The 57671-nt window shown below is 68.8% G+C and carries 47 protein-coding genes, 4 tRNA genes and 2 pseudogenes (2 of these 53 cut by a window edge); 40 read left to right on the forward strand and 13 right to left on the reverse strand.

Annotation, left to right across the window (positions count from 1 at the left end):
- From FBT69_00245 to FBT69_00280, 8 genes are all read left to right on the forward strand, one after another.
- On the forward strand, positions 1-1584 hold the 3' portion of the coding sequence (locus FBT69_00245; protein ID MDL1903234.1) for a pilus assembly protein PilB. Its footprint begins 129 nt before the window's first position; only the last 1584 of its 1713 coding nucleotides appear in the window; its start codon lies beyond the left edge, outside the window; the stop codon is at positions 1582-1584.
- Positions 1585-1671: 87 nt separating this feature from the next.
- Positions 1672-2952 (forward strand): type II secretion system F family protein, encoded by a 1281-nt coding sequence (locus FBT69_00250; protein MDL1903235.1) that lies wholly within the window; start codon positions 1672-1674, stop codon positions 2950-2952.
- A gap of 42 nt (positions 2953-2994) precedes the next feature.
- Positions 2995-3948 (forward strand): type II secretion system protein, encoded by a 954-nt coding sequence (locus tag FBT69_00255; GenBank protein ID MDL1903236.1) that lies wholly within the window; start codon positions 2995-2997, stop codon positions 3946-3948.
- Positions 3948-5033: a hypothetical protein gene (locus FBT69_00260; GenBank protein MDL1903237.1), complete on the forward strand. Its 1086-nt coding sequence runs from the start codon at positions 3948-3950 to the stop codon at positions 5031-5033. Before FBT69_00255 ends, FBT69_00260 begins: the two co-directional genes overlap by 1 nt.
- The gene (locus FBT69_00265) at positions 4933-7824 is read left to right on the forward strand and encodes a prepilin-type N-terminal cleavage/methylation domain-containing protein (protein ID MDL1903238.1); all 2892 of its coding nucleotides are present in this window, start codon (positions 4933-4935) and stop codon (positions 7822-7824) included. Before FBT69_00260 ends, FBT69_00265 begins: the two co-directional genes overlap by 101 nt.
- A 28-nt stretch (positions 7825-7852) precedes the next feature.
- On the forward strand, positions 7853-12292 hold the full coding sequence (locus FBT69_00270; GenBank protein ID MDL1903239.1) for a hypothetical protein: 4440 nt from the start codon (positions 7853-7855) through the stop codon (positions 12290-12292).
- Positions 12293-12477: 185 nt separating this feature from the next.
- Positions 12478-12551, forward strand: a tRNA-Pro gene (locus tag FBT69_00275).
- Positions 12552-12608: 57 nt separating this feature from the next.
- Complete coding sequence (locus FBT69_00280; protein ID MDL1903240.1) at positions 12609-13139, forward strand: hypothetical protein; 531 nt, start codon at positions 12609-12611, stop codon at positions 13137-13139.
- Here the strand turns inward: FBT69_00280 and FBT69_00285 are convergent, their stop codons facing one another.
- Positions 13140-14222, reverse strand: coding sequence for a site-2 protease family protein (locus tag FBT69_00285; GenBank protein ID MDL1903241.1), 1083 nt, complete (start codon positions 14220-14222; stop codon positions 13140-13142).
- Between the two features lie 152 nt (positions 14223-14374).
- Here FBT69_00285 and FBT69_00290 point away from each other — a divergent pair, with 152 nt between their 5' ends.
- The 17 genes and pseudogenes from FBT69_00290 (at position 14375) to FBT69_00370 (ending at position 33891) form a co-directional block, all read left to right on the forward strand.
- Positions 14375-15649 (forward strand): ABC transporter permease, encoded by a 1275-nt coding sequence (locus FBT69_00290; GenBank protein ID MDL1903242.1) that lies wholly within the window; start codon positions 14375-14377, stop codon positions 15647-15649.
- 65 nt (positions 15650-15714) lie between these two features.
- Positions 15715-17604, forward strand: a complete 1890-nt coding sequence (locus FBT69_00295) for a hypothetical protein (GenBank protein MDL1903243.1) — start codon at positions 15715-15717, stop codon at positions 17602-17604.
- 54 nt (positions 17605-17658) lie between these two features.
- Positions 17659-19191, forward strand: coding sequence for an ABC transporter permease (locus FBT69_00300; protein ID MDL1903244.1), 1533 nt, complete (start codon positions 17659-17661; stop codon positions 19189-19191).
- 1 nt (position 19192) lies between these two features.
- Positions 19193-20956 (forward strand): ABC transporter permease, encoded by a 1764-nt coding sequence (locus FBT69_00305; GenBank protein ID MDL1903245.1) that lies wholly within the window; start codon positions 19193-19195, stop codon positions 20954-20956.
- A gap of 18 nt (positions 20957-20974) precedes the next feature.
- Entirely contained in the window at positions 20975-22120 is a 1146-nt protein-coding gene (locus tag FBT69_00310) for an ABC transporter ATP-binding protein (protein MDL1903246.1), read from the forward strand.
- Positions 22121-22142: 22 nt separating this feature from the next.
- Positions 22143-23252 carry a glycosyltransferase family 4 protein gene (locus FBT69_00315; protein ID MDL1903247.1) on the forward strand — a complete coding sequence of 370 codons (1110 nt, stop codon included), beginning with the start codon at positions 22143-22145 and terminating at the stop codon, positions 23250-23252.
- 182 nt (positions 23253-23434) lie between these two features.
- Positions 23435-24139, forward strand: coding sequence for a hypothetical protein (locus FBT69_00320; GenBank protein MDL1903248.1), 705 nt, complete (start codon positions 23435-23437; stop codon positions 24137-24139).
- Positions 24140-24178: 39 nt separating this feature from the next.
- Positions 24179-25708 carry an exodeoxyribonuclease VII large subunit gene (xseA, locus tag FBT69_00325; protein ID MDL1903249.1) on the forward strand — a complete coding sequence of 510 codons (1530 nt, stop codon included), beginning with the start codon at positions 24179-24181 and terminating at the stop codon, positions 25706-25708.
- Complete coding sequence (gene xseB, locus FBT69_00330; protein MDL1903250.1) at positions 25638-25988, forward strand: exodeoxyribonuclease VII small subunit; 351 nt, start codon at positions 25638-25640, stop codon at positions 25986-25988. The genes xseA and xseB overlap by 71 nt, the downstream gene beginning before the upstream one ends.
- 33 nt (positions 25989-26021) lie before the next feature.
- Positions 26022-26369 (forward strand): annotated as a pseudogene (locus FBT69_00335) (prepilin peptidase).
- A gap of 1296 nt (positions 26370-27665) precedes the next feature.
- The gene (locus tag FBT69_00340; protein MDL1903251.1) at positions 27666-28385 is read left to right on the forward strand and encodes a hypothetical protein; all 720 of its coding nucleotides are present in this window, start codon (positions 27666-27668) and stop codon (positions 28383-28385) included.
- 57 nt (positions 28386-28442) lie between these two features.
- Positions 28443-28516, forward strand: a tRNA-Val gene (locus FBT69_00345).
- A gap of 55 nt (positions 28517-28571) precedes the next feature.
- Entirely contained in the window at positions 28572-30023 is a 1452-nt protein-coding gene (gene phrB, locus FBT69_00350) for a deoxyribodipyrimidine photo-lyase (protein ID MDL1903252.1), read from the forward strand.
- Positions 30024-30570: 547 nt separating this feature from the next.
- Complete coding sequence (locus FBT69_00355) at positions 30571-30834, forward strand: helix-turn-helix domain-containing protein (GenBank protein MDL1903253.1); 264 nt, start codon at positions 30571-30573, stop codon at positions 30832-30834.
- Positions 30834-31127 (forward strand): hypothetical protein, encoded by a 294-nt coding sequence (locus tag FBT69_00360; protein ID MDL1903254.1) that lies wholly within the window; start codon positions 30834-30836, stop codon positions 31125-31127. The genes FBT69_00355 and FBT69_00360 overlap by 1 nt, the downstream gene beginning before the upstream one ends.
- Complete coding sequence (locus FBT69_00365; GenBank protein MDL1903255.1) at positions 31124-33631, forward strand: hypothetical protein; 2508 nt, start codon at positions 31124-31126, stop codon at positions 33629-33631. Before FBT69_00360 ends, FBT69_00365 begins: the two co-directional genes overlap by 4 nt.
- A gap of 14 nt (positions 33632-33645) precedes the next feature.
- Positions 33646-33891, forward strand: a complete 246-nt coding sequence (locus tag FBT69_00370; protein ID MDL1903256.1) for a hypothetical protein — start codon at positions 33646-33648, stop codon at positions 33889-33891.
- Positions 33892-34391: 500 nt separating this feature from the next.
- Here FBT69_00370 and FBT69_00375 read toward each other — a convergent pair whose 3' ends face one another.
- Positions 34392-34571 (reverse strand): hypothetical protein, encoded by a 180-nt coding sequence (locus tag FBT69_00375; protein ID MDL1903257.1) that lies wholly within the window; start codon positions 34569-34571, stop codon positions 34392-34394.
- Between the two features lie 214 nt (positions 34572-34785).
- Between FBT69_00375 and FBT69_00380 the strand changes: the two genes are divergently transcribed.
- The 11 genes and pseudogenes from FBT69_00380 (at position 34786) to FBT69_00430 (ending at position 42025) form a co-directional block, all read left to right on the forward strand.
- Positions 34786-35070, forward strand: a complete 285-nt coding sequence (locus FBT69_00380) for a hypothetical protein (protein MDL1903258.1) — start codon at positions 34786-34788, stop codon at positions 35068-35070.
- A 412-nt stretch (positions 35071-35482) separates the two neighbouring features.
- Positions 35483-35583 (forward strand): annotated as a pseudogene (locus FBT69_00385) (nucleotide exchange factor GrpE).
- A 987-nt stretch (positions 35584-36570) separates the two neighbouring features.
- Positions 36571-37218: a hypothetical protein gene (locus FBT69_00390; GenBank protein MDL1903259.1), complete on the forward strand. Its 648-nt coding sequence runs from the start codon at positions 36571-36573 to the stop codon at positions 37216-37218.
- A complete protein-coding gene (locus FBT69_00395) occupies positions 37184-37522 on the forward strand; it encodes a hypothetical protein (GenBank protein ID MDL1903260.1) in 339 nt (112 codons plus the stop codon). The genes FBT69_00390 and FBT69_00395 overlap by 35 nt, the downstream gene beginning before the upstream one ends.
- Before the next feature lie 154 nt (positions 37523-37676).
- Positions 37677-38462: a hypothetical protein gene (locus FBT69_00400; protein MDL1903261.1), complete on the forward strand. Its 786-nt coding sequence runs from the start codon at positions 37677-37679 to the stop codon at positions 38460-38462.
- 9 nt (positions 38463-38471) lie between these two features.
- The gene (locus FBT69_00405; protein ID MDL1903262.1) at positions 38472-38741 is read left to right on the forward strand and encodes a hypothetical protein; all 270 of its coding nucleotides are present in this window, start codon (positions 38472-38474) and stop codon (positions 38739-38741) included.
- Between the two features lie 2 nt (positions 38742-38743).
- Entirely contained in the window at positions 38744-39142 is a 399-nt protein-coding gene (locus FBT69_00410) for a hypothetical protein (GenBank protein MDL1903263.1), read from the forward strand.
- A gap of 249 nt (positions 39143-39391) precedes the next feature.
- On the forward strand, positions 39392-39910 hold the full coding sequence (locus FBT69_00415) for a hypothetical protein (GenBank protein MDL1903264.1): 519 nt from the start codon (positions 39392-39394) through the stop codon (positions 39908-39910).
- Positions 39911-39954: 44 nt separating this feature from the next.
- Positions 39955-40164, forward strand: coding sequence for a hypothetical protein (locus tag FBT69_00420; GenBank protein MDL1903265.1), 210 nt, complete (start codon positions 39955-39957; stop codon positions 40162-40164).
- 14 nt (positions 40165-40178) lie between these two features.
- Complete coding sequence (locus FBT69_00425) at positions 40179-40973, forward strand: sigma-70 family RNA polymerase sigma factor (protein ID MDL1903266.1); 795 nt, start codon at positions 40179-40181, stop codon at positions 40971-40973.
- A 44-nt stretch (positions 40974-41017) separates the two neighbouring features.
- A complete protein-coding gene (locus FBT69_00430; GenBank protein ID MDL1903267.1) occupies positions 41018-42025 on the forward strand; it encodes a MamI family restriction endonuclease in 1008 nt (335 codons plus the stop codon).
- A gap of 2 nt (positions 42026-42027) precedes the next feature.
- On the opposite strand, the gene FBT69_00435 is transcribed toward FBT69_00430, so the two are convergent.
- Positions 42028-43059, reverse strand: coding sequence for a site-specific DNA-methyltransferase (locus FBT69_00435; GenBank protein ID MDL1903268.1), 1032 nt, complete (start codon positions 43057-43059; stop codon positions 42028-42030).
- 123 nt (positions 43060-43182) lie between these two features.
- On the opposite strand from FBT69_00435, the gene FBT69_00440 reads away from it, so the two are divergent.
- Both FBT69_00440 and FBT69_00445 read left to right on the forward strand, forming a co-directional pair.
- The gene (locus FBT69_00440) at positions 43183-43443 is read left to right on the forward strand and encodes a hypothetical protein (GenBank protein MDL1903269.1); all 261 of its coding nucleotides are present in this window, start codon (positions 43183-43185) and stop codon (positions 43441-43443) included.
- A 39-nt stretch (positions 43444-43482) separates the two neighbouring features.
- Positions 43483-43992 carry a hypothetical protein gene (locus FBT69_00445; GenBank protein MDL1903270.1) on the forward strand — a complete coding sequence of 170 codons (510 nt, stop codon included), beginning with the start codon at positions 43483-43485 and terminating at the stop codon, positions 43990-43992.
- Positions 43993-44019: 27 nt separating this feature from the next.
- Here FBT69_00445 and FBT69_00450 read toward each other — a convergent pair.
- Together FBT69_00450 and FBT69_00455 are read right to left on the reverse strand one after the other, a co-directional pair.
- Positions 44020-44092: transfer RNA gene (locus FBT69_00450), tRNA-Thr, on the reverse strand.
- Positions 44093-44106: 14 nt separating this feature from the next.
- Positions 44107-45696, reverse strand: a complete 1590-nt coding sequence (locus FBT69_00455; GenBank protein MDL1903271.1) for a DUF4102 domain-containing protein — start codon at positions 45694-45696, stop codon at positions 44107-44109.
- 84 nt (positions 45697-45780) lie between these two features.
- Between FBT69_00455 and FBT69_00460 the strand changes: the two genes are divergently transcribed.
- Positions 45781-45863 (forward strand) — tRNA-Tyr (locus FBT69_00460).
- A gap of 106 nt (positions 45864-45969) precedes the next feature.
- The gene (locus FBT69_00465; GenBank protein MDL1903272.1) at positions 45970-46515 is read left to right on the forward strand and encodes a hypothetical protein; all 546 of its coding nucleotides are present in this window, start codon (positions 45970-45972) and stop codon (positions 46513-46515) included.
- A 198-nt stretch (positions 46516-46713) separates the two neighbouring features.
- Here FBT69_00465 and FBT69_00470 read toward each other — a convergent pair whose 3' ends face one another.
- The 8 genes from FBT69_00470 to FBT69_00505 form a co-directional block, all read right to left on the reverse strand.
- On the reverse strand, positions 46714-47565 hold the full coding sequence (locus tag FBT69_00470) for a hypothetical protein (GenBank protein MDL1903273.1): 852 nt from the start codon (positions 47563-47565) through the stop codon (positions 46714-46716).
- An 11-nt stretch (positions 47566-47576) separates the two neighbouring features.
- Positions 47577-48857 (reverse strand): 4Fe-4S dicluster domain-containing protein, encoded by a 1281-nt coding sequence (locus FBT69_00475; protein ID MDL1903274.1) that lies wholly within the window; start codon positions 48855-48857, stop codon positions 47577-47579.
- Positions 48858-48859: 2 nt separating this feature from the next.
- Positions 48860-49249 carry a hypothetical protein gene (locus tag FBT69_00480; GenBank protein MDL1903275.1) on the reverse strand — a complete coding sequence of 130 codons (390 nt, stop codon included), beginning with the start codon at positions 49247-49249 and terminating at the stop codon, positions 48860-48862.
- A gap of 11 nt (positions 49250-49260) precedes the next feature.
- Positions 49261-52806 carry a nitrate oxidoreductase subunit alpha gene (locus FBT69_00485; protein ID MDL1903276.1) on the reverse strand — a complete coding sequence of 1182 codons (3546 nt, stop codon included), beginning with the start codon at positions 52804-52806 and terminating at the stop codon, positions 49261-49263.
- A 13-nt stretch (positions 52807-52819) separates the two neighbouring features.
- The gene (locus FBT69_00490; GenBank protein ID MDL1903277.1) at positions 52820-54562 is read right to left on the reverse strand and encodes a c-type cytochrome; all 1743 of its coding nucleotides are present in this window, start codon (positions 54560-54562) and stop codon (positions 52820-52822) included.
- A gap of 118 nt (positions 54563-54680) precedes the next feature.
- Complete coding sequence (locus FBT69_00495; protein ID MDL1903278.1) at positions 54681-55262, reverse strand: 4Fe-4S dicluster domain-containing protein; 582 nt, start codon at positions 55260-55262, stop codon at positions 54681-54683.
- 9 nt (positions 55263-55271) lie between these two features.
- Positions 55272-56018 (reverse strand): hypothetical protein, encoded by a 747-nt coding sequence (locus FBT69_00500; GenBank protein MDL1903279.1) that lies wholly within the window; start codon positions 56016-56018, stop codon positions 55272-55274.
- A gap of 9 nt (positions 56019-56027) precedes the next feature.
- On the reverse strand, positions 56028-57671 hold the 3' portion of the coding sequence (locus FBT69_00505) for a nitrate reductase (GenBank protein ID MDL1903280.1). Its footprint extends 762 nt past the window's final position; the window shows 1644 of its 2406 coding nt (coding positions 763-2406); its start codon lies beyond the right edge, outside the window; its stop codon occupies positions 56028-56030.

Below are 57671 nucleotides of genomic sequence, written 5' to 3' on the forward strand. Positions count from 1 at the left end.
TATTGCTCGGAGCGGGATGTATCCGAGGGTCTCGCTGGTCAGGCGGGCATGGCATACGTGGATCTTTCCAAGATGGAGATTCCCGAGGAAGCCCTCGCCGCGATTCCTTCTGAGAACGCGCAGACCTACCAAGTCGTTCCGATCGAGTTTAATCCGAAGAGCAAGCGGCTGAAGATCGCCCTGAAAAGCCCGGACAACTTCCGGGCCGTGGACGACCTTCGCCTGCTCATGGGCTTCAACGTGGAGGCTGTCGTCGCGGACGCGGCCGCGATCGACTCCCTCATCCAGAAGCATTACTCCAAGACCGAGTCCGTGATGGACGTGGTCTCGGGCCTGGCGGCGGACGACCGGTTCAAGGCGCTCGACAAGGGCGGGGCGTCGATCGACCTCGACGCGGTGCTTGAGGCCGCGGAGGACAACCAGGTCATCAAGCTGCTGAACCTCGTGCTGCTGCAGGCGATCAAGGACCGCGCTTCGGACATCCACTTCGAGCCGTTCGAGAACGAGTTCAAGATGCGGTACCGCATCGACGGCGTGCTGTACGAGATGGTGCCCCCTCCGAAGCATCTCGGCCCGGCGATCACCAGCCGCATCAAGGTCATGTCGCACCTGGACATCGCGGAGCGTCGCCTGCCGCAGGACGGCCGCATCGAGCTGATGGTGGGTGGGAACCCGGTGGACCTCCGCGTCGCGGTTCTGCCGACGATGTGGGGGGAGAGCGTGGTGATGCGCGTGCTGGACCGCTCGAACGTCGAGCTGAGTCTGGAGCGCATCGGCTTCCGCGAGGACGACCTGGCGCGTTTCCGCAAGCTGATCCAGAAGCCCAACGGCATCGTGATCGTGACCGGCCCGACCGGTTCGGGCAAGACAACCACGCTCTACGCTGCGCTGGCCGAACTGAACGACGTGGAGACGAAGATTCTGACGGCAGAGGATCCGGTCGAGTACGACATCGACGGTCTGTGCCAGTGCCAGATGAACGAGGAAGTGGGGTTGACGTTCGCCCGCGCTCTCCGCAGTTTCCTCCGTCAGGATCCGGACATCATTCTCGTCGGCGAGATTCGAGACCTCGAGACGGCCCAGATCGCGGTGCAGGCGTCGCTGACGGGCCACCTCGTGCTGACGACGCTGCACACGAACGACGCGCCGAGTTCGATCATCCGCCTGGTCGATCTCGGGCTGGAGGCGTTCCTGCTGACCGCGACGCTGGAGGGCATCGTGGCGCAGCGGCTGGTGCGGACGATCTGCCCGAAGTGCCGCGAGGAGTACACGCCGACGGAAGAGGAGTTGATGGAGCTCGCGTTGACGCCTGAGACGGTGCGTGGCCGCCGGTTCTTCCGGGGGCGCGGGTGCGACAACTGCCACAAGTCCGGGTTCCGGGGGCGGATGGCGCTGTTCGAGATCATGGAGATTGACGACGCGATGCGCGAACTGGTGATGCAGGAGGTGAGCACCAGCGTGTTGCGTGACCATGCGAAGCGACGCGGGATGCGTTCGCTTCGCGACGCGGGATTGCTGGCCATCTACGAGGGCCAGACGACGATCGACGAGGTGGTGCGGGAGACCATCGCCGAAGAGGACTGACGCGGCGGCGTGCGCGCGGAGGAGCGCGCACGCGCCGCCGGTCCCCGGCGGCGACGGCGGACGGGACGGACCAGCGGAGCGACAGCCATGCCGACTTTCACGTACGAAGCCCTGAACGCCTCGGGCAAGCCGCAGAAGGGCACGGTCGAGGCCGGTTCGAGCGACGAGGCCATTCAGCGCATCAAGGCGCAGGGGTACTTCCCCACATCCGTGCGAGAGCAGAAGGTCCGCAAGTCCGCCGTGGCGGGCGAGGCGGCGACGGTCAAGAAGAAGAAGAAGAGTCTCGGCATCGGGCGGGTTTCCGCCAAGCAGCTCACGGTCTTCACGCGCCAGTTGTCCACGCTGCAGGACGCGGGCCTGCCGCTGCTACGATCGCTCCAGATTCTCGAGGCCCAGGCCAAGCCGGGACCGTTGAAGAACACGCTCCTCGGCGTTTGCGAGGAGGTCGAGGGCGGTTCGTCGCTCAGCGAGGCGATGGCGAAGCACCCCCGCGCGTTCGACCGCCTCTACACGAAGATGGTGAACGCGGGCGAGATCGGCGGTGTGCTGGACGTCATTCTCCAGCGCCTCGCGGAGTTCATGGAGAAGAGCCAGCGGCTCAAGCGGCGCATCAAGGGCGCGATGGTCTACCCCGTCGTCGTCGTCAGCGTCGCCATCATCATCCTCACGTTCATCATGATGTTCATCATCCCGAAGTTCGAGGAGATTTTCACCGACTTCGGCGTGAAACTTCCCGGGATCACCGTCTGGCTCATCGAGACCAGCCGGTGGGTCGCGGGCAAGGCCAGCCCGGACCAGATGGTCCCGGGCGCGGTCTTCATCGTGGCGTTCCCCTTCGCGGCGTTTGTCTTCTGGAAGCTCATCCGCAAGGCGGGGCCGGGGCGGGCGGCGACCGACATTCTCCTGCTCTGGACGCCGGTCCTCGGCAAGCTCATCCGCAAGACCGTCATCGCGCGCTTCACGCGGACGCTCGGCACGCTCATCTCCGCGGGCGTTCCGATCCTCGAAGCCATCACGATTACCGGCGAGACCTCGGGCAACTACGTCTTCGAGAAGGCGCTGGCGAAGGTGCACGACTCGATCCGTGAAGGCGAGAGTTTCGCCGGCCCGCTCCGCGAGAGCAAGACCTGCGACGCCATCGTCGTGAACATGATCGACGTGGGCGAGGAGACGGGCGAGATGGACGCGATGCTCTTGAAGATCGCCGACACCTATGACGAGGAGGTGGACGTCGCCGTGGCCTCGCTCGTCAGCCTGCTCGAACCGCTGATGGTCGTGGTGCTGGGCGTGATGGTGGGGACGATCGTCGTCGCCATGTTCATGCCGCTGGTTGCGATGATCGAGTCGCTCCAGGGCGGCGCGGTCTGAGAACGAACCTGCGCCGGGACCGTCCGGCGGGAAGGAAGAACCGTGCAGACTGGCCGGCACATCCCGAGGGCACGCCGCCGAGGCTTCACGCTCATGGAGCTGCTGGTGACGCTCCTCGTCATCTCGCTCCTGATCGGGCTGCTCCTGGTCGGCTTCAACCACGTCCAGAAGACCGCACGGCAGACCGCCTCGCAGCAGGACGTGGTCGCCATCCGGGTCGCCGTCGAGCAGTTCCGCTCGGACTTCGGCTTCCTCCCCGCGCTCGTAAAGGACGGCAACGTCGCCCGCTATCCCGGTTTCCCGGATTCCGCCGATCCGCTCGTCGCCGACCAGGAGGAGCCCGGCAAGTTCAACCCGCGTGTCTACAACCGCGCTGTTCCCGCCGACATGGCCTACCTGCGGGGCAACGGCATCGACTCGTCCAGCACGGCTCCGGCGAGCGGCGACTATCGCTTCTCCGAGTATTCCCTCGCGTACTACCTGCTCGGCTCGCTGGGCGCGGAGGTGGACGGCGTGGCCGGCCCGGGCTTCGGCGCGCCACGGGCGGACGGCTCGTTCATCCGGCGCAGTTCGAAGCGCACGCAGCCCCTGTACGACCCCGGTCGCGGCGGGAACGTCGTCGCCGAGGATCTCGCTGTGGGACGCGTGTCGCTGGTGGATCGTTTCGGCACACCGTACCGCTTCTATCGCTGGGAGCAGGGTCGTCCGAGCGGCTCGCAGATGGGGCAGGTCGTCGAACTTCGCGACGTCAACGTCCCGAAGATTCTCGGCGCGCCTGAGAACGACGCGCCCAACGACGACGAGCCTGCCCGTTCGAACCCTGAGTTTCGCAACGCAGCCTACGCCATCGTCTCGGCCGGGCCGAACCGCGTGTTCGGCGACATCCCGACCGAAACGGGCGACGACATCGAGCGTGCGCTCGGGCGTGCGTTCCGGACCGACCTGGAGCGGGAGCGGGCCGGGCGCGACGACAACGTCGCGGAGGTGAGCAAGTGATGATGATGAGTCGCCGTCCTGAGCAATCGTTCACGCTGACGGAGTTGATCATCGTCATGGCGGTGATCGTGCTGCTCCTCTCGATCTCGATCCCCGCCTTCAGCGCGCTGCTTGACTCGTCGAACCGCTCGCTGGCGGAGACGCGCCTGCGCGTCGCTATCGCCCTCGGGCGCGAGGCCGCTCTCCGCTCGGACTACGGCGACGGCGCGGTGGTCTTCTTCTTCGAGCCGGGCGGACGCTGCTACGCCGCCGCCTACGAGATGGTCGGCACGATCCCCGACGAAAGCGAAGGCTCACCCATCGAACGCGACGTCTTCGTGCCCGTCCGCGAACTCGAGCCGGTCAGCCTCCCCTCCGGCTGGATGGTCCGCGGCCTCGCCCCCCCTGGCGCGGCCGGCCAGCGCAATGCCGACAACCCCTGGTACGACCGGGACAACGGCCAGCGCGATCGCTACGCCGACGACGACCGCAACTGGGTCTTCCCGGAGACCGCCTTCTTCGATCCCACGCGGAACGACGAGGGCCGCAAGCGCCAGACGTTCATGGTCCGCTTCCGCCAGGGCACGGGCGCGCTGGCCCTGGGCGAGACGCGCGAGGCGCTCATCCTCGCTCCAGCGCCGTCCACCGCCTTCCGCAACGCCGAGCCGTACCGGAGCCATAACTTCCTCGCGGCAGAGGATCCACGCGCGATGGTTCGCAGGCTGCTCGACCGCCAGCAGGTCTCGCCGAACCTGTGGCCGACGCAGCTCCTCGGCGATATGGCCAGCGACACAGCGCTCGCGCGCGCCGTACCGCAACTCGTGCTCTACAAGGAGCGTGAACTGGCCGCGACGTTCCGGCTGCAGCCGGATCGCACCACCGGTTCGCTGTACCGCGACAAGCAGACGCCGGAGTACGTTCGCCTGCCCGGCTTCCTCGTGAAGCCCAAGGAACTCAACGCCTGGCTCGAGGGCGATTCGAACAAGGACGGCCGGTGGACGGTGGATGACCAGGCCCTCGCCCGGTCGTTCGTCGTGCAGCGTTACGGTGGGGGACTGCAGGAAGTCGCTCTCGCGCCGGTCCCCGGCGGAGGGGCGGACCAGTGACCCGCGCGACCGTCCATCGAGGCGCTGCGTTCGGCTTCTCGCTCGTCGAGGTGCTGATCGCTGTCTTCGTGCTTGCGCTCGGGCTGCTCGGCCTTGGCGCGGTCTTCCCCGTTGTCGTGCGCGAGCAGCGCATCGCCTCCGACGCCACCCTCGGCCTCGGCGCGATGAACTCCATCAAGTCCGAACTCACGGCCCGGACCGACCTGCTCCGGTTCAACCCGGGCACGGGTCTGTACGAGGGCGGCTGGGTCCAGTGGGTTTCCAACGTCACGCAGCAGAACGGACTGCCCTTGAACGGTCCCTGGGGCGACTGGCCGGGTTGGAACCCACCGCCCATCGACGCGACCACCGGCGCGGTTCGGCTCGGAACGGGCGGCAGCGCGGTCGAGATCTTCGTCGGCTCGCGCCTGTTCCCCGCGCCCCACACCGAGGGCGTCGAGCCGCGCTTCGTCTGGGACTTCGTCGGCAAGCGCATCCCGCGGGGCGATCCGAGCGACCCCGCCGACGACGCCCTGATGATCGCGCTCTTTCTCCGGCGCATCGACCCGGGCATTCGCCTTCCCGTGCAGCCCGGCGCGGGGCGCATCTCGCTGGCGCGCACGCTCACGGACGATTCGCTCAAGGAGCCGAACCGGCGTTCGCCTGTCGGCGCGCGCCGCGACGGCACCCCCTCGAACAACGGCCTGAACGAACTGGGCCGACGCAACTACTCTCGCCCCGTCGTTGCCGAACTCTTCCCCGACTTCCTCGGCCCCGGCGTCGGACAGACGCAGCGCGATCTCATCGCCCTCAGCGACACCATGCCGGCGCAGCAGCGCCGACAGTACGAACAGATGCTGGGTCAGACCGGCCAGCGTTTCGTCGACGCGCAGGGCAACGTGTACCGCGTGGTCTCCGCCACCGTCGTCAACCCGACGCTGCCGATGGCCATCCGGATCGACCCGCCCGTCCCCATGATCCTCCAGGATCTCGACGGCGATGGGGAGATCACTCCCGCCGACCTCAGCCCGATCACCTTTGTGCCGCAGGCGCCGCCCGTGGATCCGATCGTCTTCGTCATCGAACCGTGAGCAGCGAGATGGAGCGAGCCATGAACAACCGGGCCGATCGCGACCGTCGCGGCTTCACGCTCATCGAGCTGCTCGTTGCCATCGGCGCGATCGCGCTGATCGCCGTCGGCATCGCGGCGGTCTTTGAGTCCGTCGGGAGAACCGTCACGGGTGGTCGTCGCGTGAGCCTGCTGAACCAGGCCGCCGCCCAGATCGAGCAGCAGCTCCGCCAGGACTTCCGCGCCATGAGCCGCGACGGCTTCCTCGTGATCCGCCACGGCTACGTGGACGTGAACGCGAACGGCACGCTTGACATCACGACCGGCGCGGACGACGTGATGCTCCATCCGGCCGATCTCGCGCCCCGCCCCCGGCGCTCCGATGAGATCGTCTTCCTCGCCCGCGGCCAGTTCACGAGCGTGCGCGATGCGTTGCATCCCGAGCGTTCGCCCAAGGGCGACCACGCTCGCATCTACATCGGTCACGGCGCCCGCTACGACGCCGACGGCACGACGGCCGAGATCAACGCTTTCGTCACGCCGGAGGTGAACCATGGGGCGAGCGGTGGCCCTGCCGATCGCTGGCGCCTGGGCGCGCGCGACGGTCCGAACGAGTTCGCTGCCGAGTGGATACTCGCCCGGCACGTCACGCTGCTCATCCAGCCGACGGGCGCGGAGCAAGGCCCGCCGAATCCCGACCCGTTCAACCTCGCCCCGGCGCGCTGGCTGGACAGCGACATCCAGATCGCCGGCCAGCCCGCGGCGTCGAGCCTCTTCCGCCACCTCGCGCAGTTCGGCTCGACGGACGGCCCGGTTCCCCGCATCCGGAACAACTCCGCCGGCCTGTCTCCTCTCTTCGCGTCCGGGCTTGTCGATGTCGCTACGACCGACCCCGCCGAAGTGCGCACCATCATCTGCGACGCCGCGATCCTTCCGGTGAACTCCTCACCCGCGGACTTCGACCCCGCGACCGGCACTGTGCTGGACGGCTCGTTCCAAGCCTCGCCCGCGAACGGCAACCCGCTCCTGGGCGATCGCAAGTTCGTCCATGCCTGGCTGCGCGAGTTGTTCCCGGCGCATTCCTACGCCGGCTCCGCGGGTGGGCACCGCATCCGGGTCGAGCCGTCGATGCCGGCCTACGTTGACACCGTCTCGCTCGCGGCTCAGCAGGGTTGGGCGTCGGACGTCCTGGCCTATCGGCTCGCCGATCAGCGGGCGGTTACGGCGCACGGGTTCGTCCCCCGCTGCACCGAGTTCATCGTCGAGTTCTCGTTCGGTGAGACGGTTAATGACACGAACAACCCCCGTCACGGCGAACTGATCTGGCACGGGCTGGAGCGCTTCGTGGACGCCGACGGCAACCCGGGCAACGGCCCGTTCAACGACGGGCGCGAGCACCGCGTCGCCGCGCCGTACCCGACCGATCCGGCGACGGGCAACCCCCGCCCGTACGCCACGATCTATCGCAAGCTCGACGGCACGACCGGCACGTACGCGCTGGCCGCGAGCACGGTCTACGACACGACGCTTCCCGCGGGCGGCACGTACCCCGTACAGCGGTACGCGCACTTCGGCTACTTCGATCCGACGTGGAACCCCGGCGCGGCGAACGAGCCGCCCACGCTGCCCTGGGCATGGCCAAAACTCATCCGCATCACGCTCTCGCTCGCCGACGCGCAGGACCCGTCGGTCGAGCAGTCGTACCAGTTTGTCTTTGAAGTGCCCGAGCGGCGCTCGTTCTGAGCCGCGACCACGCGGCGGGAGATGCCCGATGACAACCGACCTGCACAACCGCACGAAGCGTTCTCGCGGGGGTCGGCGTTCGCGCGCACGCCTGCTGAAGGCGATCAGCGGCCTGCCCGCGGGGGCGGCGCCGTCGCGCCGCGGCTCGTTCCTCATCATGGTCGTCGGCGTGCTGGCGCTGCTCGCCGTCGTTACGGTGCTCTACGCCGCGATCGGGCGGTCCGACCGCCAGGTCAGCGCGGCGGTCGTGAAGAACGATGAGCGCCACAGCGTCCCCGAGCAGGTGCGGGACTATCTCGCCGGCGTGATCGCGGCGGACACGTTCTCGACCTACTTCGCCGGCGAGTACGGGGAGAACGGCGCGCCCCTCCAGCGGCGCGAGGCGTGGGACTACCCCTCCTCGCCGTACTTTGTGACGAACCCGAACACGGGGGCGGTGGTTCCTGTCACCACACAGAACTTCTCGCCGACCGGCCTGATCAACCTCAGCGGCGTGCTCGTCGGCACCGGCACCGACCCGTGGCTGGCCGCGAGCGAGCCGACCTACCTCAACTTCGGCAAGAACTCCTACACCGCGACCGAGGAATACCAGCGTCAGATCGACTGGGCGCACATCTCGAACTTCGCGCCGGACGGCGCGTTCGTGAACCTCTACAACCTCCGCCGCGGCGGGGGGAACTTCGCCGCCACGCCGTGGGAGATGCGGCGCGACCTGCGCCTTTGGGACAGCGGTCCGAACGCGAACCCGACGGCGACGCTCGACTTCGGCGGTACGGCGCAGGATTCCGACACGTTCAGCCACCGCCCCGCGGAGTGGACCGCCCGCCAGCGGGCCGCGTTCCGTGTGCCGCGCCACCCCGTCGGGAGCGTGAACTCGTACAACCACATCGCGTTCCCGCTCTACCAATGGGCCGATGCGGACGGCGACGGCATCCTCGACTCGCGGTGGTTCGAGCTGGTCGAGGCGCGGCATCCGAACCAGCCCGAGCAGTGGCGCTCGTTCCTGAGCGATCGCCGCTACCGCTATTTCATCGCCGCCCGCGCGATCGACCTCTCTGGCCGGATCAATGTCAACACGGCGACGGACCTCGCCGACGCTCCCTCGCGCTCCAACATGCTCGGCCTGACGCCCTCGGATGCCGACCTCTTCGCGTTTCTGACGATGGAGAACGCCGCGCTGAACGCCGGGTCCGCCCTCACCTACGACCGGCTCGAACAGCCCAAGCAGGCCAACCAGCCCGGCGACTATTCCTCGCTCGACGATCCCGTCTTCATGTACGACATGGGCCGCTACGGCTACAACGCCCTGCGCCAGACGCTCTTCGCCGGCCTCGTGCCCCCCGCGAACTGGAACGGCACGAACGGCTGGGAAGTCAATGACGTGAAGCGCACCAAGTACTACCGCGACTTCGCCGGCCTGGGGATGGACGCGGCCGGACACGACTCCGGCGCGATGCACACCATCGCCGCTCCTTTCAACCTCGCCGACCTCTACGAGCTGCTCGTCTACAACGGCGTGAACGACCCGGCTACCCGCTCTCGCCTCGAATCGGCGGTCGGCGGGCGGTTCCTGAGCGGCGGGCAGCCGTATAGCCCGCTGCGCGACAACCGGCCGCTCGCGCTCGAACGCGGCGGCATCGACAACGACGCCATCAACGACGGGCCGAACGGCTTTCTCGACAACGACGCTCTCGTCCAGGTCTCGATCGACCCGCGCCGCCGCCTCACCACGATCAGTGCGGCCAGGCCGATCCTGTCGCGCCTCGGGGTTACGCCGAACACGCCGATTTCGACCACGGACCTTCGCGCCTCCACGGAAAGCCTCTTCCCCGGCGGTGTGCCGTCCGTCGATACGCTCTTCCAGCACTACGCCGACGCGCTGCTCCCGTACTCGTACCTCTCCGCGGCGTGGTCGGGCACTGCCGGGTACTCGACGCTGTTCTACGGGCACCGCGGGCCGGAACTGGCTCTCCGCATCGCGGCCCACATGGCCGTGAACATGGCCGACGCCTACGACGAGGACGATTCGCCCACAGTGCGGACGCTGCTCGTCGATGCGTCCGTCCGTCAGCAGATCATCGACGACGTGAGCGGCAACTACTCTCCGAACCTGCTCGACCTCGGCGACGCTCGCCTGGCGCAGGGCGAGCCGGTCAGCTCGCAGGCGATCAACGTCTTCGGCATCGAGGTCCAGCCCTTCCTCACCGAGGCTGCCTCGTTCGCCGTCTACACCGACACGCCCCGGCTGCTCGGCGGCGACGACGACACGGGCGAGCGCACGATCGGCGACGGGAACAGCCAGGTCAAGGTCTACACCCGCGATCCTTCGATCGACGGCCGCGTCCTGGAGAGCAATCCCGACTTCCTCTTCGAGGTCATCGCGTTCCAAGTCCACAACCCCTTCGACCGCGCCGTCACGCTCCCCGACACCGGAGGCTCGTTCTACGTGCAGTACGGCGACGACTACTACAAACTTGTCAGCGGCGCGTACGGCGGCGGCGCGACCAGTGTCACGATCGCCCCGCGCGAGACGCAGGTCTTCTACACGCTGAGCAACGGCATCACCGAGATCGCCACGCGCATCGCCAACATCACCGGCAACCCGGTCCCCACCGAGGAGGCCACCGTCCAGGACTGGCTGGACACGCAACTCGGCGTGGCCGCCATCCGCGTCGCTCCCGCCGACATCGACACCGGCACGCTGGACACGAGCAACGCGTTCCGCAACCTCCAGAACGGCACGGACGAGAGCCGGCGCGTCGTCAGGCTCTGGCGCAACTCCGGCGGCACGTCCCCGACGCGCATCCTCGTCGATCGCCTCCGTGACCCCGCGCCCGGCGGTGTCACGCTCGATCGCCAACTCAGCGGGCACGGTCCGGGCGCGCAGGGCGGCGTCTCCGGCGCGCAGCGCGGGCCGGAACCGCCCGATCCCAACGCCAGCCCCGACAATAGCGGCCTCTCCATCACCCGCCACGCCTCCATCCGGCGCAAAGACGACCCGCGCGGCGGTACGACTTCCGATCCGCCTCCCAGCGTTCTTCCCGCCTACTGCATCGAGTCCAAGTGGCAGGGCTCGCTCCAGAACGCCACGCAGACCGACGGCACCGGCTCGCGTCTGACGATCGGCGACTTCACCGGCACGAAGGGCGACAAAACGCTCAACGGCCTCCTGAACAAGCAGGCGGGTTTGGCGGCCCAGGCTCTGCTGCCCACCATCAAGCAGGGGCCGGACGACAAGAGCGGCCAGTCCATCGGCGCCAACATCGCCGGCCGCACGCTCGACGGTTCGCTGCCGGGCGAGACGCCCCTCTACGCCGTGCCCAGCCTCGACAACCGGAAGTTCGAGGAGACGGGCGGCGTGTCGCGCATGCGCGTCGCCGATCTCCTCCTCCCCCTCGGCATCGGCCCGACGTTCGACCCCGCCGAGGCCGACCAGCAGGATCAGTGGACGACCCTCTCCGAGGCGCTGGCCATCGCGCTCTACTACGAGAATCCGCCCGCCGGGGACTTCTACCACAATGCGTTCTCGATGGGTGTCGGCCTTGCACTCGGCCCCGCGCTCGAAGCGGGCCAACTGGTCCTCGACGACTTCGTCCCCTTCTTCGACGCCAACAACGACGGACTCTTCGACGCGGCGAGCGACCAGCGATGGGGCCTCGGCGTCCCGATGGCCATGACCGTGCTCGACCGCTTCACCACCATGCCGCGCCGATTCGGCTCGACGAGCGTCGGCACCTTCGGCGTCATCAACGTCAACACGGCGCCGCTCGCCGTCCTTCGTGCGATCCCGATGTTCAGCCCTGCGGCGCCCGACCCGGGCGGCGGATCGTGGTGGTGGTTCGGCAGCGGGCACGATGAGACCTCGGACATCGCCGCCACCGTCTACGCCTACCGTGACCGTCTCGCCATCTACCCGCGCGACTTCGCCGCCGTGCCCGTGAACCTGCTGAACTTCCGCGACGGTTCCAGCGGCCTGCCGGGCGGCTCCCCGCCGGGTTACGACCCTGCCGACGACGGTCGCCTCACCGCGACGGGCATCCCCGCCATCCGCGAGATGCCGGGCCTGCTGACACCGGGCGAGCTGCTCGCCGCCCGCGACACGCAGTACCCCGATGCCGCCTTCCCGCACGACATCGACCGTCTCGGCTTCAACGGCCAGAACGTCGCCCACGAAGGCCTCGAATCCGTGCGTTATGGAACGGGCGGTACGGACGACCTCGCCGATGACTGGGCCGAACGCCTCGTCATCGCCAACGCGGCGATGTCCAGCGTCAGCGTTCGCTCGGACGTCTTCGCGGTCTGGTTCGTGCTGCACGGCTACCAGGAGTCCGACGTGAAGGGCTTGGCCACTGACCAGCCCATGACGCCCTCGATCGCCCGTCGCTTCCTGATGGTGGTGGATCGTTCGAATGTCGTCCGCCCGAGCGACAAGCCGCGCATCCTGCTGTTCAAGGAGGTGCCGCTCTAGGAAGGAACCGGACGCCGGCGTATGCCCGGGTCCGTATGTGTGCCGCGACCCCGCTGGGGCGAGAGAGTGTGTGAGCGGGGCGCCGGCCCGTCGCAACCGCGGCGGGCCGGCTTTGTTCCCGGTTCGACGGGGCGGCCGGTCGGCGGGCGTATCCTTTCCCGTCGGCCCGCTGACGCGCCGACCGACAGGGCGTAGCTCAGCTTGGTAGAGCGCGTGGTTTGGGTCCACGAGGTCGCTGGTTCGAATCCAGTCGCCCTGATTCCGAACAACCCAGCAACGACGCGATCCGGGGCGCGGCCATACAAGGAGCCGGCTCATGCAGGGGATTCTCGACACACTCCAGGATCCGCACGCGCGCCACGCGATGCTGGTCCACTTCCCGATCGTTCTTGCTCTCATCGGCGTCGTGCCGCTGATCATCCACCTGGCGATGAAGGGGCGCAGCCGCGGTCTCGGGGTGGCGCTGGTGGCGTGGTACGCGGCGGCGTCGATCGGCGCGGGGCTGGCCGCGAACGCTGGTGAGGCGGCCGAGGAGGGTGTTGAGGCATTGGCGCTCACGCCCGCCGAGCAGGCCGCGCTGGAACGGCACGAGGAACTGGGCGAGAACGGATGGGTCTGGCCGCTCATCCCGGCCGCGCTCGCGGCGGTGACGCTCGTGCCGCGACCGCGCCTGCGTCTTGCCGCGGGCGGACTCGCGCTCGCCGCGGGCGCGGGGGTCGCGGTCTGGGTGGGGGCGACGGCGCACGCGGGCGGTGAACTCGTTTACAGACACGGGCTAGGCGTCCCGGCACGGGGCGCCGCGCCGGCCGTCATGCCACGGCTGCAATCGGACGACGACGAGGACTGATCAACCGAACGGCGGCGTGGCGTTGCCTCGCCCCGAGGCCATGCCCCGGTCGATCGCCCCGCGCAGCATGACGAACTCGCCGAGGTTCTCCATTGTGAGGAGACCGACGAGTCGGCCGTCGCGCAGCACCGGCAGCACGGGGCAGCGAGAGGTCTGCATCCGTTCGAAGGCGTCCTCCAGGTCCGCCGACTCGGGCACGGTGGGGCAGCCGCGCAGCATGACGCTGCCGACGCTCGCCCCAAGCCCTTCGCGTGCCAAGGCCTGCACGAGCAGGTCTCGTGTGAGAACGCCGACGACCTCTCCGTCGGCATCGACAACCGGGAAGTCCTGCTGCGACCCGGCGAGGAGCTCGGCCGAGGCATCCGCGAGCGTCTCGTCGGCACGGAGAGCACGGAAGACCGTCAGCATCGCCTGGCCGACGTTCACGCCTTCGAGCACGGAGCGTGTCCGGGCTGCTCTGGCCTCTGCCTGGCCGCCGAGGAAGACGAAGAGCGCGATGAAGACCAGCCACGGGTTGAAGAAGAGGCCGAGGGCGACGAAGAGCGCGGCCATCAGCCCCCCGACCCGGGCGGCCCACTCGGTAGCGTCCGCGTAACTCATGGCGGTTGCCAGAAGGGCACGCAGAACCCGTCCGCCGTCCATGGGGAACGCGGGGAGCAGGTTGAAGAGGACGAGCGCAACGTTCACAATCGCCAGGTGGGTGACGAAGCCGTAGTGCTCGCCCACGAAGAGCACCGGGGTGCCGGTCGGCCGCACGTCGCCGAACGCCGCGAGCAGGCCGAAGAGCAGTCCCGCGATCACGACGTTGACCGCCGGACCGGCGAGGGCGATGACGATCTCCTGGACCGGCTCGGTCGGCATCCGTTCGAGCGCTGCGACGCCGCCTATCGGCAGCAGGGTAATGCCGCGCGTCGCGATGCCATACCGCCGGGCGGCCAGAGCGTGCCCGAGTTCGTGGAGGACGACGCAGGTGAAGAGCGCGGCGACGAACCCGAGCGACCAGGCCGTTCCCACCAGGTCGCCGCCCCGAGTCAGGGACACGAACACGATCCATCCGACGAGGAGCAGGAAGGTCCAGTGCATCGCCACGTCGATGCCGAAGACCCTGACGATCCTGATCGATCCCTTGAACACGGTCGCTCCCCGCGGGTCGGCACGATCGCTCGCGTGGAGGGTAGCGGTTTTCCGGCGCGTCCGCCCACGCACGCCTGCGCGGGCGTGTACGCTCCGGTGTCATGGATCCGGCTCCGACCCTCGAACGAGCGACCCACGTTTCCGCCGGTGCAGCCTTCCGGCGCAATCGCTCTGCGGTCGTCGGGCTGGTCGTGATCGTGCTGATGGTGCTGGCGTGTCTGTGTACGCTGCCGTGGACGCTGGGGAACGCGCCGGGCGAGGCGGGAATTCCACGGTACAACGCGGGTGAGCCGCGAGCCGGGCGATTGCCTCCGTCGTGGTGGCGTGCGGACGCCCAGCAGGCTGTTCGCCTGAACCTGCTCGTGGATGTCGCGACGGTCGAGCAGATCGCCTCCGCCCACGGCGTGGCGGCGGATGAGATGCTGATCGAGACGACCGACGCCGCTGCCCGTGACCTGCGCCGCCACTGGCCGTCGTACACGCTCGGGACGGATGCGCTCGGGCGCAGCCTGCTGCTCCGAACGCTGACGGGGGGCGGCATCTCACTGACAATCGGCATCGCGGCCGCGCTCATCTCGGTGTTCATCGGCACGCTCTACGGCGGGCTCTCTGGCTACATCGGCGGGCGCACGGATGCGGTGATGATGCGGATCGTGGACATCCTCTACGGCCTGCCGTACATCCTGCTGGTCGTGCTGCTGGCCGTGGCGAGCGATGCGGTGATGGACGAGTACGTGACGCGCCAGCAGGCCCGGGAGCGGTGGGTGCATGGCGAGGCCGCGCTTGTCGCCGCGGAGCGTGGGCTGCCGACGGATCGGGCCTCGGTCGAGCGGCTTCTCTCACAGGATGCTGACCTTCGGGCGGATCTCGACGCGCGAACCGAGCGGGTTCCGAGCCTTCGCCGCCGCGAGATTTCCGACGGCGTGCGCACGACCTACGACGTCGTGGTGCTGCTCGTCGCCATCGGCGGGGTGAGTTGGCTCACGATGGCGCGGGTGATCCGCGGGCAGGTGCTGAGCCTCAAGTCGCAGCCGTTCGTCGAAGCGGCGCGGGCGGCGGGTGCGCCTGTCGGGAGGGTCTTCTGGCGGCACCTGCTGCCGAACCTGATGGGACCGATCATCGTCTACGCGACGCTCACCGTGCCGCAGGCGATCCTGCAGGAGTCGTTCCTGAGTTTCCTCGGGATCGGGGTGAAGCCGCCCCTGCCGAGTTGGGGGAACCTGGCCGCGGAAGGCCTGAGCGAACTGAACTCGTACCGCAGCAACTGGTGGCTGCTGCTCTTCCCTTGCCTGCTGCTCGGGGTCACGCTGCTCGCGCTGAACTTCGTGGGCGAGGGGCTACGCGAGGCGTTCGACCCGAAGCGGTCGAGGCGGTAATCTGTTGTCCCGCAGGGGGATCGATCCCGCGCCCCCCGGCGCGGCGGCCACAGAGAGGGCGTCCGATGCAGAACAAGTTCGGTCTCAAGGACTTCATCTTCCTCGTCCTCCTCCTCGGCGTCGGCCTGAGCCTCTGGCTCGGCATGGTTCAGGACGATCGGAAGTGGAAGGAACTCCGCACCACCCAGTCCCAACTCAACTCCATCGAGAGCAGCCTCGCCCGCATCCAGCGGCAACTCGACACGGGCATCGCCGTCGCCCGACCCGCAGCCGATCCTGGCGTTCCGTCCGGCGGATCGGCCGTCCGCCCCGCCTGGGCGCGCGAGGGTGTGCCTGTCGTGGTGGCGACGCCTTGGGACTTTTCCGTCGATCCCTACGAGCAGGAAGGGTTCACTCCCGGCGGCGAGTTCATCGAGATCTTCGAGGGCCAGCCCTCCAAGATCACGCCGTTCCTGTACGCCGACGTCTACGGACGGCGTGTCGTGGACTTGATCACCGAGAGCCTCGGCTGGTATGACCCGCAGACGCTCGAACTGAGAGGGCGGCTCGCCGAGGCGTGGCAGTACGACCCCAACGGCATGTGGCTGCGGGTAAAGATCCGGGACGCGGCCCGCTTCAGCAACGGCGACCCGGTGCTCGCCGAGGACGTGCGATGGACTTTCGAGGAACTCCTCTACAACGCGGAGATCGAGGCCGAGCGCTTCCGCAGCGTGTACAACGCGATGGTCCGGCTTGAGGTCATCGGCGACCCGGAGACGAGCAAGGTCGTCGAATACCACTTCAAGGAGCCTCGCTTCGACAACCTCGCGCAGGCGTTCGGGCACAAGATTCTGCCAAAGTCCGTGTACCAGGCGTGGATCGAGTCGCCCGCCACGTTCAACCAGTCCACCGGGCTTGCGGTCGGGTCGGGTCCGTTCCGGCTGGCGAGAGTCAGCGTGGACGATCAGTGGTCGCCGCCATCGGACATCGTGCTGGTTCGGAATGACCTGTACTGGGGGCCGCGTCCGCCGCTGGACTCGATCCGGTTCAAGACGATCCAAGACAGCCTGGCCCGCCTGACAGCGTTCGAGAGCGGGCAGGGCGACATGATGCGTCCGACGGGAGCGCAGTTCGACATCAAGTCGAACGATCCTCGCTTCAACGAGCGTTTCGAGGCCCGCAAGTGGTACAACATGCAGGGCGGGTATTCGTTCATCGCGTGGCAGTGCGGGCTGCGGAACAACCGTCGCGCCACGCCGTTCCACGACAAGCGAGTCCGCCAGGCGATGACGATGTTGATCGACCGCGAGCGCATCCGTCGCGACATCGAGAAGAACCTGAGCCGGCCGGCCACCGGCCCCTTCCTCAGTTCCACGCCGCAGGCAGACCCCGAGATCACGCCCTGGCCCTACGACCCTGAGCGAGCGGTTCGCCTGCTCGAAGAGGCGGGCTGGCGCAACCGCGGCGGCGTGATGGTCAACGCGGCGGGCGAGCCGTTCGAGTTCGAGATCACCTTCGGTCAAGGCTCGGAGAGCACGCTCCAGATGGTGACGTACGTTCAGCAGGCGATGGCGGAGGTCGGCATTCGTGTCACGCTGAGGCCGATCGACTGGTCGGTGCTGCAATCGACGCTCAACGCGCGCGATTTCGACGCGATCACCTTCGCGTGGTCGGCGTCCGCACCCGAGAACGACCCGAACCAGATCTGGCACTCGTCGTCCATCCAGAACCAGGGCGACAACTTCATCCAGTGGGCAAGCCCTGAGGCCGACCGGCTGATCGAGGAGGGGAGGCGCACGCTGGACTTCGACAAGCGGATGCTTGTCTGGCGTGAGCTTCACCGGCACTTCCACGAGGAGCAGCCGTACACCTACATGAGTGAACTTCCCTGGCTGCGGTTCATCACGAAGCGGACCCGGAACTTCCAGGAATACGCGAGCGGGCTTGAGTACTACGACCTCTGGGTCATGCCGTAGCCGATTGCGATTCTTCGTCCCTCGCTTCGACCGCGCGACACCGGAGCCGCCGACGTGACGACCTACATCCTCAGACGCCTGCTGCTGATGGTCCCGACGGTGATCGGGATGACGCTGCTGGTGTTCCTGCTGGTCGCGGCCAGCCCGGGGGGGATCGGCGCGGCCCTGACCGTCGCGGCGGGAGGGCAGATGGATTCCAGCACCCGCGCCGCGCAGCAGGCCTATCTCGAAGACCGCTACGGCCTCGACGATCCCATTGTCGTTCAGTACCTCCGCTGGCTTGGCCGGGTCAGCCCTGTGAAGTTCGGCACGCGCGACCAGGTCGTGCCGGGCGGCGAGGTCGTCCGCCCGCCCAAGAGCGTCAAGCCGATGCCCGCGTGGTGGCTGTACATCGACGGACTCCCCCGGGCCGAGCGGGAGTCGTTCACCTTCGAGCCGAACGCATCGGCCGAGGACAAGACGCGGGCCTACCGGCGTGCGTCGAACGACTACGCGCGGGCACGGTTCGCCTACCTGCGAGCCAAGACCGAGTTCGAGATCGCGCTCGGCGAGCGGTTGCGCAAGGCCGGGCACGGTTCGCTCGTAAAGGACGACGGCACGCTCCGTTCTTTCTCGAGCCGCTCGGTCCCGAAAGGCTCGGTGCCGGGCGCGGACGACGATGCGGTCGTCGAACGATTCGCGGCGATGCAGGAGGCCTATCAAGCCGCCCAGCGGGCGCTCGCGCGGCTCGAGTCGGTCTTCGCCGCCCGCCCGTTCCCCCAGGCCGGGTTCGGCATCTCCGGCGTGGTGTGGGTCGCAGCGCCGGACCTGGGCATGTCGTTCAGCCGTTCGCGTCCGGTTTCTGCGCTCATCCGCGATGCACTGCCGGTCACGCTCATGCTGAACCTGCTGGCGTTCCCGATCATCTACGCGGTGGCGATCCCGACGGGGATGCTGGCCGCGACGCGCCAGGGGTCATGGTTCGACGTGCTCTCGGGCGCGTTCTTCGTCGCGCTGTGGTCGGTGCCCGTCGTGTGGGCGGGCGTGCTGGCGATGGGCTACCTGGCGAACCAGGTCACCGGACTCGGTGCGTTTCCCGTCGCGGGGCTGCACTCGAACGACGCAGCCGCGTACACCTTCCTCCCGACGCGCGGCGATGACGGCTCATGGCAGCGTGGCTACCTGCTCGACACGCTCTGGCACGTCGCGCTCCCTGTAGCCTGCCTTGTCTATGGCGGGTTTGCCGTGCTGAGCAAGCAGACGAGGGCCGCGATGCTCGACAACTTCAACGCCGACTACGTCCGCACGGCCAAGGCCAAGGGGGTTTCGGGCAAGGACATCGTCCTCCGCCACGTCTTCCGGAACAGCCTGCTGCCTCTGATCACGATGTTCGTCAGCGTGTTCCCTGCGATGCTCGGCGGCTCGGTCGTGGTGGAGCGCATTTTCTCCGTGCCCGGCATGGGGAGTCTCATCATCGAGGCGATCTTCCTGCGTGACCGCGAGGTGCTGCTCGCCAACGCGTTGATCGTGGGCCTGATCAACATGCTGGCGCTTCTGCTTGCCGACATCCTGTACGCCCTGGCCGATCCTCGCATCTCGTACAACTGACATGACCACCGGCGACAACATCCCGAAGGTGGTGCGAACGGTCGGACCGGCCGAGGCGGTGACCGGCGTGCAACTGATGCAGGGCATCGGCCATCAGCCGGCGCAGGGGTTCTGGACCGAGGCGTGGGCGCGTGTCGTGCGCCGGCCGGGCGCGTTCCTCGGGCTGTGCTGGCTGGCGATTGTCGTGTTCTTTGCCGTGTTCGCTCCCTTCATCGCCAGCGGGCACCCGATCCTGCTCTGGGAAATCGGGCCGGACGGCAGCGTGCAGCGTGTCCACTCGCCGATGTTCGATCATCTCGGGCCGACCGATGCGCTGCTCGCCCTGGGCGCGATCGCGTGGGGCGCCACGCTCCTACTTCCCCTGCGGACGGCGCGATCGAAGCGCCTGGCCGTGCTGTTCGTCGGCTCGTTGCAGGCCGCGTTCATCGTCGCCGTGTGCGCCGGTGTGCGGGCGGCGTTCCGAACCCCTGACGCCCCGGACTGGATGCGTTCGATGCATGCGAACTCGTCGTTCCGCTGGGTGAGCGTCGGCGTCGTCACGTTCCTCGTTTCGCTGCCCGTTCTGCTGATCCCGTTCTTGGAGTCGCTGGTTCACCGCCTATTCCCGGTCGCGTGTGCCGCGCTTGCCGGTGGTCTGAGCGTCGCGCTGACGTGGCACGATCCGATCCCCTCGTTTACCTATCGCGCCCGCGAGGCTCGCGGCGAGATCCGCACGCTCCATACGCTCATCCCGTACTCACCCGGCCAAGGCTCGACCTCCCTCGACCTCCAGCCGCCGCGCTCGACGCCCATGTCGGCGATCATCGACGGCCTGACGCAGGACTTGGCCCGCGAGCTCGGCGTCGGCAGTTTTCAGGACGACCCACGCTGGCAGGTCCGCAAGCGACCGACCGATCCGTTGCTTTCCGAGACCCCCCCGACCGCGGGGCTTGCCAGCTCGCTCGGCGTGCATCTGCGGGCCAACGCAGGCCTGCTCCCGCGATCGCCGGCGGACCTGCTCGCGGAGTACGAGTCTCGGCGGGACCGCGACGAGTTCCGATCCATCCGGGACGTCTTCGCGTGGCTTGAATCGCTCGGGAGGGCGAAGTTCTGGCTCGGCACGGACTCGATCGGCCAGGACGTGCTGAGCCAGATGCTGCACGCCTGCCGACTGTCGATCTCGATCGGCCTCGTCTCGACCGGCATCGCCGTGCTCATCGGCGTCACGATGGGCGCGCTGATGGGCTACTTCGGCGGGTGGGTGGACATGCTCCTCTACCGCGTCGTCGAGGTCTTCATGGCGATCCCCGTCCTCTTCCTGCTCATCGTCGCTGCGGCCGTGCTGCCCCGAAACACCTACGTGATGATGGTCATCATCGGGTGCGTTTCGTGGACCGGCGCGGCCCGGTTCATTCGCGCCGAGTTCTACAAGCTCCGGGGGCAGGACTTTGTGCAGTCCGCGCGGGCGGTGGGGCTGCCGCTGCGTTCGATCCTGTTCAAGCACATGCTTCCCAACGGCGTCACGCCGGTCCTCGTGGACGCCTCGTTTGCCATCGCGGCCGCCATCCTCGCCGAGGCCATCCTGAGTTTCCTCGGCCTCGGCCCCGCGAACCAGGCGTCGTGGGGACGCCTGCTGAGCGACGCCAACAACCAGGTCGGGGACTTCGTGCCGTGGCTCGCGCTCTTCCCGGGCGCCGCGATCTTCTTCACCGTGCTCTCGTACAACCTGATCGGCGAGGCCTTGCGCGACGCCATCGACCCGAAGCTGAAGAAGGCCCGTGTCTGAACGCACGCAGGAGAGACGATGACCGCCAACGCCACCAGCGCCCGATCCAATCCCCGCGGCCCGGCGACGGACGAGAGCACGCCGATCGTCCGCATCGACAACCTCGCCGTTTCGTTCGACAACGGCTCCGGCCCGCGCATCCAGGCCGTGGACGGTGTGCGCATGACGATCTATCCGCGCCAGACGCTTGCGGTCGTTGGCGAGTCCGGCTGCGGGAAGAGCGTGACCGCGATGAGCATGCTGCAACTCATCCCGCGTCCACCCGGCCGGTTCGACCGCGGCTCGATCCAGTTCCGTTCCAAGCACGGCCCCGTCGATCTCGTCAGGCTGAACAACCGCCAGATGCGAGAGGTCCGGGGGAACGACATCGCCATGATCTTCCAGGAGCCGATGACGAGCCTCAACCCCGTCTACACCGTCGGCGACCAGATCATGGAAGCGATCCTGCTCCACCAGCAGGTTTCGGCGCGTGAGGCCGAGCAGATCGCCCTCCAGTCCATGCGCGACGTGGGCATCCCCGAGCCGGAGAAGCGCATCAAGGCCTACCCGCACCAGTTTTCGGGCGGCATGCGCCAGCGAGTGATGATCGCGATGGCGCTCGCCTGCCGGCCGCGGCTGCTGCTCGCCGACGAGCCGACGACCGCCCTCGACGTCACCATCCAGGCGCAGATTCTCGAACTTCTGAAGGAGCTCAAGCGGTCGCGCGGCATGGCGATCATGCTCATCACGCACGATCTTGGCGTCGTCGCGGAGAACTCCGACGTGGTCTGCGTCATGTACGCCGGGCGTGTCGTGGAGTACGCCAACGTCTTCGAGCTCTTCGACAAGCCGCTGCACCCGTACACGCGCGGCCTGCTCGCCAGCATCCCCAAACTCCACGAGCGGCGCGACCGTCTTGTCACCATCAAGGAGATCGTCGAGAATCCCGAGGAGTTCAAGCGGCTTCCGGGCGCGGAGCACGGCGTCCGCCCGTGGTGGCCCTGGCACGACCCGCCCGCCGATCTCGCCGCGCGCGACGGCCCCGCGGGCGACTACGTTCTCCGCGAGGTCGAGCCGCACCACTGGGTCGGCCTGTGGCGAACGGCCGCGCTCATGGACGAGGAGGGGGCGTTCCCCGACCTTGACTTCCGGGCCGACAATCGGGGACGGTCCGCGGTCGCCTGACCGGCGGCGACGGGAGCACGCCATGCGCGCCCTGATCATCGCGGATGAACTCTTCGCGCGGCGCGAGAACGCGATGCTCGCCCGGCTCGAGGTCGGCATGACGGGCGAGGGGGTGCGCGTGGTGCAGGCGATCCCGGAGCGGGGACTGCCGCCCGCCGCCGCCGACGCCTTCAGCCAGGCCGTCACCTACGCCGACACGGGCATGCCGTTCACGCTCAATCTTCGTGCGGCGCGGGTCGTATCCGCGGTCCGCGCCCTCGGCGACGGCGAGGGGGGGATCGATATCGTGCACGTGCTGGGCGGCTCCGCGTGGTCGCTCGGTGTGCAGGTCGCCCGCAGGTTCGAGGCGCCGCTCGCTCTGGAGGTCTGGCGAGGAGGACTGGTGGGGCGCGCCCGCCGCCTCGGCGCGACGCCCGGTGTCCGCACGGCATACTTCGCGCCGGACCGTGAGATCGAACGCGAGTTGCACGCCGCGGGGTTTGCGTCGCGCACCCGGCTCATTCCGTGGGGCGTGCACCTTCCGGCCGCGCCCAACGGCCTGCTCTCGCCCGAACGAGCGCCGACGATCATGCTTGCCGGTGCGGGGCGTGACACGCGCGCATTCGCTGCCGCCTTCGACGCGATCGTCCGGCTGATGCGCCGGCATGACGGGTTGATGCTCTTTGCCGACGCGGAGGGCGTGCAGCGGGCGGGCGTCTGGCACGTCGCGCGAGAGCAGGGCGTGCTGCGGAGCGTCTCGCTGCTCGACGACATGGACGCCCACCGCGAGCTCGTGCTTCGCGGCGACTTCCTCGTGCAGCCCGACGCGCGCGGTGAACACCGCACGATCTTCCTCGACGCGATGGCGCACGGCATGGCCGTCGTCGCGGCGCGTGATCCGCTTCTCGGGTGGCTCATCGATGCCCAGACCGCCCGTCTCGTCGATCCACACGACGCGGGGGCATGGGAGACCGCGATCGGCGCGTTGCTGGAAGAGCCTGATGCGGCACGCGCCCTCGGCGCGTCCGCCCGCCAGTACGTGCGTGAGCACCACCGGGCCAGCAGCCAGATCGTCGGCGTGCTCGCGGCGTACGAGACGTTGCGGACTCCGGAAGCCATCCCCTTCCAGGAGGGGTCCGGGGCGGTCCGATAGCGACAGCGTCAGGTCCGGTTATGCAGGCCGCGACGGGCTTTCCGGCCATGTACGCCGCGATTTCTCTTGCTTCGCTCAAGTCCCGGGACATGCTGGGAGCAGCGGGCTGCCCGGCGCGCTCCGCGCGACCTGCCCGCCGTCCACAGCACGCGCCCGGGAAGGGCGGAAAGAGAGCGGAAGAAATGAGCACCCTCGCTACGATCGTCGCCGCCGCGGCCGTCGCCGGCGCAAGCCCGAACCGCGACTTCGGCTCACTCGGCACGTCGTACAGCGGCGCGCAGTACGGGCACGCTCGCCTGCTCGCCACCATGCCACCGTACCCGACGAACCGCGTGGACGACACGCGCCGCCCCGGTTTCAACGGGCGGATCTGGATCGGCGAATCCTTCACCAGCGGGCCGCGCACGGAATGGCCGCTCGGTTGGGGCGACCCCGGCCCGACCTACTACGGCGCGGACCAGCGCGACTTCTCGCTCGTGTACGTGCGGGTTGGGCACCAGGTCGTCGCGATCCGCCCGTGGATCGCCATCCCCGAGACCGGCCTGCGCCACCTCGAGAACGGCCGGCAGGAGTGGCTCCGCGAGCGCGGTTACGTCGGCGGTGTCCGCACGCATATCCCCGACTCGCAGCGTGCCGGCGTGACGATCGCCTCGGCCGACGACATCAAGCCCAGCGCGACCATCCGCATACGCGAGGGGATCAGCCGCGAGGGCGTGCAGCGTCGCGTCGAGGCCGCGCCCTCCGGGGCAGCCGCGATCCTCGCCTCGGGCGAGCCGATCCGCATCTCCTGGCCGCATCGCGCCCCGGCGGAAGTCGTCGAGCGCACCGCGTCCACGGGGGGATGGATCGTGCCGCCGAGCGAAGGAATGGCGATCGCGGGCCGCTGACGCGCAGGATGACGGCCCGTGTGCGATAATCGGGGCGCGATGACGCTCCCCGGCTTTGATCCATCGAGGATGGCACACCAGCCGCGCGGCCCCGCTCCGCCGCCGTCCGACACTCCGGTCACGGTGAGCGCGCTCGCCGCGCTCATTGCGCGTGTCATCGACGACGGGCTGCCTGCCCGCGTGCGGGTCGTGGGTGAAGTGGGCAACTTCCGGCGCGCCGCGCACTGGTACTTCACCCTCCGCGACGAGCAGGCCGTCATCGGCGCCGCCGTGTGGGGGAGCAGGGCAAGGAAGTTGAAGTTCGAGCCGAAGGACGGCATGCGCGTCGTCGCCTCCGGCCGCGTCGAGTACTACGCCCAGAGCGGCCGCGTCACGCTCATCGTGGACAGCCTCGAACCCGTTGGCGAAGGGCCGCTCGACGCCCGGAAACGCGCGATGATCGAGGAACTCCGCGCCCTCGGCTGGCTGGACCCCGCCCGCAAGCGCCCCCTCCCGACCTTCCCGCGACGGATCGCCGTGGTCACCAGCAGGAGCGGCGCGGCACTGCAGGACGTTCTCGACACGATGAAGCGCCGCTGCCCTGCCGTCGGCGTGCTGATCGTCGACGCTCGCGTGCAGGGCGCGGACGCTGCACAGCAGGTCGCCCGGGCCGTGCGGATGCTTTCCGCCAGGCGCGAAGAACTCGGCATCGACGCGGTGCTGCTTACCCGCGGCGGAGGGTCGGCGGAGGACTTGCAGGCTTTCAACGAGCGCGAGGTGGCGGAGGCGATCGTGCATTGTGCTGTGCCCGTCGTCGCCGCCATCGGGCACGAGACGGATACGACGATCGCGGACTTGGTCGCCGACGAGCGGGCCGCGACGCCGACGCAGGCCGCGATGCGCATGACGCCCGACGGCGGGGCGTTGCTCCGCCAGATCGGCGCATTGCACAGGCGGCTGGTTTCTGACACGCGCCGGCGGCTGGACCTCGAACGTCACCGCGTGGTGTCCGCGGCGCGCGTGCAGCTCTTCAGCGACCCACGGGCCGTCCTTCGGCAGCGGTGGGGGGGCGTGCTCCGGAGCGCGGCGGACCTCCGTGCAGCCGCCTCCCGCGTCTCGTCGATCGCCTCACGCCGCCTGCACGCCGCTACCGCCGCGCTTGAACGTCATCGGCCCGCTGATGCATACGCGCGCCGCCGTGCGTTGCTCGTATCCACGGGAGAGCGCCTCAGGCGTGCCATGCGTGATTCCCTTTCCGCCCCCGACCTCTCGGGCGTCTCAACTCGTCTGGCAAGGGCGCAGCGGGCTTCGTTCGCGGCTACGTGCGCCCGCATCGGCGAGCGCGAGCGCACCCTCGCGGCCTTCAATCCCTTCGCCGTCCTCCGCCGCGGCTACACCTGCACCTTCGACGAGCGCGGCCGCCTGATTCGATCCGCTGCCGCAGTCCGTTTCGGTCAGCGTATCCGCACACGCACGGCAGAAGGCGAGTTCGGCTCGGTCGTCGCGGCTCAACCCGGCGATGGAAGCCACGCCCCGCCGACTCTTGAGCCGCCCCCCGATCAGTTGGACCTCTTCGCCGAGGGCGGGTAAGGTGCAGCCCGTGGCCCAGAGACCGCCAACGCACGACCGCGCTCCCGAAACTGCCGACGGCCCCGCCTTCGAGCAGGCCCTCGCGGAGGTCGAGTCCATCATCCAGCGCATCGAGGAGGGGCAACTCGGTCTCGAAGAGCAGATCGCCCAGTACGAGCGTGGCGTGAGACTGCTCCGGCGTTGCCGCGACGTGCTCACGAAGGCGGAGCAGCGCGTCCAGGAGATCGACGCCGAACTGGGCCGACTGGACGACGCGAAGCGCGGCGATGCAGGCTCCTGATTCACGGCCCGGCGAACCCGCGGTGAGGCACGGATGGACTACCGCTTGCTGATGGCCTTCGCGACCGGTACCCAGCTCCTGTTCGTGTTCGCGTTCGGCGCGTGCATCGGGTCGCTCATCAACGTTCTCGTCTACCGCTTGCCGCGCGGTCTCGGCGTCGTCACGCCCCCCTCGCGCTGTCCGGCCTGCAACACCAGGCTCAGCTGGCGTGAGAACATCCCGATCCTCGGCTGGATCATCCTCAAGGGGCGGTGCCGGACCTGCCGGGTACGCATCTCGCCCGAGTACCCGATCGTCGAGTCGATCGTCGCTCTCCTGTTCCTCGCCGTGTTCGTGCTGTGGTACACGGTGCCGACCTATCGGGCCATGTGGCTCGGGTTCGATTGGGCAGTCGTGCGGCCGGAGTGGGCTTCCAACGGCTTCACACGCACCTGGCCCATGTTCGTGCTGCTCATGGCCCTGCTGAGTTCCCTCGTGGCCATGACGATCGTGGACGCCAGAACGTTCACCATCCCTCTGGTCCTGGCATGGGTACCAACGATCGCCGCGACGGTCGTCCACCCGCTTCATGCGCTTTGGCTGGACCTTTCGGGCCGTTCGTTGCCCGACCTCGCGGCCGGCTGGTCATGGGTCATCGCGTCCCCCGGGCCGGCGGGGTGGCTCTGGGTCGGCGTCGCGGTCGGCGGTGGGTCTGGCGTGCTGGTCGCCAACGCTCTGCTGGCATCGGGCTTGATCCGGCGAAGTTTCTCCGACTATGAGACTTGGGAGGCTGCCCAACAGCCGATGGGCAGCCCGGGGGCCGCTGAACCCCAGGCTGAGCCGGATTTGGCCGCCGAAACGTCTGAGATTGTTCAGCCTTCAGAAGTCTCGACCCCTCCTGGGAACGGCCGCCTCGCCCGTGGGGCTGTCGTTGCTGTCGGCGGAACGCTCTTCGCGGCGGTTGCCGGCGGCGTCATTGCGCGGGTTCTCGGCAGGCCCACGATCGCGGGGGGGCTGTTCGGCCTGATCGTCGGTCCCATCATCGCTGGGTTCATCGCGAGGCCGCTGATGCGGTCCACGGCCAGCGGCTCCGAGACCGAAGAAGCAGGTGATCCGACCGCTCTGTGGATCGCCTATCCCCATGCCAGACGCGAGGTTACGCGTGAGCTCCTGTTTCTCGGCCCGATCGTCGCCCTGGCCCTTCTGGGCGCGGCGGCTGGTCTTCGCTTGTCTGGAGGAGGCCACCTTCCAACCTCTGTCCCGCTCTGGCTCGATGCGCTCAGCGGCACCCTTCTCGGCTACCTCGTGGGTGGCGGACTGATCTGGGCAACGCGCGTTTTCGGCACCCTCGCCTTTGGCAAGGAAGCGATGGGTCTAGGCGACGTCCACCTCCTCGCCGCTGTGGGAGCCTGTCTCGGCTGGACCGACGCGACGCTCGCGTTCTTTATCGCCCCCTTCATCGCCATCTACTTTGCCGCGGTCCTCATGGCATGGACGGGTTCGCCGCGCCGGGCCATGCCTTACGGCCCGTACCTGGCCGGCGCGGTCCTGGTCGTCACGCTCGCCAAGCCCGCAATCGAGGCCGGACTGACCCGGGTTTTCGGGCTGGCTGTCCCGCTCGATATCCCCTAAAAAATCGGCACGATCCGGGCGTCGAGGCCCGGACGGACCGGCGTGAAACGGGTACGCTACGGTCCCGTGGCGTGGGCACGCGACCCACCGCCGAACGCACCTTCCCGGATGCGCAGCGAGATGGAAAGGACACGGATGGACGCCAGACTTCGGAAGGCCGTGACGATCGTCGTTGGTTCGCTGCTGCTCGGCATGTTCGCCGGCGGCTGCCAGAACAACAAGAAGGGCGACTACGACGCCTTGCTCTCGGAGAACACCGAACTGCGCGACCGCATCGCCTCGCTCCAGAGCGACCTGGGGCAGCGCGACGCTGCACGAGCGCAACTCGAACGCGACAACCGCGAGATGGCGGAAGCGCTCGAGCAGATGCGCCGCGAACTCGAGAGCCGCCCCGGTAGCGGTCTGACCATCGACGGCACGACCGTCTCCGCGCGCGGCACGGACATCGTGGTCGAGATCGCGGGTGACGTGCTGTTCGACTCCGGTTCAGCGACCCTCAAGCCCGACGCTCGACGCACGCTCGACCGCGTCGCCTCGGCGATCAACAGCCGGTTCCCCGGCAGCCGCATCCGCGTCGAGGGCTATACCGACACGGACCCGATTCGCAAGAGCAACTGGGGCACGAACGAGCGACTGAGTTTCGAGCGCGCGTACGCGGTCGAACAGTACCTCGTCGGCAAGGGCATCCACAACGACCGCATCTACTCGGCTGCCTTCGGCCCGTCCAACCCCAAGGGAACGAAGGCCCAGAGCCGTCGCGTCGAGGTCGTCGTGCTCGGGAACTGACTGTGCCCGGATCGGGTCAGAAACGGCCTATACTTCCGCCCCGGTACGCCGGGTGCAGGGCGATTGGCGCAGTTGGCTAGCGCGCTTCCATGACAAGGAAGAGGTCACTGGTTCGAGTCCAGTATCGCCCACTTCGTTACGTGACTGTTCGCTACACGGGCCGACCACAATCAGGACGACCTGACCGTGCGCCCGCTTGTCTGGTTCCGCTCCGATCTTCGCACACACGACAACCCGGCCTTTTCCGCAGCCACGCACGCGGCGGATCGGGGTGTGGTCGCCGTGTTTCTGATCGCGGCAAGGCAGTGGCGGAAGCACGATTGCTCGCCCGCTCGCGTAGATTTTGTTCTCAGGAGCCTGGTCGAACTCTCAGCAGCGCTGCGCAGACTGAATGTGCCATTGCGCGTTCTTGAAGCGCCCATGTTCGCCGACGCTTCACGCGCGTTGCTGGCGATCGCGCGGGAGCATTCGTGTGACGCACTGTACTTCAACCGCGAGCTCGAGATCAACGAGTTTCGGCGCGACCAAGCGGTTGTGGTCGCGTTCGAGCGTGCCGGTCTGCGTGTGTTCACCCACGACGACGCCACCGTCCTTCCTCCGGGTTCGGTTCGCACCGGCGAAGGGCGATTCCATCGGGTCTACACGCCGTTCCGCAAGGCGTTTGCGGCCGAGTTTGCCCGACGCGAAGGCGTTGAGCTCGCGCCCTCGCCTCGCAGGCAGGAGGCGATGCCGTGCCCGCCCGATGGCGTTCCAGCATCGCTACCCGATTTCAACGGGGCAACGCGGTCGGACCTCTGGCCCGCCGGCGAACGAGCCGCACGCCGCCGGCTCGGTGTGTTCATAGACAGTCGCATCGCCGAGTATCACGCACAGCGAGACTCGCCGGGCGTCAATGGCACGAGCACGCTCTCGCCCTACCTTGCCGCTGGCGTGCTGTCGTGCCGGGAATGCCTGCTAGCCGCGCTCGAGGCCGACGGCGGGCCGCTCGCGCCCGCGCCGGTTCGCTCGCGCGGCCCGGCCGCGTGGATCGACGAACTCATCTGGCGCGAGTTCTTTCGCCACCTCATCGTCGGCTACCCGCGGCTCTGCATGGGGTCGAGTTTCAACCGCGTCTACGACGCGGTCCGCTGGAGTACGCCCGACGAACGGTTCGAAGCGTGGCGCGACGGCCGGACAGGTATCCCCATCGTCGATGCGGCCATGCGCCAGCTCGCCTCGACCGGCTGGATGCACAACCGTTGCCGCATGATCGTCGCGTCGTTCCTGACCAAGAACCTTTTCATCGACTGGCGGCACGGTGAGCGGCATTTCATGTGCACCCTCATCGACGGCGACCTCGCGGCCAACAACGGCGGCTGGCAGTGGGCCGCGTCCACGGGTGCGGACGCCGTGCCGTACTTCCGCGTCTTCAATCCCGTCAGCCAGGCCCATCGCTTCGACGCCGAGGGGGCGTTCGTCCGCCGGTACGTCCCCGAACTGGCGACAGTGCCCTCACCGGCGATCCATGAGCCGTGGACCTTGCAGCCTTCGCGGCGGCGCTCGCTCGACTACCCTGGGCCGATCGTGGACCTCGCGGCCAGCCGTCGGCGGGCGATCGAGGCTTTCGCCGCGGCTCGTAGCAAGGCACGGCGGCCGTGAGTCGTGGTCGCGGCGAAGTCGTGTGTGGTTGCTCCCCGGACAAGCCACCTATCGTGATGGGCCTCGGCTTGGCTTGACAGTCCGCCGGCAGGGGTCCATGTGCCGCCTTAGCTCAGTGGTAGAGCAGTGGTTTTGTAATCGCCCGCTCTGCACGCGCCAAGCACAGTAGAACATGTGGGTTGCGCACGCCACGCCCGGGTGAGCAAGGCCGGAGAAAGGTGGACGCCGCCCGCCGCCCCGCGTTCTCGGGCAGTCCGGAAACGCGAACTGTCGCAATCGAGGGGCGCGGCGGTTGCCCGGGGGCGCACGGGCGGTATCGTTTCTTCACATAGGCATGACCACTGCGCCGCGCTCGGTTGCCGCGGAGGCGCAGGAACGACCCGAGGCCCGGCACGACCGGCCGCCGACGGCGAGTCCTAAGGCAACCCGGATGCGCCCACCGGCGCAGTCGTCACGCGAGCCCCCGCGAATCGTCGCGTTGCCCGGGGCACAGGACTGCCGCTGTTGTGATCCCTAATCGGGTCGCGCAAGCGATGGTGGTTCTGCCATGTCCGTACAGACTGTCCCCCTGCCCGAAGCCCCTGCGGGCGTCGGCCTCCTCACGACCGAGGAGGCGGCGCGGTACCTGAGCATCTCGGCGAAGGAAATGGAGCGCATGCGCCGCGAGGGGCGCGGCCCCCGATGGGCCAAGTTCTCGCGGAAGCTGGTGCGCTACAGCATCGAAGAACTGCGCGAGTGGGTCGCCCAGCGGACCGTGAGCAACACGGCCGAGGGCAAGGCGATGCTGCGCCGGGAAGGCGGGGCCGCCTGATGCCGCGGAGCAGCACAAACAAGATTCTGCCCGGCCGGACGGTGGTCGTGCAGCACGGTCGCGAGGCGCTGTCGGGCGTCGTCGTGGCGGCCTCGGACCACCCCGTCTACGGCCCGTGCGTCGATGTGGAAGTTGCCGGGCGAGTCCGGCGGTTCGTCGCCGCCCGCGTGTCCCCGACCGAGGAGAGAAAGGGCCGCCAACCCGGCAAGGAACGCGGCCCGGTGCTTGATCGCGAGAAGTCTTGCGCAGGTTCGCACGCGCGACAAGCCGCCCAGCGGGGAGGTGCCCTGTGACGAGCCCCATCCCGCGATACGACGATTCGATTGGGTTCCTGCGGCGCTGGCGGCCGGATGGTCCGTGGCTGCTCACCGCCATCGGCCTCGACAAGACGGGCATCGAGACCCGCGCCTTCCGCGCCGATCAGGAGGGCGAGCTCCGCAAGTGGCTGGAAGCCCAAGGTGCGGCCCGCAACATCTACTTCTCCGTCAACCCGACGTTCCCGGCCTACATCGACCGGGCCGCCGCCGACGGACGCAGCAAGAAGACCGAGGCCACCGACATCGAGTCGATGGTCTGCCTGCACGTGGACCTCGACCCGCGCGAGGGCGAGGACGTCGCGGCCGAGCAGCGGCGCATCCGCGAGCGCCTCACCACGAACCTGCCCGCGGGCGTGCCGCCGCCAACGCTGGTGGTGTTCTCCGGCGGCGGGTGCCAGGGCTTCTGGGCGCTCCGCGAGCCGGTCAGGCTGGACGGGTCGAAGGCGGCCGCGGAGGACGCGAATCGCTGGAACCTGCAGCTTGAAGTCGTGTTCGGCGCGGACCACTGCCACAACATCGACCGCATCATGCGGCTGCCCGGGACCGTCAACTGGCCCGACAGCAAGAAGAAGGCGAAGGGCCGCACCGCGGCGCTCGCGGAGGTCGTCGAGTGGCACCCCGAGCGTGCGTACGACATCGGGCAGTTCACGAAGGCCCCCGAGGTGCAGGCGGCTGGCCCCGCAGACTCCGGCATCGCTCGCAGCGCGCAGCGGGCCAAGGTAAGCGGCAACGTCAAGCGGTACAACGGCGACATCGACGCCGTCCCCGGCGCGGACAAGCTCACGCCGAAGGCGCGCGTCGTCATCGTGCAGGGCATCGACCCCGACGAGCCGCACAAGTTCGGCGGCTCGCGCTCGGAGTGGTTGCTCTTCGCGTGCTGCGCAATGGTGCGCGCCGGGTTCGACGACGACACGATGTACGCCGTCATCACCGACCCGGCCTTCGGCATCAGCGCGTCCGTGCTGGACAAGGGGAGCGCCACCGAGAAGTACGCCATCCGGCAGATCGAGCGCGGCAAGGAGGAGGCCGTCGATCCGTGGCTCCGTCGTCTGAACGAGCAGTTCGCCGTCGTCGCAGACTTCGGCGGCCGCTGCCGAGTCGTGTGGGACGAGGACGACGAGGTCATGGGCCGCAAGCGGCTCCGCCACCAGGCATTCGAGGACTTCCGCAACAGGTTCATGCACGTGCAGGTGCAGGTCGGCGCGACGGACAAGGGCGTCCCGATCACGAAGCCGCTGGGTCAGTGGTGGCTGCAGCACGAGCACCGGCGGCAGTACGAGCGCGTCGTGTTCGCGCCCGGCCGCGAGCTCGGCCCGCACGTCTACAACATGTGGCAGGGCTTCGCCTGCGACGCTCGCCCGGGCGACTGCTCCCTGTTCCTCGCGCACGTGCGGGAGAACCTCTGCCGCGGCGACGAGCGAGCGTACGAGTACCTGATGAACTGGATGGCCCGCTGCGTCCAGCGCCCCGCCGAGCCCGGCGAGGTCGCCGTGGTGCTGCGAGGCAAGGAGGGCACCGGCAAGGGGTTCGTCGCCAAGACGTTCGGCGGACTGTTCGGTCGTCACTACGTGCAGGTCACGGACCCCAAGCACCTCGTGGGTTCCTTCAACGCCCACCTGCAGGACATCGTGGTCGTGTTCGCCGACGAGGCTTTCTACGCGGGCGACAAGAAGCACGCCAGCATCCTGAAGACGATCATCACCGAGAGCGAGAAGCTGGTGGAGCGCAAGGGTGTGGACGCCGAGCCCGCCCGCAACTACGTGCACCTCATCATGGCGTCGAACGAGGACTGGGTCGTCCCCGTCGGGCTTGAGGACCGCCGGTTCTTCGTGCTCGACGTGGGCGAGGGGCGCATGCAGGACTCCGCGTACTTCGAGGCGATCAGCCAGCAGATGCGCTCGGGCGGTCGCGAGGCGCTCCTGCACCTGCTGCTCACGCGGGACGTCAGCAGCTTCCGCGTGCTGGGCGACCGGCCGCTCACCGATGCGCTGGCCGCCCAGAAGCAGCAGACGCTCCGCGGGCCGGAGAGCGTGCTGCTCGACTACCTCGTGCGCGGCGTCGCGCCGGGCACCGACCTCGACAAGTCCGACGACCCCGCGCGGTTCCGGCTGGAGGACTTCCAGGTCGCGGCGAAGTTCGATACGCCGACCCGGGCGCTGTGGTGGCTGGAGTCTCGGGGCGTGCTCGACCAGCAGCACCCGCGGCTCACCTACCGCGCCACGGTCTACGCCGTCCCCGGCGAGCCCAAGGTGGGGCGGTTCCGCTACCTCACCGACGTTCCAGAGCCGTTCCGCTCGCGGGCCGCGAAGCGCAAGGGCCGGACGATGTACCGCTTCCGCCCGCTCGGCGAGATCAGGGCGATGGACCCGTGGCGCGGTCTCGTGACGGACTGGCCGCACCCCGAGGAGTGGACGCTCCGCCGCGACCTGCCCAGCGTGGGCGAGGACGACATCAAGCCGGGGCAGGACGTCCCCTTCTGACAGGAGGTAGAGCGATGCGCACGTTCGCGCAGTACATCCGATCCGTCCGCGCCACGGACGACCCGCGCGGCGACTTCATCGCCGACGCCAAGGCGGAAGCCAAGGCTGGCAGGCTGCCGCGCATCCAGTGCTGGGAGGATCTCCGCGCCCACCTGCGCATGCGCCGCGCTTGCCCCGAGGCGGTGCGGGCCGCCGCCACGGTGTGGGACGAGTACGAGGCGGCGCTGCTCTCGCCCCGCCGGTCCCGCCCGGGGCCCTGACCCCCTACCTCCCCTCCCACCCCCGCTCCCGCGGGAGGGGGCCACGCTCCCCACCTCCTATCCCATCTGGAAACTGCGCAGAGGGGGGTTCCCGTCCGAGCCGCGCCGGTGCGGAGGAGGCAGACGCGCACCCGCTGGGCGTCCGGCAGCGAGCCCGCAGCGCTCCGCGCGACCTGACCGCATCGACACCCGCGCGCCGCCGGAGCTCGCCCGCGCGCTCGACCGGCGGCGCGCCGACTCTCGCCGACCGCTGCCCACGCCCAGAGAGGTTCCGCGACCCGGGCGGCGCATTCGCCAGCGCCGGAACTCCGGGGCCGACGGGACCGGCGCGGAGCCCGCGCGGGTGCGGCCGAGGCGTCGGTCCATCCTCACACCTCGCCGCGCGCCCGCCCGCGCCGCACGCACCGGCGCTGCCGCGGTCGCCCGGGGTGCGGCCGAGGGGTCCGCTTGTCTCCCCAGACCCGCGCGAAGTCCGCTTGTCTACCGAGGTCCGCTTGTCCCTAGGAGTCGGACGAAAGTCCGCTTGTCTTTCCGTACCCGTCCATCCATCCGCGCCGCTCGGTCTCTCCGCGCCCGTCCACCGGCTCGCGCAGGTCTACCCGCTCCACCAGCTCCACCCGCTCCACCACCTCGCGCAGGTCCACCGGCCGGGCGCGATCCAACGCGCCGCGCAGGTCCACTCGCCCGGGCGACTCGCGTACTCCGCGCCGCCCCGCGCGGTTCGGTCCAATCTTCGCCTCGCGTCGTGCTGCCGCGCCGCGTCGTGCGCTGGCGGGCGGGCGGGGCCGCGGCGGGTTGCCCCCGCGTCGGTCGCTTGCGATCTAACTCTGTCGCAGCAGCGCCGCGGGGCAACGGGGCCGCCGGGCGAGAAGCTGCGACAAGTGGAGCTAACCGATGTTCACGAAGTCTTGGACGCTGGCGAGGGCGTGCGTGGAGCTGCGCGACGGGCTGAGGCGGGGCGAGTGGGTGGGCCGCGAGCGCTCGTTCGCGGAGGTCCACCTCACGCTCGGACCTCGCATGGTCCCCGAGGTCCACGTGGGCCACATGGACGGCGCGGCGCGTTGGAGCTACCGCGGCTGGCGGGCGCTCGCGATCTTCGAGCGCCTCGCGAAGGGCGCGGGCCGGGCTGCGGGCGTCGCCGAGCTCGTGGAGCCGATGGGCCTGCGGCGCGCCGCCTGACCGCGGGCGGGCTTGCCCGGGCGGGCGGTGTGCGAGAGAGAAGTATCGACACGCTGCGTCGGCGGGGCGTCGCCCGCGGGCCGCGCGTGGACCAACCGGAGCGAATGGACATGGCGAGCGAGCACGAGATTCTGGCGGCGGTGAGCGCCCTCCACCTGGACCCCGAGAAGGTCGACGTCGACCAGGTCGCCGACCTCCTCCACTCCGCCCTCTCGGCGGCCGCGGAGGAGGCGGTGGAGGCGATGGACCTGCGCGACGAGGTCGAGTCGATCGCGGAGCGCTGGCTCGGCGACCAGTTCGACATCGAGCAGGCGCTCGAAGGGGTGGACCTGCTGAGCTACGTGGACGAGGAGGGGCTCGCCCGGGCGGTGGGCGAGGTGGTGGAGGACGAGGTCGGGGAGGCGGCGGAGTTCGCCGACCGGCTCCGGCGGGCGGGCCTCTGGGTGCGCCTCCGCTGGCTCCTGACCGGGCGGCTCTAGGCCCCGCGGCGCGGCGGGCGGCCCGGCGGGGCGGCGTGCGGTCGGCCGCGGCCCGGGCGGCGGGAGTCGGGGCGGCTCTCGGGAGTCTGGGTCCGGGATTCTGGCTCGGTCCGGAAATGGCGGGTGGAGAGACGCGAGGCACACGCTCGTTTGGGTTTCGACCCGCAGTTGGAAACCAGCGAGTCGCAGAGTCGCCTCCGGCGCGCAACCCGGAGGCCCATAGGGACCGGGTGGCGGGCGGCCGCCGCTGGCCCCCGGGTTTGGTCGGCCCGACTCTGCGACTCTTGCGACTCCGTGCAGCAATCTATGTGTCTTCTTGAGAGTCTCTTCAACTAAAAGAAAGACTCTAAAGACTCTCGCTACCGGCTGCCGCCTGGGCGAACGGGTGGAGGGACCGGCCGTCGCACTTCGGACGCTCAGATCGTGGACGAGCGCGATGTAGTGGAGTCGTTGGACCCAGGGAAGATGGTGAATCTCGTGGGTCACGTGGAGTCGTTGGACCCAATGCCGCGGCCGCGACCCGCGCGATGCGATGGACCTGGGCGACCCCACCCTGCGCCCTTGTCCCGAAACCTTCGACCCCGGGGCTGCCCGCCCGTGCTTCGGCCTTGCTCGCCGCCTCGCTGGGCGCTGCTGCCCGCCGCGGAACGGCCCCAGGAGCGTGCAGCGCAAGCCCGGCGACGCTGGACCTGCCGATCAGCACTCCTCCGCTCCGCCGTCGCGATGCGGTAGTGGGGCCGGTGGACGTGGTCGCGAGGTGGAGGCAGTGACGATGCACGATCGGCACGAGTCGCAGTGATCGCACGAGTCGTTGGACGTGGTGGAGCGAGTGGACCTGCGCGAGCGATTGGAGCCGGTGAAGTCGTTGAGTTTGGTGAAGAAACTGGACCGGGTGCCCCTCCCCACCATCCCAACCGTGCCCGTCGCGCCGCCCTTCGTCTCACGACTACTCGCGTGACGCGCGCCCCCGCGAGCCGCAACACCCGCCGCCGAGCGTTGGCGCGGAGATGATTCGATCGACATGAGCACCAGCCAGCGACAGCCAGTGACCGAGCGGCGCAAGGCCGCGTTCCTCGAGGCGCTGCGGCAGACCGGCAGCCTCCGCTGGGCGGCCGCCATCGCCTCGCCCCACCTGGGCGGGGAGCCGCGGCCGGGCGGCAAGGCCCGCGGGTTCGAGAGCTTCCGCGACGCCATGCGCCGCGACCCGGTCTTCGCCGCGGAGGTGGAGGAGGCGCTGTCGGTCGCGCTGGGCACCGCCGAGAAGCTGCTCGCCGAGCGCATGCTGACGCCCGACACGCGGCCCATCGTGGACAAGAACGGCGCGGTCGTCGCCGTCGCCACCGACCACCGCAACGCGAACACGCTGCTGCTGCGGTTCCTCGAACGGCACTCGCCCGACCACTGGGCACCGAAGAAGCAGCTTTCGGGCACCGTCACGCACGACCACACGCACCAGCACACGCTCGGCCCGGCCAGCCCGGGCTACACCATCACCGCCGACGACCTGCTCGCGCTGCCCGACGACAAGCGCCGCCTGCTGGTCTCGATCCTCGACGAAGTGGAGCACAACCGTGAGCAGCCCGAGCCCGTCGCCACCGTCCCCGCACTCCCCGCGCCCGAGCCGCCTGTCGCTGATGGCGATGAAGAAGCGGGCGGGCCTCGCGACTGATGCGGAGGTGCGGGTGCTGGGCAGCGCGTGGCGCGTCGTGGGCGGCGACGCCCCGGGCAGCGGAGGGCTTGCGCTCCCGCCGGTGTGCGAGACCACCGACGAGTGGATCGCGCGGTACGGCGGCCCGCAGGAACACCTCCCCGCGCCGCCCGACCTGCGCGCCATGCACGACGTCTCCGACCGAGCGCCGCAGCCCGAGCGCCCGGCCTACACCGACGCCGGGCCTGTGCTCCTCGCGGAGCCCGGGCGCGAGCCGCCGCCCGCCGGGAAGCCCGGGCACCGCGGCGGGCTGTCGCGCGGCTGATCGCGCCGAGACGTCGTGACACGACGGGGCTTGTCGCCAGTCGTCGCGTCGGGAGAGATTCCTCCGATCGCCGACCGCGGCGCGGTCCTGACTGCGGCTCCCTGACTGGTGGGGGCCACCGCGAGCGCTGCCGAGCGACGCACGGAGTCCCGACATGGACCCGCTCTCCGTCCCCGTGGGCACCGGCCTGCCCGACCCGAAGGCCGCCGAAGCTCTCGCCGCTCGTGCCGAGAGCCTGTCCGACACGCTGGACACGCTGATCGCCAACCTGAACCACGCGAGCGCCGAGGCGCGCGAGCGCATCGCCGCCGAGAAGTCGGGCGTCGTGCCCAGCATCGGCGGCGCGGCCGACCGCGCGACCATCGCCGACGCCGTCGCCCGCGCCATCGACCGGGACCACCGGGCGCTGCACGCCGAGCTCGCCAGGAGCTCCGAGCGCGACCGCTACGCGCAGCTCCGCGAGGCGCAGGAGAAGGCCGCGGCGCTGGAGTCGCTCGTGACCGTGTACGCCTCGCCCGTCGCCTACCTGTCGGGCACGACGGTGGGCAACCCGCGCCGCAACGAGTACGCCGCCACCGTCGCCGACGCCGGACCCGCCGAGCTGCAGGTGTTCGCCGCCCGCGCCGTGGCGTCGGGCGACCGCGACCTCGCCGCCGCCGTCGTGGCGCGGCTGGGCCGGATGTCCAAGGAGTCCCGCCCGCTCGAAGCCGCGGCCCTCGCCGAGCGGCTCGTCGGGCAGGAGCACGCGGGGCTCGTGCACGCCGCGAAGCGCGCGGCCGCCGCCGCCCAGCGCGCCGTGAACGTCAACCGCGCGTTCGAGCGCGGGCAGGCCGGGCCGAGCGCGACGAGCAAGATCGCGCAGGGCCTCCGGCACCGCGCCGTCAACCCGACCACCACCGACCCCGCCAAGGGTGCCGCGGCCATGCCCGGCAGGAAGTGAGCCCGACCCATGATCTACCTGTTCCGACGCCCGCCGACCCGTCCCGACCTCCGCAACAGCCAGCAGGTGCACGCGGGCATCGCCGCCGGTGCCGACGCCGCGGCCGCCCGCGCGGCGCTGCAGGCCGCCGCCCCGAGCGGCGAGGTGCGCGTCGCCGACTGGGAGGCGATCCCTCTCGCCGACGACGCCGCGCTCGCCAGCGGCGACAGCGCCGCGTTCTTCCTGGGCGACGCGGTCGTGCTCGGGCCGGGCCGCCAAGAGAGATTCCGAGGGCAGTAACCATGCGGTACGACGACTTCTTCGCAGGTGCCCACGAGCACATCTTCGCCGAGCCCACGCGGCGCGCGATGGACACGCTGGGCGCTGGCCGACACGACATCGCGCAGGTGCGCGCCGTGTGCGAGCGGCTCGGTGCCCGCCTCGCGCCCGTAGCCGCCTCGCTCGGCTGGCTGCCGCGGCTGGGCGACCCGGGCGAGTACGTGGACATCACCGAGAGCAGCGACGGGCACGCGGCGCTCGATACCGCGGACCACGAGACGGTGTGCGCGTTCGCGCTCTGGCGGCACCGCCGCGAGCCGCTCCGCACGAAGGTCGTGGTGTGGCCGGAGCGGTACCGGCCCGGCCGCGCGCCGTGGCAGATTGCCGAGCACGTGCACCCGCACGCCCGCGACAACGACTAGACCCTGTCCGCTGGTCGTCGGGCCTCGCGCCCGGCGGCCGGTTTCCTCGCCCGGGCGCGTGCCCGGTCAACCCGCCGCGCTGTGTTCGTCGGCGCGGCGGGCTTCCACGATCCGAAGCCGTCCCCCGAGTCGGTGCGCCCGGCGCGGCGCACCCCGGGGGCGGCGCTCCGGCTTGTCTTGCGACTGATCGTGAGAGATGACTCTCTCGCCGCCGCGGGATTGGCCGCGGCCCAGCGAAGGAGCCCGCCAATGGATCGGAACGCCGTCGAGTCGATGTCCCTCGGCAACCTCGCGAAGCTCTACAACGAGCTCTGCCCAGAGAGGCCGGTGAAGAAGTTCGCCGACCGCAAAGCCGCGGTGCGGCGGGTGCTCGCCGCCCTGGAGGAGCGTGCGGCCGCGGAGCCCGCCCAGCCGGAGCCCGCCAAGGCCCCGGCCCGCGAGAGCCGCCCTAGCCGCCGCGAGAGGGCCGCGGAGCACAAGCAGCACACGCCCACCGGGGAGCTCCGGCCGCCCCGCCCGGGGTCGAAGCGCGGCCGCCTGCTCGCCGCCCTCATGGGCGACGGCATGACCGCGGAGCGGATCGCGTCCGAGTTCGGGTGGAAGCCGCGCGACGTCGCCGACGCCCTGCGCCTGCTGGCCGTCGCGAACGGCTACGTCGTCTACCGCGAAGAGGGCGGCGACACGTGGCGGGCCGCGGAACCGGAGCGCGACGCCGAGCCGGTGCGAGCGGCCGCACAGCCCGGGCCGAAGCGCCGGAGGGCGAAGTGAACCGGCTGCTTGTCCCGGGCCTCGCGGGCTCGACGATTCGGGGCATGAGCATCAAGCGGCTGGTGGCGTGCGCGGCGCTGGCGACCCTCGCGGGTTGCTCCACGCCGCCGCGCCCGACGCAGACCATCGCGCCCGACGCCCCGCTCGCGAGCCCGAGCGGCTGGCGCAGCGGGATCGTGGACCAGGCCATCCGCGAGGCGCGCGAGCGCCGGTTCATCCGCGACCTGTGGCGGGCGGGGGAGGCATCGCGCTAGTGCCGTCGCCGTTCGTGCCCCATCCCGCCTTCGACCTGCCCGACGCCGAGTCGCTCGTGTGGCGCTCCGCGCCGGAGCTCCCGCCGCCGCCCGACGTCTACCTCGACCGTGCTGCGGAGGTGCGCCCGCCGACTCGACCTTCGGTGCTGCTGACACGCCAGGAGGAGCTCGTGCTGTTCGTCCGCCTGAACTACGCGCGCCGCCGCGCGGCCGAGACGGCGGACCCCGACTGGGCCGCGCGAGCCCGCGACCTCGAGGACGCGGTGGTTCGTTACAACGTCGGGCTCGTGATGTCGGTCGCGGGGTACGACGAGGAGGCCGAGGCCGAGGGGCTCGCCACGCTCGTGCACGCGGCGCGGCACTTCGACGCGGCCCGCGGCTGGAAGTTCAGCACCTACGCGATGCGCGCGGTCTGCCGGAGCATCAGTCGGCTCCGCGGCCGTCAGGCCCGGCGGGCGGCCAGCGGGCGCGCCGTGCTCTGCGCGGGAGACCAGGTGCTGCAGCAGGGCGAGAGCGCCCGGTCCATCGCCGCCCACCGCGCGGCGCGGGAGGCCGAGCGAGCCGCCGAGCGCGAGGAGGAGCGCGCCGACCGCCTGCGCAACGCCGTCGCCCGGGCGGGACTGACGCCGGACGAGCGACACGTGCTGTCCCGCCGCGTCGGTGCGGAGGGCAGGCCCCCCAGCTTCGAGTCCATCGGCCGCGAGCTCGGGCTCACGAAGGAGCGGGCGCGGCAGCTGCACGAGGACGCGCTCGCGAAGGTGCGGGCGGCGTACGAGGGGCCGCGAAGTGGAAGTGCGGCAGCGGGGTAGCGTTGGAGTGACAATGCGAGCCGTCGCCCTTACCCTGTGGGGCGATGTCCCAAGCGAACCCAGCCGCCACCCCGGCCCCGACGATCGGCACCCGCACCCCGGAGTTTGCGGCCCAACTGCTCCGCGACCTGTACGTAGATTTGCGACGCGACCTCGCCCGCTGGGCGTCCGTGACACACCAGACTCCGCAGCCCCGCATGGGCTATGTCGGGCAGCACCTCGTCAGCGTCGTAACGGGCCACCCCGGTGGGCGCTCTGGGGCGCGAGGCGATGACATCAAGCTGCCGGGCGGGAAGGTGGCCGAGATCAAGTGCTGCTACCGCGTCGACCAACTCGGTGCGTGCGCCCGGTGCGGCACGGCGGTCGCGAGCATCGAGAAGGTCTGCCCGAACCAGGAGTGCGGGAGCGACAGGCTCGTCCGCAAGGACGACTCGAAGTGGCTGCTCTCGCCGAAGGACGAGCAGGAGTTGCGGGAGTTGTTCATCCCGGAGTGCTACTACCTCGTGCTGTTCGAGTTCGCCGACATCGCCGCGGCGGACGACATCGACGTGCAGATTCTCGAGGTGGACCCGAAGTGTCTCGGCTTCGCCCTCTGCATGATCGACTACTACTTCAACATTCGGGCCAACTCGTCGTCCAAAGCTCCCTTCAACCTGTGGCCCGACAGCCCGAAGCTGTACATGATGAAGCCGCGGATGATCTACTGGTCGGTTATCAAGGCCGACGACACGATCGACACCAAGCTGTTCCCCGGTCGGGACGAACCAGTGCTGCAGCGACTTGGCAACCTCGCCGACTACTCGGGCTCCGACACGTTCTCGGAAGCGGCAATCGACGCCGTGGCCGCGGCTCGCGGCGTGCAGTTCCCGCGGCTCGGCCTGCCCACCGCCGCTGGGCAGCGGAGGAAGAAGAAGCTGGAGCTCCTGCAGCAGCGACGCGAAGCGGAGCATTGGCCCGACGACGCGCTCGCCGACGACTTCGCCCGAGCCGTGTTCCGGAGCAAGGTTGCCGCGCACGCAGACTGGACGAGGCAGTACGCGGCGACGCTGTAGCGTCACTTGCCGAACAAGTCGTTCTGTTTGGCAACGCCACCCGCGAGACGTTTGTTGGCCCGCTCTGCCATTTCAGGGTCTATCTCGAATGCGATGCACTTTCGGCCGAGCATCTTGGCGACGACCGCTGACGTTCCGGAGCCCGCGAACGGGTCCAGAATCACCTGCCCGGGCGTGCTGCTCGCGAGCGCCAGCCGCTCGATGAGCCGAACTGGCTTCTGCGTCCTGTGTATCCGGTCCTCCGCGTAGAAGTCGATATCCTGCCAGACGTTCGTCAGGCCCATCTGCGGCTGGAAGACGAACCCCTTGAGGTCGTCGGGGGCCTTGAAGTCGAGCACCGACTCCAGCCGCTCCCACATCTCCGGCGTCGGCACCTGGGCGAGGATGTTCTCGCCCGTGTAAAGCGACCAGACGCCGCCGCCATTGCTCTTGACGCCGAGGCGCGAGTTGATCTCCTTCGCGGACAGGCCGAGCTCCTTCGCGCGGGCGAGAAGCACCTGCCGGATGGCGGGCTTGGCGTCGTAGACGAAGAAGAAGATTGTCTCGGTCGTATTCGGGAACTGCTTGTACGTGCTCGTCTTTCGCCCGGCGATGCACTTGATGCCCTTGTCCACGATGAGCTCCTGCCGGAACTCGAAACCCAGCGAGACGATGTCGTGGAACAGGTACACGAGGTTCCGCACATAGCCAAAGAGGTACAGCGACGCGGATCGCTTGCACACTCGGGCAACCTCCGCGAACCACTCGCGGCACCACGCGCGGTAGTCCTCTTCCGTCCGCCACTTGTAGTCCCACGTCTCGCCGACGACCTTCCAGTACGGAGGGTCGAGGATGACGAGGTCCGCGCAGCGGTCGGGTAACCGCCGGAGGAGGTGTAGGGCGTCGCCCGTCGTAACCCGGCCGTAAAGGTCTTCGGGTACGAGCGGCACGCTCGGCGTATGGCCGCGGTCGGCCTGAACCTCTACCGGAGGCTTCCGGCGGGCGTTGGGGCGAGGGCTGTACTCTCTCTTCGGCTTTGTTTCCGGGGTCAGCATGTGCGGTAAGGATACTGGTGCCGCGGGCGGGGGACACGCTTGCCCGCGGCAATCGGGCAAGATCGCCCGTCCCGTCGTCTGCATGGGGTTGTCGCCACGCGCCGGGAGGCCATCCTTGTTCGCATGGCGACACATCAGGCAACCGGCGCGAGTGGCTTTCTAATCGTGTGGGTATCGGAGGACGGCGAGGCGGTCGGGCTGGCGATCGCCGACGATGCGGCGGCTGTCGTGCGTCACCGAGCGGAGGCGCGGTGGGACTTGCGATTCGCCCGGTGCGCTGCCGAGGTGTACCCGGTCTCCGAGGTGGCCCAGCGGCTCGGCATGCCCGAGAACTCGCCAGCGGCGCGGGTTCTTGAGGCGATGTTCGCCCGCGGCGCGGCATGATGGCGACAGTCCGCCGCCGGTCGTGCCGATGTTGACGGCATGGGTGAAGTTGCCGTGATCTATCGGGTTGTCTTGCTGCCAACTGGGGAGAGCTATACGGGTTCGTACGCCCACCCGACCGGCCTGATTCCGGAGTCCGGTGTCGGGCTGCCGCCCGGGAAGAGAGGCGGGAGGAATCACGGTTGGTGGGACAAGTTCTCTCGCGGACACGACAAGTCCGAGTGTCGGTGGGAGAGGCTCGAAGTCCTAGATGCCGCCAACAAGGACTACGTGCGGGAGCGGCGTGATTGGTGGATTGCGAGAGACCGGCAACTGAACCCCGCTGGCAACCGGAACGGGCCGCGATCCGGCAACGTCGCGGGCTTCCGGTGCTCGCAGGCGGACCGAGTCACAGAGCACCTCAAGAGCCGCCCCGCAAGTGTTGATGACCTCGCCGCCGAGCTTGGCATCACGAGGGAGGACGCCCGAAGGGCGATCTCCTGCATCCGCGCACGCGCCGAGCAGGTCGCCAAAGACGGCAGGCGATACTTCATCCGCGATGCCTCGTGAGCAACGCAACCGTCACAGCCGCCCGAAAGCCGAGAGCCGGGATCGAACCGGCGACCTCATCATTACAAGTGATGCGCTCTACCAGCTGAGCTATCCCGGCGAGGTCTGGACAGTTTACGCACCGTCGGTGCCCGTGGCGCGGAGCGGCCGCCCGTCGGCGTCCACCTTGACCTTCGCCAGCAGGAATGCCGCCACCCGCTCGACGCAGCCGCGGAGGTGCTCGTCGCTGGGCCGCTGGTACCCCTCCGTGACGTCCTGCTCGGGCAGGACGTGGTTCATCAGCACCTTGGTCTCGAACAGGCCGACTCCCGCCTCGCGGCAGGCGCTCGCGAACGTGTCGCGCAGCCGGTGCGGCGACGGGAGGTACCGCTCCTTCCGGAGGTCGTCGGCCTCGCCCTTGATGTAGCGGTACTCCTTCTGCTCTTTGACGTGCGTTACCCGGCCCTCGCGGTCCCGAGACGGGAACGCCCAGCCCTGATCCGACGAGAAGTACCGAAGGTTGTCCAGCCGCCGCTTCGCGAGCATCGCCAGCGCGAACCGGCACAGCGGGATTGTGAACGCGCGGTCAACGCCGCCCTTCGGCCGCGGCCGGTGCAGCGTGCCAGCGTCGAAGTCCACATCCGACCACCGGATCGTCTTGGCGTCGCCGCTGCGGAGCCCTGTGAGCAGCGTGAGGATGTGCAGGTCGCGCCGGACGGGATTCTCGATGCCCTGCACCTTCTCCCACCACCCGGGGAGCTCGGCCCACGGGATCGGCGAGCGCTTGCGCCGCTGGGCGTTGAACTCGACCGCCTCGACCGGGTTGGGCGGTAGGTCGGGGTGCAGCTTCCGGGCGCTGTTGTACGCGGCCCGGAGGATGCGCATGGCGCTGTTCGCCACCACCGGGCCGTGGTCGGCGGACACCTTGCGGTGCCGCGTGACACAGTCCGTCCGGGTGATGCCGACGAGCGGCCGCGAGCGCCAGTCGGGCATGTACCGATCGACGAGCTCGCCCATAGTGTCCATCGACCGCTGGGCGCACCCCTTGGCCTTCATGCGGAGGACGTGCTCGGTGATGGCTTGGTCGAGCGTGTACCGCTCCCACTCCGTCCGCCGCTGCCGGGCCTCCTGCTCGCGCCGCCTCGCCCGCGGGTCGATGCCCTTGTCCATGTCAACGAGCAGTTCCCGCGCCCGCTTCCTCGCCTGATCCGGCACCCAGGTGGGGTAGCGGCCGATGTTCTCGCGCACCGTCGTGCCGCCGATGTCCTTCTGGGCGATGAAGCTCTTGGTGGTGCGGCTCGCGAGGAGCCCGAAGCCCGGTAACTCCGAGTCCCAGTAGATTCGCTGACGCACGGGCTTGCCGCGCGCGTTGACCTCGCCCGGCTCCGGGCACCTGCACCGCCGCTCGACCGAGTCCGCCGTGAGCTTGAACCTGTCCGACATCGCCGCCGCTCCTTCCGGTTGAGAAAGGTCTGAGTAAGGTCGGCATGGAGCGCCACCGGGGTTAGCCGGGGAGCACCAAACCGCTCTAACTGTGCGGCAGAGGGGGTCGAGGACAACCGCGGGTCTCTGGTACCCTTGGACGCTACGATTTGTAAACCACAGGTCCCCGGTTCGAATCCGGGCGGCGGCTTTCGGCCGCTGAGGGTGTGCGTCCCTCGTGGCGGGGGTGTGCAGGATCGTTGCTGTGCAATCCGGGATGGCTTCGTGGAGCGCACCGGTCATCGGGTCGCTCTTCCTTGCCCTTCGGCCCGGGATACGCTATTTTGTACCTCCCACCCCGGGTGTGAAACCTCGGGGTGGAGTGCAGGGCGTGTACCGAAGTGGCCAAACGGGACAGACTGTAAATCTGTTGGCTTATGCCTTCGCTGGTTCGAATCCAGCCGCGCCCATCGGATCGTTTCGCAGCGTTTCGCACAGTTCCGCATCTTCTCGCGCAACGCTCGCGTCAACAAGGCTTTCCGATGATTCGTGCGGATCGGTGCGAACCGACGCGGGTTGGTGCTGCGCCGCATTTTGCGCGCAAAGTGCGCTGCATGCTGCGCCGCTTTGCTCGATGCCCGCCGCAAGGTCGAAGTGAGCATCGCGTGTTTGCAGGTAGTGCCGGGCCGCGATCAATGGGGAGTGACCACCAACAACGAACAGCAGCAGATCGAGATCGAGGTCGGCCCGCAGCCGGGCGAGGTCCGGGTGTACGGCATCGACGGGATTCCGAGCGGCACGCTCTTTACCGGCGTGACGGCCATCGATCTGACCACGGGCCGCGCGCAGGACTACGTGGAGTTCCGCGTCTACGCCACCGTGATCCCCGGCATCCGCGTCGACACGGGGGCGGGCAACTCGGATGTGAAGTTCATCTACTTTCTGCCCTTCTCCGTCGCTCCGGTCGTGAGCGACGTGGAGGTCGTCGGGAACGCGGCCAACGACTTCCTGAAGATCGTCGCCGACCAGCCCGGTGCGATGAAGCCTTACCTCGATGGTGGTCCCGGTTACGACGAGGCGATCGGCTTCGGCACGATCGTGAACGTCGAGAAGATCAACTGATCGACCGCCGCTCATCCTCCCAGGCCCGCGTGCCGGCGCTCCCGGTACGCGGGCCTGTTCGTGTGCGGCTCATCTGCAATACGGTTTGCCCACAGGAACGTGCCATTCCAGCCCGTGCTCTTGTCGAGTGGGTCGTCGTGACCGTCTTCCTGCGCCGTCACGGCGGGGAGGCGCGGATAGCCGGTGATTTCACCTCGGTCAGTCCGGGGTGGCGGGGCACGTTCCGCAGTCGTTGCAGTCGGCTTCATCCGAAGCCGTACCGCCGATCAGCGGCTGCACGATGCGGCGAGAGGGTGCGATGCCCGTCGCCGAGCGTTCGACGGCCGTCCAGCACCTGAGAGAACCGGCGACGCGGCCCAATGCTGCCAGCGCCTCAGCCTCCATGCCTCGCGCGTTTCGCATCGCGGCCATCGCGCGTTCCTCCGCCCTGCGGGCGAACGTCGGCAACCACCAGACCGCGTGATCGTGGAGGAAGAGCCTCAGAGCGTCGGCGCACACTTCGGTGTGTTCGCGAGCGGCATCTTCGGGATCGCTCTTCCGGGAGTCGCAGAGTTTCGTCAGCATGACGCAGACAAAGCCCACGATGAACTGCGCGTGGTCGTGGCGCCGGGGGTGCGAGCCGTCGGGCCAGACGCCGAAGGCGCGGTAGAACCCGCCGAGGTCCGCCATGTGTTGGGCGCGCGTCGCGGCATCGTGCGAAGGGAGATACTCGGTCTCGCAGGGCGGGCAGTCCTGAGAGACGACATGACCGAGCACCCGGCGCAAGGCTCCAGTGCGAGCGTTGCCGGGGAGAGCGAGCCATGCCGACAGGGCGTTCGGGTCGATCTCTCTGGGCGATCGCTCGTTCAGGCTGAGGCTGCCACCCGGGAGCCCGGCAAACTCCTCTCTGAGCGTATCCCATGCCGCGGAGATGGTCGTGAGCGTTCCGGGGTCTGGCGTTGGACACGGCGGTTCGCTGAAGGCGTCGGCGAGCGACACGGCCGCGATGCGGCGAACGTGGAGCAACGCCGGGTCCATCGAGAGTGGGGAAGCGATCGTTGCCGCGTTCATGGTAACCTCGTTCAGATTGAGTTGGCGTGCTGCTTCGGGCGTTCGAAGATCGGCTCCTCGATCGTGATGCGTACGATCTCGGCGTTGAAGTCGTTGAAGCCGATCACCGTGTCGTTGAAGACCTCCTGCGCCTTCGTCGAGCCGTCCGGCATGGTGACGGGGATCTCCGCGACCTTCGGCCCCTTCTCGATCTCGAAGCGAGAGATGATCTGCTGCGTCGTTCGGAAGAGCTGCAGAACGGCCAGCAGTTCGCGGTCCGGGCAGGCGTACTGCTCGAGCGAGCGCTGAACGCCAGGCCCGAACATCTGCTCCAGATAACCGCGCGGCACCCAGCGCGGCGGGATGTAGTAGCCGTTCGGCTCGGTCCCGAACTGCGGATAGAGCGGCAGCGCGATCTGCCGCTCACGAACGAGGTAGTAGATCGGGTTCGCCGGCTCGTGCTTCCATGTGCCGTCGTCGCCGATGTTCACCAGCCCTTGCAGCCTGATCTTGCCCGGGCACGAGGTCATGCAGCGTGTCTCTGCCGGCTCGCCGTCGGGGCTGATGAGTTGGTCCTTGCCCTCGAGGCGCGGGTAGCACGCGACGCACTTCTCGCTGGTGCCCGTGGTCGAGCGGAACATGGCTTTCTTGTACGGGCACGCCTCGACGCACTTCTGGTAGCCGTTGCACCGCGACTGGTCGATGAGCACCACGCCGTCCTCGGGTCGCTTGTAGACCGCCTGCCGGGGGCAGGCCGCGAGGCACGCCGGGTAGGTGCAGTGATTGCAAAGCCGCGCGAGGTAGAAGAACCAGACCTTGTGCTCCGGGAGGCGTTCGCCGGCGGGCAGGTCGCCGCCGGTGCAGCGGGCGTGGTCTTCGAAGATGTTCGGCGCGGCCCACTCGTCTGCGGTCGGCAAGTATCCGAGTGCGGTCTTGGGGCCGTCCGGTCCGGCGTAGTTCGTCGCTGCCTCGAAGATCGTCTTGCCATCGAACCGGCCGAAGGGCGACTGCGCCGATCGCTCCGCGGTCGAGTTCCAGACCTGTCGCCCTGGGTTCGCCTTCTCGAGCAGCGTCAGGAGCTTGGCGTCCCAGAATCGCGGATAGCCGCCGAAGGGCTTGGTCTCGACGTTGTTCCACCACATGTGCTCTTGGCCGCGCCCGAAGGTCCACGTGCTCCGGCACGCCATCGAGCAGGTCTGGCAGGCGATGCAGCGGTTGATGTTGAACACGAAGGCGAACTGACGGCGCGGGTGCGCCTCCTCGTAGGGGAAGCTCATCGGTCGTCCGATGTGCCAGTTGTAGACGGTCGGCATGGTCACGCTCCTTGCCTGCTGTGGTGCTCGGTGGGCTTGCCGGTGGTGGCGTGGATGGTCAGGTCCGCCGGTGTGAAACGATCGTGCCGCTCGACGACGCGCAGCGTGCACGTGCCCACGCGCGAAGCAGCCTCCGCGATCACGCTTTCAACGCGGGCCGGGCCCATGGCGCACAGCGCGGCGTGCAGGCCCTGGTACTCGCCGTCGCGGGCCATCCGGCGCAGTTCCTCGGGTGTCAGTCCCGTCATGAGCAGTTCCTCGACGAGGCACCGCAGCATGAGGCCCGTGTCGCCGAACACCACGCCGCCTTCGAGCGACATCGGGTGCTCCGGCTCGACGGGCCGAAGGCTCGGGTGGACGGCGTGGGAGTCGTGTTCGTGGTGGTGCCGCATGGCGAGTCCTTTCAGGCGCCGCGTATGGTGGTGAGTGAACCGAGCAGGTACGCGTCGTTCACCGGCGTTTCGGCGGTCGGGCCGAACTCGGCGTTGCCCGGTGCCCATGCGCCGACGCCGCCCAGCCCGCCGTCCTCGGCCTTGACGATCCGCACCAGCGTCTCCTTCGGCACGGTGTTGATGGCGTGGTTGTCGGCCTCGCCGCCGAAGATGAATGCCATCGTGCCCTTGGCCTTGTGGAAGAGCGTGTCGGTCTGGTGCATGGGCATCAGCCAGTTGCGAGTCAGCGACTGGTGCCCGCCGTATCGCAGCGTGGACTGGTACCCGGTGCCCTTCGAGAGCGCCATGCCGTCGGGTCGGCTCTCGTGCGCCTGCACGCTCCGCTCGGTAGCGATCCAGGGCGAGTGCTTCATCATCACAACGCCGCGCGGCCAGGCGGGGTTTACCGTCGCGCGCAGCATGCACCTCGAGACACGCAGCAGGAAGGCCGCACGCTCGCGCACCGCGGGATCATCGCTCTTGAGCGCGTCCTGCCAGCCGCGGAACGGCCGGTCCTCCGGGTTCGACTCGATGTAGACATAGTCCCCGTTCGTGATGCCCAGTTCGCGGGCGTCATCCGGATGAATGTGCAACTGGTGCTCGCCCAGCCCGGGCGTGCGCTTGTCCCTGCGCTGCGGGTCGGCGAAGTTGGACTCCCACATCTGCGTCCACTCGGTCACCGCCCACGATGAGTGGACACGGTGGCGGCCCTTGGGGGTGATGCCGTAGAACCGATAGCCCGCTTCCCAGAGCGGGTTTACCGTTCGCTTCACTTCGCTCCACGGCAGGCGAACGTTGCGGATTGTCCGTTGGTCCCAGTGCATGGCCTCGCGCGGCAGGCCGAAGTCGTCCGGGCGGATCAAGGGGTTCGACGACACGATGACGTTCGGCAGGTACGGCGTCGCCTCGGGGCCTTCGCGGTGGACGACGAAGTTCTCGCCGTGGCGGATGGCCTCGGGGATGTCGCAGTAGGCGTTGAGGCGGCCCGTGTCCGTCCAGAAGGGAAGGTCGTCATGCACGTTCTCGTAGAACGGCATGCGCGGGTACGTGCGGAACAGGAAGAGGCACACGCCCGGCTCGCCGTACTTGCCGTCGATGATGTCGGACACGTTGTAGCCTCGCGTCGTGGTCGAGGCGTCAAGAATCCGTTGGATGTACACGCGCACACCCTCGCGGGGGTCGTCCAGCACGAACCGCCAGTAGTCGGCGAATCGCGAGTCGCCGACTTCGCGTCCGAGCGCCTCAGCGGACTCGGCAAGGATGCGGACGTCGTCTCGTCCGTCGTGCACCGGGTCGATCCCGCCGCGCCAGACCTGGAGGAAGGGGTTGCTGCACGAGCCGGTCATTTCCCACGTCTGGAACTCGGGCCATGAGAGGGCCGGAAGGATGATGTCGGAGTACTCGCAGGTCGAGTTGAGTTCGATGTCCTGCGCGACGATGCAGTCGATCTTCGGGTTCACGTTGAAGAACATGTCGTAGGCGTGCTTCGCATTGTTGAAGAGATTAACGTTCGTGAACCAGAGGAACTTCGTCGGAGAGGGCATGTGGGTCTTGCCGGTCAGGCAGACCCGGCCGTGCTTCGGCGTCTGCACGATCAGCGGCCGCTCGCCGTGGTTCCAGTAGGCAGGCTCTTCGTCCTTCGTGCGTTTGACGGGCTTGATCGTTCCGCCGTCGGTCTTTGGGTCGAGGTCGGGCGCGAAGGGATCCTCGTTCAGGTACGCGCCCAGGCCCGCGCCGACGCCCTTCGCTCCCTGGAACAGCGCGGCCTTGTAGTTGCCGGCCCACGTGTGGCACCCGGTCCCAGGCTTGCCGATCGCGCCCGCCAGCATGAGCGGCAGATAGAACGCACGGTTGGCGAGCGTCGCGTGGAACCAGTGGTTGATCCCTTCGCCGATGTGGATTGCCACACCGCGGCCGCTGCCGGCGGTCTCCCAGATCTCCCGTGCGAGCCGCTCGATGAGCGAACGATCGCCGCCGGTGATCTCGACGACCGTGTCGAGGTCGTAGTCGCGCAGGTGGATGCGGTAGGCATCCCAGAGCGTCATCGCTTCGACCTCGGACCCGTCGGCGAGGCGCAGCGTTCCGGTCCATGACAGGCGAGGCCTGATGCCGGAGCCTTCCATCCGCTTGCCGATCTGGTCGCGCGTGATCGCCCGAGGCTCTCCCGTCTGCGCATCGATCACGACGAAATCGTGCCCGATCTTCGTGTACTGTTCGTCGGTGATGTTCTGGTCGCGGTACGACGGCCCGTCGCGGCTCAGGCCGGGCTGGTAGCCCGGGAAGACGTCAGCGGCCCGCACCCGACGCAGCGTGTCGGTCCGCACGAGCAGCGGGAAGTCGGTGAACTTCTCGACGAAATCGCGATCGAACCAGCCGTTGTCGATCATCAGTCGTGTGACGCCGAGGAAGAGAGCGGTGTCGGTGACGCCGGGGCGCACGCGGATCCAGTAGTCCGCCTTGGTCACGCCGGGCGCGTATTCGGGCAGGACCATGACGATCCGTCCGCCTCGCTCCATCAACTCGATGAAGAAGTGCGCCTCGGCCATCTTGTTCTCGACGAAGTTCGTGCCCACCGAAACGTGCAGCCCGGCATTGCGCAGGTCGTTCAGGTCGATGTCCGAGGTTTGCAGCCCGTGCACGAACGGCATCCCCGGCGCCTGGTCGCCGTGCCAGGTGTAGTTCGACCAGGTGCGCCCGCCGAGCGCATCGCCCGATGCCACGCCGCGCACGTGCTGGTCGAGCAGCGCGAGCATGTTGGACCACCGGTAGATGCCGTACTTGCCCATGACACCGAGCAGGCCCATCCCGCCGCGGAGTTTGAAGCATCGGGTGCCCGCGCCGTGCGTCTCATCGATCATCTCCGGCTCGTAGCCGTCCGTACGAAGCCGGCGTGCGCCGTCCTCGCCGCTGTAGGTCCGCGCGATCGCGACGGCGGCCTTCGCGTGATAGCGGTAGACCTCCTCCCACGTCACGCTGACGAACTCGTCGTCGCCGCGCGTCGTGAACTTGTACTCGTCGCGCAGGGCGGGGTTGTCCGAGAGTGAGGGGAAGCCGTCGTCCGCCCAGCGCTTCCAGCCCTTGCGGATGAGCGGCCCCGTCAGCCGGTGCGGCCCGTAGACGCGCCGCTGCATCTGGTAGCCCTTGGCGCACCCGCGCGGGTTCCACGCGGCAGTCGCGCGGTTGCCGTAGAGGTCGCCCACACGCTGCGTCTCGTAGTTCTGCTCCGCGCGCACGAACACGCCGTTGCGGACGAACGCGCGCAGCCGACAGTTCGCGGTGTCGTTCGGGGCGCAGACGAACGTGAACGTCCGGTCGAAGGCGTACTGATCGCGGTAGACGCGCTCCCAGTCACGCATCGGGTAGTGCTTCAGCGGATTGTCCACGCCCGGGCCTGCGACGAACCCGCCCAGCCCCGGCCGCCAGGCGAGCGATACCGCGCCGGACGCCATCGCGGCCTGCAGGAACCGCCGCCGCGTGACGCCGATGCCGTCGTTCATCGGGGGTTCTTCGTTGCGCATCGAGTTGCTCCCGCTAGCGGCCGCCGGCTGCCTCGCCGGTGGAGGGTTCGATCACGAGCCAGTGCCATCCCGAGACCAGCTTCACGCCCGCGCGGTCGCCGCGCGAACCGTCCCACACCGCGAACGCCACGGGCACGCGGCGCGGCGTCATGAGGTCAATGTCGCTCTCATCCCCGGTCGAGAGTGTCCGGAACGCCGTCACGAACCACCGCCCGTTTGCCCATAGCGCGGACGCGTTCGTGTGCTGCAGGCTGGGGGGTTGATAAGTGAGGGTGCCGAAGCCGAGCGCGTTCGCTTCCAGAACGGCGTGCCGCACGATCGAGGCATCGGCGTGCGGATTGCCGGCTCGCGTGGCCGCCAGGTTGTACGGGTCGAGCAGCCGCAGGTCGTCGCCGCGAGCGGACGCCAGCGAGGCGATCGGCGCGCTACTCGGCGCGGGTGCGAACAGGTAATAGCCGTCGCCTTCCAACGTTCGCGGATCGGTTGCGTCGTGCCGCCGCCCCGTCGATGTGTCGTACTGGCGGCTTGCCTTCCACTGCCAGACGTTCACCGGCGACGCGGGCGTATAGCCCGGCACCTCGACACCCATCGGCAAGGGAGCGACCTCGTCTCCCATAGCGAACATCACCGCGGCGGCGTCCGGGAAGTCGCCGGAGTCGTGGTCCACGTCGCACGTCGCGTCGTTCCACACGAGCCTGAACGCGACACGATCGCCCGCCCGCAACGCCGCGACGCTCACGCTCCTGATCGGCTCGGGTCGCTGCCACAAGGGGCGGAGTGAGATGCTTGTCTCGCGGACGCCGCGCCACGCCGGATGTGCCGGGTCGTCGAACATCACCGGGTCCGGCTCCTGTGCGAGCACGATCTCCGCGCCTGAGTTCGCGGCTGTTTCCGCGGGCGGCGGGGCAAGGCTCATCACATACGCCACCAACGCCCATGCCTTGCGATGACCGGTCGGCGAGTCGCGCTGCCCTTCGAAGAGCATGTCCGCATACGACGGCATGGGCGTGCCGGGCACGCCATTGACGATCACTCGGTACAGGTCCTCCGGGGTTGAACCGGCCTTGTACTGTCCCGAAGCGAGGTTCGCGGGATGGATGGGCCTGCCGAGCGAGTCCACCAGCCCCTCCATCGCGGCCCCGTCGCCGTAGCCCTTCTCACCGTGGCACGTCACGCATCCCATCGAGCGGAACAGGCTCGATCCGTAGGTCGCCAACCCCACGGTGAACTCGGGCACCTTGACGGCGATCAACGGGCCGCGCGCGGCCGGTGTCGGCACATCGCTCCCCAGATCGTGCACATACTGCGCGATACCCCGGATCTCTGGCTCCGTCAGCACTCCACCGAAACCCGGCATCGAGCTGCGCGGCATCCCCTCGCGGATCGTCCGCGTGATCGCGTCGAGTATCCGGTCTTCGCCTGCTCCCGTCGCCGCGAATCGCATCGGGCTGTCACTGAACGCCCTCGGCTTGGGGTAGAGGTGCTGGCCGGCAGGCCCGTCGCCGTGCCCTTCGGGACCGTGACAGGCCGCGCAGTGGCGGACGTAGAGCGTCCTGGCTGCTTCGGCGTCTATCGGGTGCGCGACGGCCATGGACTTGGCCGGCCCTGCCTCCTCGCGGCTCGTGCAACCCGCGAGCGCCAGCGCGCCGAGCAATGCGAGCACGAGTGCGGTTCCGACGGAAGCGGAGGGCAGTCGGACCGGCCGTTCAGGGTCAGGATGCCTTCTGTGTTTCGTCATGCGTGCTCCCGTCGTCATCAGCAGATATACAGAGCCTCATGTCCTGATTGCCATGAAACGTCCTCTGCAGAGCCTTGTCAAGAGGCCTGGCCTGCAACAATATCCAAACAAATACCAGACTATTTCTGCTCGCGTCCTAACCGGGTCGATCAGGCAGCGGCATGATCCCGACCGCGTTCACCGGTGCTGGGCACACCGCGTGGCAGACGCCGCATCCGGTGCAGACCGACTCCACGACGCTCGGGCGTCCCTGCTCGAGCGTGATCGCACCCGCAACAGGGCACCGTTCCGAGCAGACAGTGCAGAAACTCCCCATCCAGGCGAGGCAGTTCATCCGGTCGATCCACGCCGTTGCCATCTTCAAGGGTCGACCGGTTTGAAGCACACCCGGCTCGCACGCGGCGATGCACGGCGTGTCGGCACACATGACGCACGCCTGCGTATGGGGGTCGATCATCGGCGTTCCCGCCGCTTCGCGAAATCGCGCCGGCGCGAGCACGATCGCACCCACAGGGCACGCCTCGATGCACGCCCCGCAGCGCGTGCATCCGGCAAGAAACTCCGCTTCCGGTACCGCGCCGGGCGGGCGATGCACAGGGAGCGGTACTCGGCGCGGCGGTTCCGACTCTCCGCCCGAGCCGAGTGACGGTGATGCACCACGAGCGCCAAGACGCCCACGAAGCAAGTCGCGACGCGAGATGTCCCGCGGCTCATTCATCGCGTCGCATCACGGCCGCGGCGGAGTGAACACGCGAAGCAACTCTTCGCCGAACGTCGGCGAGAGTTGGTCGAGGCTGGCCGCCGGGGCGTGGCATTGCACGCAGTTCGTGCGGTCGAGGTGGTCGGGCTTCCACCCGTCGTACCCGTGCTCGCCGTGGCAACTCACGCAGTTCGTCCGCATGAAGGTCGTGTGGGGGATGACCGGTGGAGCGCCCGCCCATGCCCGGGTGCTCCCGTACCCGCTTGGGCGAAGACCCTCGAACGAGTTTCGCGGTCCGCCACCGTCGCCCAGGAACATGCCCGCGGCCTCAACGTGGCACTGCGTGCAGTTCGTCAGGTGCGTGTGCGACGCCATCCGCGCGATCTGTTCACCGGCACGCAGCCCTTGGGCATGGCAGGCGCGGCAGGCCTGGTACTTCAACTCGCCTACAGGGTGGGGGATGACCGGCGGCGCGCCCTCGTACGCTCGGAGGGTGGCACGTTCCTCCATCGAGCGCACGCGGGCGGTGAACTTGTCGTCCGTATTCCCAGGATTCGCGCGGTCGGCGGGCACGACGTTCGCTGCGGGCTGCGAGAGGAGCCACGGCGTGCTGGCCATCGGGGCGGCGCGGTCATCGCCCGTGGTCTGCAAGGGGAGGACGCTCCGTGCGCCAGTCGTCGCAGACGCGAGCGCCACCGCCGCGCCGAGGCCGGCGACGAAACCCGTCCACGCAATCTCTCCGCGGTATCGCCTGCGCGGGTGTCCGCGTGACATGGTCACCTCCTACGTCTTGCGCACGATGGCGACTGCGCACTTCTTGTAGTCCGGCTGGCGGGAGTATGGGTCGTATTCGTCCAGCGTGACGAGGTTGATCAGCCGGCCTTCGTCGAAGAACGGCACAAAGACCTCGCCCGGCTTCGGGTCGCCGCGTCCGCCGATCCAGACGGGCAGGTCGATCTCGCCTCGCCGGCTCTTCACGGCAACGATCTCGCCGTTTCGCACGCCGAGACGGGCCGCATCGTCCGCGTGCATCTCCACGTACGCCATCGGCATGGCGCGGTGCAGTTGCGGGATGCGCCTCGTCATGGTCCCGGTGTGCCAGTGCTCGAGCACGCGACCTGTGCAGAGCCAGAACGGATAGTCAGCGTCCGGCATCTCGGGCGGGAACTCGTGGGGCCGGAACCAGATCAGCGCTCGGTCGTCCTTCGTCACCGAGTGATAGAACTGGAACTCCCTGCCCTTCTCGACGTATGGGTCGTCGAACCCGCTGAAGCGCCAGCGCGTTTCTCGCCACGAGCCATCCGGGTGCCGGACGACGGGCCACCGCAGGCCGCGGGCTTTGACGTATTCCTGGTACGGCGCAAGATCCTTGTGCTTGAGGCGCGTGAAGGGGCGGTACTCCTCGAACATCCGCTCGTCCACGTTCACGTCGTAGTAGTGCTCCCACTCCCAGATCGGAACCTCCCTGCCCGACTTGTCGGTGGTGTGGAAGATCCACCTGCCGTCGCGGTCCTTCATGCCCTCGTGTCCCATGTCGAAGAGCCGCCGCGAGACGGCGATCATCTGCCAGGCGTCGTCGCGTGCGTCTCCCGGCGGCTCCACCATCTTGAACCACTGTTGAGTGCGGCGTTCGCTGTTGCCGTACATCCCGTTCTTCTCGACCCACATCGCGCTGGGCAGCACGAGATCGGCCAGCTCCGTCGTCGCTGTTGGGTACACGTCGGAGACGATGAGGAACTTGTCGGCCAGATCCTTCTTCTTTCGGAAGTTGCGGTAGAGGTTCGGCAGCGTCTGGCCGGGGTTCGTCACCTGCACCCACAGCGTCGTGATGTCGCCGCCGTCGGCCGTCGGCGTGTTGAACCGCTTGAACATTTCGACGGTGTGATGCCCTGGCGTCGGGTTGATGCGACCCTCGGGTACGTTCCACAACTCTTCCGCGTCGCGCCGGTGTTCGGCGTTGGCGATCAGACGGCCGCCGGGCAGCAGGTGGCACAGCGTGCCGACCTCGCGCACCGTGCCGCACGCCGAGGGCTGGCCCGTCAGGCTGGTCGCCGCGTTGCCCGGCGTTCCGAAGTGCCCTGAGAGGAAGTGGATGCCGTGGACGAGACAGTTGATCGCCGTGCCGCGGGTGTGCTGGTTCATGCCCATGCACCAGAGGCTGTTGATCCGCAGGTCGCGCCGCCCGAACATCTCGCCGAGCATGCGGATCTTCTCCGCGGGAACGCCGGACAGTTCCTCGACCTTCTCCGGCGTGTACGGCTCGACGGCCCTTGCGTACTCGTCGAATGTCATCGGCACCCCCAGCATCGCTGGGGGCGAACCGTCCTCCGACCGCGGTCCGAGTTGGCGGAAGTTGCAGTGCTTCTCCACGAAGGCGCGATCGAACGTTCCGTTGCGGATGAGCAGGTGCGCGATGCCGTTGGCGAT

It is taken from the genome of Synechococcales cyanobacterium CNB, from assembly GCA_030263455.1.
In the GTDB taxonomy this organism is placed as follows: Bacteria; Planctomycetota; Phycisphaerae; order Phycisphaerales; family UBA1924; genus CAADGN01.

Excerpts from the sequence above, each read along its gene's own strand:
- FBT69_00360 (MDL1903254.1), top strand. The coding sequence starts at position 30,834 with ATGCCGCGGAGCAGCACAAACAAGATTCTGCCCGGCCGGACGGTGGTC.
- FBT69_00250 (MDL1903235.1), top strand. The coding sequence starts at position 1,672 with ATGCCGACTTTCACGTACGAAGCCCTGAACGCCTCGGGCAAGCCGCAG.
- FBT69_00295 (MDL1903243.1), top strand. The coding sequence starts at position 15,715 with ATGCAGAACAAGTTCGGTCTCAAGGACTTCATCTTCCTCGTCCTCCTC.
- FBT69_00395 (MDL1903260.1), top strand. The coding sequence starts at position 37,184 with ATGGCGATGAAGAAGCGGGCGGGCCTCGCGACTGATGCGGAGGTGCGG.
- FBT69_00355 (MDL1903253.1), top strand. The coding sequence starts at position 30,571 with ATGTCCGTACAGACTGTCCCCCTGCCCGAAGCCCCTGCGGGCGTCGGC.
- FBT69_00320 (MDL1903248.1), top strand. The coding sequence starts at position 23,435 with ATGAGCACCCTCGCTACGATCGTCGCCGCCGCGGCCGTCGCCGGCGCA.
- FBT69_00435 (MDL1903268.1), bottom strand. The coding sequence starts at position 43,059 with ATGCTGACCCCGGAAACAAAGCCGAAGAGAGAGTACAGCCCTCGCCCC.
- FBT69_00260 (MDL1903237.1), top strand. The coding sequence starts at position 3,948 with ATGATGATGAGTCGCCGTCCTGAGCAATCGTTCACGCTGACGGAGTTG.
- FBT69_00270 (MDL1903239.1), top strand. The coding sequence starts at position 7,853 with ATGACAACCGACCTGCACAACCGCACGAAGCGTTCTCGCGGGGGTCGG.
- FBT69_00285 (MDL1903241.1), bottom strand. The coding sequence starts at position 14,222 with ATGCACTGGACCTTCCTGCTCCTCGTCGGATGGATCGTGTTCGTGTCC.
- FBT69_00280 (MDL1903240.1), top strand. The coding sequence starts at position 12,609 with ATGCAGGGGATTCTCGACACACTCCAGGATCCGCACGCGCGCCACGCG.
- FBT69_00455 (MDL1903271.1), bottom strand. The coding sequence starts at position 45,696 with ATGACCGGTGCGCTCCACGAAGCCATCCCGGATTGCACAGCAACGATC.
- FBT69_00500 (MDL1903279.1), bottom strand. The coding sequence starts at position 56,018 with ATGTCACGCGGACACCCGCGCAGGCGATACCGCGGAGAGATTGCGTGG.
- FBT69_00415 (MDL1903264.1), top strand. The coding sequence starts at position 39,392 with ATGGATCGGAACGCCGTCGAGTCGATGTCCCTCGGCAACCTCGCGAAG.
- FBT69_00420 (MDL1903265.1), top strand. The coding sequence starts at position 39,955 with ATGAGCATCAAGCGGCTGGTGGCGTGCGCGGCGCTGGCGACCCTCGCG.
- FBT69_00315 (MDL1903247.1), top strand. The coding sequence starts at position 22,143 with ATGCGCGCCCTGATCATCGCGGATGAACTCTTCGCGCGGCGCGAGAAC.
- FBT69_00290 (MDL1903242.1), top strand. The coding sequence starts at position 14,375 with ATGGATCCGGCTCCGACCCTCGAACGAGCGACCCACGTTTCCGCCGGT.
- FBT69_00485 (MDL1903276.1), bottom strand. The coding sequence starts at position 52,806 with ATGCGCAACGAAGAACCCCCGATGAACGACGGCATCGGCGTCACGCGG.
- FBT69_00390 (MDL1903259.1), top strand. The coding sequence starts at position 36,571 with ATGAGCACCAGCCAGCGACAGCCAGTGACCGAGCGGCGCAAGGCCGCG.
- FBT69_00470 (MDL1903273.1), bottom strand. The coding sequence starts at position 47,565 with ATGAACGCGGCAACGATCGCTTCCCCACTCTCGATGGACCCGGCGTTG.
- FBT69_00405 (MDL1903262.1), top strand. The coding sequence starts at position 38,472 with ATGATCTACCTGTTCCGACGCCCGCCGACCCGTCCCGACCTCCGCAAC.
- FBT69_00475 (MDL1903274.1), bottom strand. The coding sequence starts at position 48,857 with ATGCCGACCGTCTACAACTGGCACATCGGACGACCGATGAGCTTCCCC.
- FBT69_00370 (MDL1903256.1), top strand. The coding sequence starts at position 33,646 with ATGCGCACGTTCGCGCAGTACATCCGATCCGTCCGCGCCACGGACGAC.
- FBT69_00440 (MDL1903269.1), top strand. The coding sequence starts at position 43,183 with ATGGCGACACATCAGGCAACCGGCGCGAGTGGCTTTCTAATCGTGTGG.
- FBT69_00305 (MDL1903245.1), top strand. The coding sequence starts at position 19,193 with ATGACCACCGGCGACAACATCCCGAAGGTGGTGCGAACGGTCGGACCG.
- FBT69_00495 (MDL1903278.1), bottom strand. The coding sequence starts at position 55,262 with ATGAATGAGCCGCGGGACATCTCGCGTCGCGACTTGCTTCGTGGGCGT.
- FBT69_00310 (MDL1903246.1), top strand. The coding sequence starts at position 20,975 with ATGACCGCCAACGCCACCAGCGCCCGATCCAATCCCCGCGGCCCGGCG.
- FBT69_00445 (MDL1903270.1), top strand. The coding sequence starts at position 43,483 with ATGGGTGAAGTTGCCGTGATCTATCGGGTTGTCTTGCTGCCAACTGGG.
- FBT69_00380 (MDL1903258.1), top strand. The coding sequence starts at position 34,786 with ATGTTCACGAAGTCTTGGACGCTGGCGAGGGCGTGCGTGGAGCTGCGC.
- FBT69_00400 (MDL1903261.1), top strand. The coding sequence starts at position 37,677 with ATGGACCCGCTCTCCGTCCCCGTGGGCACCGGCCTGCCCGACCCGAAG.
- FBT69_00480 (MDL1903275.1), bottom strand. The coding sequence starts at position 49,249 with ATGCGGCACCACCACGAACACGACTCCCACGCCGTCCACCCGAGCCTT.
- FBT69_00410 (MDL1903263.1), top strand. The coding sequence starts at position 38,744 with ATGCGGTACGACGACTTCTTCGCAGGTGCCCACGAGCACATCTTCGCC.
- xseB (MDL1903250.1), top strand. The coding sequence starts at position 25,638 with ATGGAAGCCACGCCCCGCCGACTCTTGAGCCGCCCCCCGATCAGTTGG.
- xseA (MDL1903249.1), top strand. The coding sequence starts at position 24,179 with ATGACGCTCCCCGGCTTTGATCCATCGAGGATGGCACACCAGCCGCGC.
- FBT69_00430 (MDL1903267.1), top strand. The coding sequence starts at position 41,018 with ATGTCCCAAGCGAACCCAGCCGCCACCCCGGCCCCGACGATCGGCACC.
- FBT69_00265 (MDL1903238.1), top strand. The coding sequence starts at position 4,933 with ATGACCAGGCCCTCGCCCGGTCGTTCGTCGTGCAGCGTTACGGTGGGG.
- FBT69_00490 (MDL1903277.1), bottom strand. The coding sequence starts at position 54,562 with ATGACGACGGGAGCACGCATGACGAAACACAGAAGGCATCCTGACCCT.